The sequence below is a fragment of the Tsukamurella sp. PLM1 genome, from assembly GCF_023168325.1.
Taxonomy (GTDB): Bacteria; Actinomycetota; Actinomycetes; order Mycobacteriales; family Mycobacteriaceae; genus Tsukamurella.
This window is the reverse complement of record NZ_AP025688.1, coordinates 3693675-3749673: the sequence shown is the minus strand read 5'-3', so window position 1 is coordinate 3749673 and position 55999 is coordinate 3693675. Positions and strand designations below refer to the sequence as shown.

Below are 55999 nucleotides of genomic sequence, written 5' to 3'. Positions count from 1 at the left end.
ACACCGCGGTGTAGTCCGGGGTGAGCGAGACCTCGAAACCGCCGTAGCCGTAGAGCAGGGTGGGCTGCGGGGTGTCGGCCGGGCGGCGGACCACGAAGTAGGGGATCGAAGTCCCGTCGGCACTGGTTGCGAAGAACTGCTCCGTGGTCACGCCGTCCGCGTCGTAGAACGCCGGCGCGGACTTCAGCGGCTCCACCGTCCCGCCCGCCGTGCCGTGCAGCAGGGTGGGCGGCAGCGTGAAACCGCTAGCCGTGGCGAAGATCTCGTCGTCCTCGCGCGGATCGGTGTAGTAGACGCCGATCTCGGCCAGCTCGGGGAACCCGTGCGTCTCGCGCCGCTCCCAGGTGCCGGGCTCGAGGGTGTGCAGCTCGGACCGCACGTCGCGCATCGTCTGCAGCAGCAGGTACGACTTCGTGAACGCGTACCCGGCCAGCGCGGTGTGCGCGTCCGGCGTGAAAACCGTGTGGTACTCACGCTTCCCGGCGCGGTAGGCGTCGAAGTCGAACTCCACCAGCGCGCCGGGCTCGACCGTGCCGGCGGGAAGGTCCCACGCCGTCTTCGGCCGCACCAGCAGCATCGACTCGTGCACGTCCGCGTCCGCATCGGAGGGGACGTCGATCCGCTCCAGCGCCAGGGTCTCCGGATCGAGGAGGTAGAACTCCCGGTTGTAGAAGTCGATCGCGCGGTTGACGAAATGCCGTTCGTAGCCGGGGGTGTCGTCGTAGCCGGCGCCGATCGAGACGTCCGAGTGATGGCCCTCGTACACCAGGTCGGCATGACCGAGCGGGGTGCCGCGACGCCACCGCTTCACGACTCGCGGGTACCCCGAATCGGTGAGTGAGCCCGGGCCGAAGTCGGTGCCCACGTACACGGTGTCCTTGTCGATCCACGAGATCCGGCTCTTCGCCTCCGGCAACTCGAAGCCGCCGTCCACGAACTCCCGGCGCGAGATCGAGAACTCCCGCACCACGGTCGCGTCGGCGCCGCCCCGCGAGAGGGAGACGAGCGCGCGGTCGTACCGCGCACCGTCGGGCGACTCCGACCGCAGGACGGCCGCCCCGTGCCACACCCAGTTCTCGTCCTCGGCCTCGCGGAGGGCGTCGACGTCGATGACGACGTCCCACTCCGGGGAGTCGGTGCGGAAGGACTCGAGCGTGGTGCGCCGCCACAGCCCGTACGGGTGGTCGGCGTCGCGCCAGAAGTTCCACAGGTGTTCGCCGCGGCGCACCGGGTACGGGATCCGCTGGTCGGTGTCGAGGATGGTCAGGGCCCGCGATTCGAGCTCGTCGAACCGCGGTCCGGTCAGGCGTGCGGTGCTCGCTGCGCCCTGCTCGCGCGCCCAATCGAGGGCGGTGGCGGATCCCACTTCTTCGAGCCATGCGTACTGGTCCATGATCACCACAGTAGGGCTACCCTGAATGCCGTGGCTGATCACTTTGACACTGTTGTTCTCGGCGCCGGCCCAGGAGGCTACGTCGCCGCTATTCGCGCCGCCCAACTCGGGCAGAAGGTCGCGGTCATCGAGGAGAAGTACTGGGGCGGTGTGTGCCTGAACGTGGGCTGCATCCCGTCGAAGGCGCTCCTGAAGAACGCCGAGCTGGCGCACACCTTCACGCACAAGGCGAAGCTGTTCGGTATCTCCGGCGACGTCTCGTTCGACTTCGGGGCCGCGTTCGACCGCAGCCGCAAGGTGTCGGAGGGGATCGTCAAGGGCGTTCACTTCCTGATGAAGAAGAACAAGATCACCGAGATCAACGGCTACGGCGTCTTCGTGGACGCGCACACCATCCAGGTGGGCGATCAGACGGTGACGGGCGACAACATCATCATCGACACGGGCTCGACGGTGCGCCTCCTGCCGGGGGTCACGCTGTCGGACAACGTGGTCACCTACGAGGAACAGATCCTCACCCGCGACCTGCCCGAGTCGATCGCCATCGTGGGCGCCGGCGCCATCGGCATGGAGTTCGCCTACGTCCTGAAGAACTACGGCGTGGACGTCACCATCATCGAGTTCCTCGATCGCGCGCTGCCCAACGAGGACGCGGACGTCTCCAAGGAGATCGCCAAGCAGTACAAGAAGCTGGGCGTGAACATCCTGACCTCCACCAAGGTCGAGTCGGTCGACGACCAGGGCAGCCAGGTCGTCGTGAAGTACACCGGTCCCAAGGGACCCGGTGAGATCACGGTGAGCAAGGTGCTCATGTCGATCGGCTTCGCCCCGCGCGTCGAGGGCTTCGGCCTGGAGAAGACGGGCGTCGCCCTCACCGAGCGCGGCGCCATCGCCATCGACGACCACATGCGCACCAACGTGCCCGGCGTGTACGCCATCGGCGACGTCACCGCGAAGCTGCAGCTGGCGCACGTCGCCGAGGCGCAGGGCGTCGTGGCGGCGGAGACCATCGCCGGCGCGGAGACCCAGACGCTGGGCGACTACCGCATGATGCCGCGCGCCACCTTCTGCCAGCCGCAGGTCGCCTCGTTCGGCCTCACCGAGCAGCAGGCGCGCGACGAGGGCTACGACGTCAAGACCGCGACCTTCCCGTACACCGCGAACGGCAAGGCCCAGGGCCTCGGCGACGCGGTCGGCTTCGTCAAGCTGGTCTCCGACGCCAAGTACGGCGAGCTGCTCGGCGGCCATCTCATCGGCCCCGACGTCTCCGAACTTCTGCCCGAGCTGACCCTCGCGCAGAAGTGGGACCTCACCGTCAACGAGTTGGCCCGCAACGTGCACACGCACCCGACCCTGTCCGAGGCGCTGCAGGAGTCGATCCACGGTCTCGCCGGCCACATGATCAACCTGTAGGAACGTTCTCCCCGGCGGCCCGGCATCGTCTCCCGACGGTGCCGGGCCGTCGCCTTGTCGAACCGAAGGAGCCCGATGATGTTCCGTGCCACCGCTGGAAAGGTCCCCGCCGCCGATGCCGAAGAGGTCGGCGGAGTGACACTCCCGCCGGGGCGGCTCGTTCAGTCCCAGGGCGGGGCCGATCTCGCCTGGATCAGCACCGGCGTGATCCCGGCCGAGCGGCTGAACCAGCTGATCCGGGACCTCGCCGCCGTGTTCGGCACCACCGGGCTGTGGCCGCTGCAGGCCCATGGCCGCGGACAGGACGGCCCCGACTCCTGGGACGGCGACGTTCCCGGGAGGCCGCCGACGACGCCGCGTGGAGCATCGGCGACCTCGGGCAGCCGTGGGGCGACGGGGAGTTGGCCGGGCCGCAGGGCACCGTCGGGGACGCCCTGCCGGTGTTGCTGCGGCTCGGCGCGGAGAACATTGCGAACGAGGATCCCGACGCCGACCCCGACCGGCCCGCCGCGGTGACCGCGCTCGCCGCGGCGACGCCCGGCGCGGACCCCGCCGCCGGTTCGCTGGACGTGGAGGGAGAGGGCGCACTGCTGCTCGTCCCCGTCGCGCGGCCCGCCGACGTGCCACATGCGCTCGGCTGGCTCGGCGCGAGCGACGAGGGGGTGTGGCGCCGACATCGCCGCGGTGCTGCGCTCCTGGGAGGAGCGGTTCGGCGCGGTGCCGGTGTCGATCGGCTACGACAGCCTGATGCTGCAGGTCGCCCGTCCGCCGCAGGCGCCGGACCAACTCGACGGCGTGCTCTCCGAGCACTACGCGGTGTGCCCGGACAACGTCGACCGTGGCGAGGGCGCCGACGCCTACCGGGAGGGGCTTTCCGAGTGGACGCACTGGTCGTTCTGGTGGGACTGAACGGCTGAGTTGGACACTCGTGCCGGACCCTGGCATGGTCGGGACCGCGGCGTGGCGTGGCCACGGCGCCGGGTCGAGAAAGGGCATCGGTCACCGTCCTCACGTCCGCGCCGCGAGGCACGCAGTGGAAAGCGCACTGCCCGGACGGAAGGAATCGATGAACAACGCAGCGACGCTCACCGACAACTACCCGACGCGCGTCGACCATAGCGAGATCCACGACCGGCACGACCCCGTCGTCTGGCCCGGCCGCTCCGGTCCCTGGTCCGACACCGCCGTCGACGATTTCGCCGCGAACGGCTTCCGCAGCGTGGAAGGCGTGCTCGGCGCCGACGACATCCGAGACGTGCGCGCCGAGATCGACGCCGTGACCACCCGGCTCGGCGACGACGAGCGGGTGATCCGCGAGACCTCCGACGGCAGCGTGCGGTCGGTGTTCGCGGTGCACGAGCTCAGCGACAGGATCGCGGCGATCATCGCCCGCGACGAGGTGTCGGGCGTCGCCCGGCAGCTGCTCGGCGATGACGTCTACGTGCACCAGAGCCGGGTCAACCTCAAGCCGGGCTTCGCCGGCGGCCCCTTCTACTGGCACAGTGACTTCGAGACCTGGCACGCCGAGGACGGGATGCCCTCCCCGCGTGCGGTGAGCGTCTCGCTGGCGCTCACGCCGAACACGCCCTTCAACGGCTCGCTGATGATCATGCCCGGCTCCCACCGCCGGTTCGTCTCCTGCGTCGGGCGCACGCCCGGCGAGTACCACCTCGAGTCGCTCAAGTCGTACCGGCCGCCGTTCGGCACGCCGGAGGAGAGCGACATCGCCGCGATGGCCGACGAGTACGGCATCGAGCAGATCACCGGCGGCGCGGGCAGCGCGCTCTACTTCGACTGCAACTGCCTGCACGCCTCCGCGGGGAACATCTCGCCCTACCCGCGGTCGAACCTGTTCGTGGTGTTCAACGCGGTGTCGAACGCGCTTCAGGAGCCGTTCGCCGCCGACGCGCGTCGCCCGGAGTACCTGGCGACGCGGTAGGCGCTCACGAATTCGAGTTCTGCTGCGTCAGACGTGCAGGACGACACCTCTGACGCAGCAGAACTCGATATCGTGAGCGGTCAGCGCGGGGGCCGGCCACGGTCACGACCGTGCCGTCGGGGCGCAGTGGTCCTGCTGGTCGGGGTGAGCAGCCCGGTCGACGGCGTCGACGCGGTCACTGTCGCTCCGGCTGGATGCCGAGGACGTCGATCGCGGTGGCGAGACCGTCGTAGTTGGTGGCGAGCATGACGATCTCCACCAGCCTGCGCTCGTCGTAGAACGCGGCGAGGCGCGCCCACGACTCGTCGGTGACCGCCTTCTCGTCGACCAGTTCGGTGACCACGTCGAGCAGCGCGGCGCTGCGGTCGTCCCAGCCGGAGCCGTCGAAGATGCGCTCGAACTGCGTGTCGGTGAGCCCGGCGCGGGCGCCGATCCGCCGGTGATGCCCCAGCTCGTAGGTGCTGCCGCGCAGGTGGGCGACGCGGACGATCACGGTCTCCGATTCCGAGCGCTTCAGCGCGCCGAAGGGCATGAGCATGCCGGAGTAGCCGAGCCAGCCGACGAACAGCCGCTTGGTGCGGCCGAGCGTGGAGAACAGGTGCATGTCGTCGGCGCGGATGGCCTTCGCGCCGATCCGGGCGATGGCGTAGTTGATCGGGCCGAGTTGGCGGAGTCCGCCGGGAGTCACGCGCGGTGTCATGACCCGACGTTACCGCCTGGGCGATCGCCGGCCGGAAGGCCGCGGCACCGTCGGGCCGGAGGGCGCGGGGACCTACCGGACGAGGTAGGGGGACACCGTGGAGCGGTGCTCGTCGATATCCAACGGCTTGCCGATGGCGGGGAACGCGCGCTGGGGGCAGCCGGACCGTTCGCACACGCGGCAGCCGGCGCCGATGGGGGTGGGGTCCGGGTTCGTGAGGTCGAGGCCGCGCGCGTAGACCAGGCGATGCGCGTGCCGCAGCTCGCAGCCGATGCCGATCGCGAAGGTCTTGCCCGGCTGGCCGTACCGTGCGGCCCGGCGCTCGACGGTGCGCGCGACCCACAGGTAGTTGCGGCCGTCCGGCATCTCCACGATCTGGGTGATGATCTTGCCCGGCCACGCGAAGGTCTCGTACACGTTCCACAGCGGGCACGTGCCGCCCGACGCGGAGAAGTGGAAGCCGGTGGAACTCTGCCGCTTGCTCATGTTGCCCGCGCGGTCGACGCGGACGAACGACAGGGGAACGCCCCGCAGGTTCGGCCGCTGCAGGGTGGACAGACGGTGCGCGATGGTCTCGTAGCTCACGGAGAAGAACGCGGACAGCCGTTCGATGTCGTACTGGAACTCCTCCGCGGCGCCGTGGAATTGGGTGTACGGCAGCACGACAGCGGCGGCGTAGTAGTTGGCGAGCCCGAGCCGCGCGAGGCTGCGGGCCTCGTCGGATCCGAAGGCGGCACCGTCGATCAGCGCGTCGATCTCGCGCCCGCACTCGAGGTAGGCGAGTTCGGCGGCCATCTTGAACACCTGCTGGCCGCTGGACAGGTGCCGGTTGATCTCAAGAACGTGGGTGCGCGGGTCGTAGCGGTGCAGCACGGTGTCGCCGAGGTCGACGCGGCGCCGGATCGACACGTTGTGCACGGCCTCGAGGCGGGTGACGATCTCGGTCCGCACGTCCGCGCTGTGCATGCGCATGCGCGCCGTGAGTTCCTCGGCCGCGACGTCGAGCTCGTGGAAGTAGTTCTGCCGCTGGTAGAAGAAGTCCCGCACCTCCTCGTGCGGGTTGGGGATGCTGCCGCGCGCCCCCGGGTCGTTGCGGCCGTCGGTGACCTGTGCGAGCTGATCGGCGGCCCCGAGGTAGCGCCGGTGCAGGGCGACCATAGCGCGGGCGAAGCCGGGATGATCGCGCGCGAGCTCGGACAGCTCGTCGGTGCTGGTGGGCGCGTCCACGTCCATCGTGACCTCGCGCAACTCGGCGATCAGCCGCGTCTGGTCCTGGGAGTTGAAGAACGAGGTGTCGACGCCGAACACGTCGGTGATCTTCAGCAGTACCGGCACGCTGAGCGGCCGCACGTCGTGCTCGATCTGGTTCAGGTACGACGGGGAGATCTCCAGCGCCTCCGCGAGGGATGCCTGCGACAGCCCGCGCTCCTTGCGCAGGCCCCTCAGGCGAGCGCCCACGAAGGTCTTGGACATGCAGCTAATTTTAACCTTGGAGTACCTGCTACCGAGGGGTTACGGGGGTTCGCGTGCCACTTTGCGGTGATGTGTGTCACAGAACGGCCCTGGGATGCCCGGGCGGGGCGGCGGCGGACCGTCGGGAAACGGGTCGGAGGGCTCGGCGGCGGGCCGCCACAAACTCCCAGTACGCGCGTACTTTTCCTCCGGGGTTGATCACTGGTCTTCGCAGGATTAGCAGGATCGCGGTGATTTCATGGCTTGCTTTGGCACCCTCGACCGTCTTGGCCTGCAGCTTTAGGTGTGGCACAGTGGGTGACGGCGCAACGCCGGGACTGCGAATCGGGTTAGCGATAGCCCCTCGCTCAGCCTCCTGGTGGCCGATCAGATCCGCTATCGACTAGAGCAGAAGAACGGGGAGCCAATGAGCACCGTCGGACAGCCGAGGACCGCCGCCGAGATCCAGCAGGATTGGGACACCAACCCGCGCTGGAAGGGCATCACGCGCGAGTACACCGCCGAGCAGGTCGCCGAGCTGCAGGGCAGCGTCGTCGAGGCCAACACGCTCGCGACCCGTGGCGCGGAGATCCTCTGGGAGGGCGTCACCAAGGGGGACGGCTCGTACATCAACGCGCTGGGCGCCCTCACCGGCAACATGGCCGTGCAGCAGGTGCGCGCCGGTCTCAAGGCGATCTACCTCTCCGGCTGGCAGGTCGCCGGTGACGCGAACCTCTCGGGCCACACCTACCCCGACCAGTCGCTGTACCCGGCCAACTCGGTGCCGTCGGTCGTGCGTCGCATCAACAACGCCATGCTCCGTGCCGACGAGATCGCCCGCGTCGAGGGTGACAACTCGGTCGACAACTGGGTCGTGCCGATCGTGGCCGACGGCGAGGCCGGTTTCGGTGGCGCCCTGAACGTCTACGAGCTGCAGAAGGCCATGATCGCCGCGGGTGCCGCCGGTACCCACTGGGAGGATCAGCTCGCCTCGGAGAAGAAGTGCGGCCACCTCGGTGGCAAGGTGCTCATCCCCACCCAGCAGCACATTCGCACCCTGACCTCGGCCCGCCTGGCCGCCGACGTGTCGAACACCCCGACCGTCGTCATCGCGCGCACCGACGCCGAGGCCGCCACCCTGATCACCTCGGACGTCGACGATCGCGACAAGCCGTTCGTGACCGGTGAGCGCACCGCCGAGGGCTTCTACAACGTCAAGAACGGCATCGAGCCCTGCATCGCCCGCGCCAAGGCCTACGCGCCGTACGCGGACATGATCTGGATGGAGACCGGCGTTCCGGACCTCGAGGTCGCCAAGAAGTTCGCCGAGGGCGTCAAGGCCGAGTTCCCGGACCAGCTGCTGTCCTACAACTGCTCGCCGTCGTTCAACTGGAAGCAGGCGCTGGACGACTCGACCATCGCCAAGTTCCAGAAGGAGCTGGGCGCGATGGGCTTCACCTTCCAGTTCATCACGCTGGCCGGCTTCCACGCCCTCAACTACTCGATGTTCGACCTGGCGCACGGCTACGCGCGCGAGGGCATGACCGCCTACGTCGACCTGCAGGAGCGCGAGTTCGCTGCCGAGGAGCGCGGCTACACCGCCACCAAGCACCAGCGCGAGGTCGGCGCCGGCTACTTCGACCGCATCGCCACCACCGTCGACCCCAACACGTCCACCGCGGCGCTCAAGGGCTCGACCGAGGAGGGCCAGTTCCACTAGGAATCGGCAGGCCCGCCTCCCCGGGAATCTAGCCGATCAACAGGCGGTCCGTGACTCACGTCGCGGGCCGCCTGTGGCGTAGGTGCGTACGTCTTGGGCGTACCCCTGCAGAGTTACCCTCGTCTCGCCTTGAGCGGTTGTCACGTAAGGAAAGTCATATGAGTCAAGCTATTTCGCGCGTCGGCGTCGTGGGCGCCGGCCAGATGGGCGGCGGCATCGCCGAGGTGTCGGCCCGCGCCGGCGCCGACGTGCTGGTCTGGGAGGCCACCGAGGAGCTCGCGGCCGGCGGCCGCGCGCGCATCCTCAAGTCGCTGGACCGCGCTGTGTCCAGCGGCAAGATCACCGAGCGCGAGCGCGACCAGGCCGCCGAGCGGCTGAAGTTCACCACTGATCTCGCCGACTTCGCCGACCGCCAGCTGGTGGTCGAGGCGATCGTCGAGAACGAGGTCGTCAAGGCGGAGATCTTCGGCAAGCTCGACGAGGTCGTCACCGACCCCGACGCCGTGCTCGCGTCCAACACCTCGTCGCTGCCGATCCAGCGCATCGCCACCGCCACGAAGAACCCGGGGCGTGTGCTGGGCCTGCACTTCTTCAACCCGGTGCCGGTACTGCCGCTGGTCGAGGTGATCAGTTCGCTCTCGACGTCCGAGGCCGCCGCGGCGCGCGCCGAGAAGTTCGCGTCCGAGGTGCTGGGCAAGCAGGTCGTCCGGGCGACGGACCGGTCGGGCTTCATCGTCAACGCGCTGCTCGTGCCGTACCTGCTGTCCGCGATCCGCATGTACGAGTCGGGCTTCGCGACCGCCGAGGACATCGACAAGGGCATGATGCTCGGCTGCGCGCACCCGATGGGCCCGCTCAAGCTGGCCGACCTCGTCGGCCTCGACACGGTGAAGTTCATCGCCGACGCGATGTACGCCGAGTACAAGGAGCCCACGTACGCCGCGCCGCCGCTGCTGCTGCGCCTGGTGGAGGCCGGCTACGTCGGCAAGAAGTCGGGCCGCGGCATCTACGAGTACCCGGCCAAGTAGGCCGTCGTCGTCCTGACTTAACAGCGTTAGCCGCAGACGTTCTCGCAGGAAACCGTGTGGGCTAACGCTGTTAAGTCACGGGTGGGGGCCGACGGTGCGCCGTCCCGGCCCGGCGCGGGGGTGGGCGCGCTAGCGTGGCTCCATGACCAGCGCACTCGACCGGGTGGAGTCGATGCTCGATCCGGGGCGACTCGGCCGCGAGCCGGACCGCAGCCACGGATATCTTGATGTGCTCGCGCCCGAGAGCGCGAAGCCGACCGGGCTGAGCAACGCGCTGATGCACAATCCCGCTGGCCGCGGTGTACGAGAAGGCCTGGCGGCCCGCGTTCACCCGGCTGTTCAGTCTGGGCGGCAGCGGCACGCTGAGCCGGCAGGACCTGCTGCTCGACGAGCTCGCCGGCCGTGGCGACCAGAAGCTGCTCGACGTGGCCTGCGGGCCGGGCTGTACACCAAGCCGCTGGCCCGCAAGCTCAGCGACGAGGGTGTGGTCGTGGGCCTCGACGTCTCCGAGGCGATGCTGCAGCGGGCGGTCCGGGACAACGCCGACGACCGCCGCGTCGCCTACGTGCGTGGCAGCGCCCTCGACGTCCCGTTCGCCGACGGCGCGTTCGACACCGTGGCCTGCCTCGCCGCGCTCTACCTGATCCCCGCGCCACGGATCGCCGTCCGCGAGATCTGCCGCGTCACGAAACCGGGCGGCCGCGTCGCGCTGTTCACCTCGCTGCAGACGCCGCTCACCTCGGTCCTCGGATCGTCGACCGCGGAGCGGGTCTCCGGCTTCCGCTGGTTCGGCAAGGACGAGATCACCGGCTGGCTGCGCGAATACGGGCTCGTCGACGTGCAACAGACCATCAGCGGGCAGGGTCAGTTCGTCACGGCGCGCAAGCCGCAGTGACCCGGCCCGGCGCGCAGTGACCCGACCCGGCGGCGATCACGCCGGGGGATAGGCGGCGAGTAGCTCGGCGCGCAGCGGGTCGGTCGTGTGCGGCAGCCACAGGGCCTGCACCGGGACCTGCGGCGCATCGTTGAGCTCGACGACCGTCACCCGCCCGCCGGACCGCGGCCCCGCGGGATCCGTCACGAACGCGGCCGCGAGTGGGGACGCGAGCACGGCCGTCGCGGGCGGCGTGCCCTGGACCCGGTTCACCAGCAGGTCCGGCTCGAAGCCCGCCCGACGGCACTGCGCGACGAGGAAGTCCGTGTAGAACGACGCGTGCGGCGGCGCCCACACGACGATGGGCGAGCCGGCGAGGTCCGCGAGCGCCAGCGAATCCCGGCCCGCCAGCTCGTGATCGCGGTGCAGCGCCACCCGCATCCGGTGGTAGGTGATCGTGACGCCCGCGAGACGGTCCGGGAGGGCGACGCCCCGCCGCAGCACCAGGTCGACGGTGCCGCGCTCCAGTTCGTCGGTCATCGCCGAGGGGAACAGCTCGCGCACCGTGATGGACGGAGACTCCGGGCGGTCGATGATCGGTTCGAGCAGCTCGTAGGCCTCGTCCGCGGTCACCGCGGGGCTGCGGCCGACGACGAAGACCCGCGGCTCCTCCGCGCCCGCGGCCCGCGCCCGCGCGGCGAGGAGGCGGGCGCCGGACAGGACGGCAGGCGCACCGTCGTACAGGGAACGGGCGGCGGCGGTCGGGGCGAGGCGGCGCCCGGACCGGGTGAAAAGGGGCGTGCCGAGCTCGCGCTCGAGCTGGCGCAGCGCGGCCGAGAGCGCCTGCTGGCTCAGGTGCAGGCGAGCGGCCGCGGCGGCGAGCGAGGGCTCCTCCATCGCGGCGACGAACTGCTCGAGACGGCGGAGGTCGGGGGTGGTCATTCACTCATCCTATTCACAAACAAAACTGGTGAGTTGTCCCTAAACATTCGATTGTTGGTTGACCTTTGGCTTCGTACATTGGAGATACCGAAGCTCGATCGCACCGACCAAGGAGAATGCATGTCCAAGCTCGCAGGGAAGTCCGCAGTCGTCGCCGGAGGCGGTAAGAACCTCGGTGGCCTGGTGAGCCGCCACCTCGCGGACCTCGGCGCGAACGTGGCCGTCCACTACAACAGCCCGTCGTCGGAGGCGGAGGCGCGCGAGACCGCGGCCGCCGTCGAGGCGGCCGGCCGCAAGGCGATCCTCGTGCAGAGCGATCTCACCGTGCCCGCGAACGTCACGGCCCTGTTCGACGAGGCCAAGGCGGCCTTCGGCGGGATCGACGTCGCGGTGAACACCGTCGGCAAGGTGCTGCGCAAGCCGATCCTCGAGACCACCGAGGACGAGTACGACTCGATGTTCGACATCAACGCCAAGGCGGCGTACTTCTTCATCAAGGAGGCCGGCCGCACGCTCAACGACAACGGGTCGCTGATCACCATCGTGACCGCGCTGCTCGGCGCGTTCACCGACGGCTACTCCACCTACGCGGGCGGCAAATCGCCGGTCGAGCACTTCAACCGCGCCGCGGCGAAGGAGTTCGGCGTCCGCGGCATCAGCGTCAACGCCATCGCGCCCGGCCCGATGGACACCCCGTTCTTCTACGGCCAGGAGACGCCCGAGCGCGTCGAGTTCCACAAGTCGCAGGGCATGGGCAACCGTCTCACGTTCATCGAAGACATCGCGCCCATCGTCGATTTCCTCTCCACCGACGGCCACTGGATCACCGGCCAGACGCTGTTCGCGAACGGCGGCTACACCACGCGCTGAGATCGGCGCGCGCCGACGGTCCGCCGAGCCTACGATGATCGACGTTTCGTGCGATCACGAACACGCGACACGAGCAGGAGATCTTCTGTGACCGATGGACCGTCGGCGGTACGCCGCCGCTTGACCCGGATGGCGGGGCGCGACCCCCACGAGGAGGGGCGGACGGCCACCACGCTGGAGTTGTTCTTCGACCTCACCTTCGTGGTGGTCTTCTCCCTCGCCGGGGTGCAGTTGGCCGACGCGATCGCGGAGGCGCACTATTTCACGGCCTTCCTCGGCTTCGGGTTCTGCGCCTTCGCCGCGATCTGGGCGTGGATCAACTTCACGTGGATGGCCTCGGCCTTCGACACCGACGACTGGCTCTTCCGCGCGGTGACCATGCTGCAGATGATCGGCGTCTGCATCATGGGCTTGGGCGTCGAGCCCTTCTTCGCGTCGGTCGCCGCAGGCGAGCGTCCGGACAACACGGTGCTGGTGATCGGCTACGTGGTGATGCGCGTGGCGCTGCTCGCGCAGTGGACCCGCGTGGCGATCTCCTCGCCGCGGTACCGCACCGCGGCGATCACCTACATCGTCGCGATCACGATCGCCCAGATCGGCTGGTTGATCACGGCGTTCGCGCCGCTGACGCTGGGGCAGATCATCGCGGCCGGCCTGATCCTGTACGTCGTGGAGCTCGGCGGGCCGTACGTCGCCGAGCGGCGCCGGCGCACCCCGTGGAACCCGCACCACATCGCGGAGCGCTACGGCCTGCTCACCATCATCACCCTCGGTGAGGGCGTGGTCGGCACCGTCGTCGCGCTGCAGGCGCTGCTCACGGCGCAGGGCTGGAGCCTCGACATCGCCGTGCTCGGCGTCGCGGCGATGGTGCTCAACCTGTCGATCTGGTGGATCTACTTCTCGATCCCCGTCGGCCACGCGCTGGTCCGCACCCCGAACAAGTGCTTCGCCTGGGGGTACGGACACATCGTCATCTTCATGGCGATCGCCGCCTTCGGCGCCGGGCTGCACGTCGAGGCGCTGGGCATCTCGCACGAGGCGCACGTGAGCAACGTGGTGGTCGCCTCCGCGTTCGTCATCCCGCTGGCCGTCGCGGTCCTCGGGATCGAGATCATGGACGCCTACCTGTGTGGATTCGACGGCCACCGCGCCCTCTCCGTCGGCATCACCCTGGCGCTGCTCGGCGCCGGCATCGCCGCTGTCGCCGCCGGGGCCACACCGCTGGCCGCGCTGGTGTGGAGCGCGATCGCCCTGCTGGTACAGGTCGTGGTCGAGGAGCTGTGGTCCGGCAAGCGCCGGGCCGAGCGCCTGGCGTAGCCCGACGGTGCGCTCGGTCCCGCGCCAGCGGTGACCATGTCGCTTCGGTGAGCGATGCGCGCCGCGCATACCTCTATCGATACAGGTCAAAGGTGTTTCTTGGTGGCGTGGGTATGCGGTCCGTGCATACCCCGCCTCGGGCAGCGATCCAGCGCCGCGGCGTGCGCGGCCCCGACAGACGACAGCCGTCGCACCGTCGTCCCCCGCGCCGCGCCGATCCGCGGCTCCGGCGTTCGAGCCCCCACTAGAAGCCGCGCGGCACCGTCGGGCTGGGCGGCCTGGCACCGTCGGACCCGGCGCAGCCGAGCGGTCAGGCCTGCGCGAGGCGCGCCTTCTCGTGCTCGATGTCGAAATCGGCGGGCGGCCAGTCGAGGCCCAGGCCCTCGAGGGCCTCGATGAGCAACTCGGTGATCGCCAACCGCGAGTACCACTTCCGGTCGGCGGGGATCACGTGCCAGGGCGCGGCCTCGGTGCTGGTGCGGTCCAACATCGCCTGGTAGGCCTCCTGATACTTCGGCCAGTAGCCGCGCTCGTCGATGTCGGCGGGGTTGTACTTCCAGTACTTGTCGGGGCGGTCCAGGCGCTCGGCCAGGCGCTTCTTCTGCTCGTCCAGCGAGACGAACATGGCGCACTTGACGATCGTCGTGCCCGCGGCGATCAGATCCTCCTCGAAGCTGTTGATGATCTCGTAGCGCGGCTCCCAGACGGCCGGCGGCACGAGGTCGTGCACGCGGACGACCAGCACGTCCTCGTAGTGCGAGCGGTCGAAAACGCCGATCTGGCCGCCCTTCGGGGTCTGCCGGTGGATGCGCCACAGGAAGTCGTGCGCGAGCTCCTCCTCGGTCGGCTTGCCGAAGGACGCGGCCTTGACGCCCTGCGGGTCGACCATGCCGATCACGTGCCGGACGATGCCGCCCTTGCCGGCCGTGTCCATGCCCTGCAGCACCAGCAGGACCGAGCGGTGATCCCCCGACCGGCCGTTGGCGTAGAGCAACTCCTGCAGCTCGGAGAGCCGTGCGCCGCGTTCCGCGAGGAGCTGCTCGCCGAGCGCCTTGTCACCGTCGAACCCCGGCTTGCCGCCCGGGTCGATCTCGGTGACCAGGGAGCCCTGCCGCCAGCGCAGCGCCTCCGATGCGCCGCTCGACCAACCGTCGTTTCCTGCGTCCTGCTTCGCCATTCCACAACCCTAGCGACCGCCCCCGACACCCAGCCCCACCGCCGATCGGAGTTTCGGGCAAGATCGACTCGTGACGGTGTCATCTCAGGCGGCCTCCCCGCCCAGGACGAAGGCGAGCCCGTTCGGTACGCCCGACGAGCAGAAGCGCCGTGATCTGCGGAGGATGAAGGGCGTCGCGCTCGGCTTCCTGATCGGCGCGGCGATCATCTACCTGATCTGCGAGTACCTCGATACCAAGGGCGCGCACCTCGCGATCGCCGGGGCGTGGGTCGGGTACGTCAAGGCCGCCTCCGAGGCGGGCATGGTCGGCGGCCTGGCCGACTGGTTCGCGGTGACGGCGCTGTTCCGACACCCACTGGGACTGCCGATCCCGCACACGGCCATCATCAAGCGCAAGAAGGACCAGCTGGGCGACGCACTCGGCGACTTCGTGACCAACAACTTCCTCACGCCCGACGTGATCGCCGAGAAGGTGGGCTCGCTCGAGCTCAGCGGCCGCGTCGCGAACTGGATGGCCGACCCCGATAACTCGCAGCGGCTCGGCGCCGAAGCGGCGAAACTGGTCAAGGTGATGAGCGAGGTGCTGCGCGACGAGGACGTCGAGGCGGTGCTCAACTCGACGATCATCAAGCGGCTCGCCGAGCCCGAGTGGGGGCCGCCGATCGGCCGGCTGGTCGAGACGCTGCTGCAGGAGCAGCGCCAGCTGCCGCTGATCAACCTGCTCGCCGAGCGCGCGCACCACTGGGCCCTGGGTAGCCAGGGCGTGATCGACAAGATCGTCGATACCGACGGTCCGCAGTGGTCGCCCAAGTTCGTCAACTCGCTGCTGGGGGAGCGGATCTACCGCGAGCTGGTCGAGTTCACCTGGAAGGTGCGCAGCGACCCGGATCACGAGGTGCGGCAGGCCATGAGCACCTTCCTCTGGGACTTCGCCTCCGACCTGCAGCACGACCCGCGGACCATCGCCAAGGTCGAGGACGTCAAGGCCGAGCTGATGGGCCGCGAGGAGGTCCGCACCGCGGCGCAGGCGGCGTGGCGGGCCGCGAAGCGGATGATCGAGGCCTCGGTGGAGGACCCGGAGTCGACGCTGCGGGAGAAGTTCAGCGAGTCGGCGGCGCGGTTCGGCGTGCGGCTGCGCGACGACCCGGAGATGCGCGGCAAGGTCGACTTCTGGGTGGACCGCTCCGTGCGGCACCTCGTCGAGAACTATGCGAGCCAGATCACATCGATCATCACCGACACCGTGGCCCGCTGGGACGCCGAGGAGGCGTCGCAGAAGATCGAGCTGCAAGTGGGCCGTGACCTGCAGTTCATCCGGATCAACGGCACCGTCGTGGGCTCGCTCGCGGGTCTCGCGATCTACACCGTGACCCAGTTGCTGTTCTGATTGGAATCATCCTGCTAGCAAACTGCTTGCAAGAGTTAGCACTAGCTGTTAGCGTGGTGTCAGCCGCGCAGACGGGAGTTCGAGAGTGACGAACGACGAAGAGCCCACACAGAAGTCGGGATCCGACATCGGAGAGTTCATTCGAACGCAACGTCTTGCGGCGGAGGTGTCCATCCGGCAACTGGCCGAGCGTGCGGGGGTTTCCAACCCCTACCTCAGCCAGATCGAGCGAGGGCTCCGCCGTCCGTCGGCCGACGTGCTCGGGCAGATCGCCAAAGCGCTCCGGCTCTCGGCGGAGGTGCTCTACGTGCAGGCCGGGATCCTCGAGGAGCGACCGGAATCCCCGGTGCGCGATGCGCTGATCGCGGACACGGCAATCAACGAGCGGCAGAAGCGGGCCCTACTCGACATCTACGAGAGCTTCCGCCGCGAGAACGAGACCGCACTGAAGGAGAACGTGCCATGACCGAGCAGAACACCCTCGACGACCTGAAGACCCCCTGTTCGCGGCCCTCGGCGCCGGTGACTACGCCTACGAGGCCGTCTCCGAGGTCGTGGAGAAGCTGCGCGCCGCCGCCACCGATGCGTCGAAGGACTTCCAGACCAAGGTCGACGAGGCGCAGGCGAAGGTCGAGGAGGCCCGCGGCAACGCCCAGGCCAAGCTGACCGAGGCCAAGGACGGCCTGCCCAAGGACGTCGACGAGCTGCGCGCGAAGTTCACCCCCGAGGAGCTGCGCAAGGTGGCCGCCGCCTACATCCAGGTCGCGACCGACATCTACGAGTCGCTGGCCGAGCGCGGCGAGACCGCCTTCGACCGCATCAAGTCGGGCTCCGTGATCGAGGACGCCACCGAGCAGGCCACCAAGGCCTACAACTCGGCCGTCGAGCTGACCGAGTCCTCGCTGGGCCAGGTCGCCACCGCCACCAAGCAGGTCGGCGAGCGCGCCGCCAAGCTGGTCGGCCGCGCCGGCGACGAGGTGTCCGAGGCCGCCGAGCAGGCCGAGGCCGCCGTCAAGGAGACCACCGCCAAGGCTGCGACCGCCGCCAAGAAGGCCGCTCCCAAGAAGGCCGACGCGTAAGTAATCCGCGTCACCACTGAGCATCACCGGGCGCCCGGCGGCACTGCCGCCGGCCCCGACCTAGGCTGGGGACATGGAACTCTTCCTCATGGGCTACGGAACCGTGACGTTCTTCGCCACCCTGATCCTCACCGTGGCCCTGCTGGCCGCGGCGATCTTCGCGATCATCCACGCCGCGCGCGCTCCCGAGGACGCCTTCCGGGCGACCGGGAAGTGGCAGAAGAACTACTGGTTGATCACGCTCGTGGTGTGCGCCCTCCTCGTCTTCCTGCCGGGGTTCTTCGGGATGGTCATCGCGGCCATCGGCGTCCTGGTCTACCTGTTGGACGTCAAGCCGAAGCTCGACGAGGTCCGCCGTCCGCGCTATTGAGTAATGGTTAGTAAGGTTGCCCGCATGAAGATCTCCAGCAAGCTCGTCGTCGGCGCCCTGGGCGCCGTGGGTGCAGGCGCGGCGGCGGTGGCCGCGGGCGTCGCGGCGTACGCGCTCTCGTCCCCGGCCGAGCCCGCGAACGCCAAGCTGATCTCCGACTACGACGGTCCGCACGACGACGACGTCGTCGTCTCCGGCGACGGCACGCGACTGCACGTGCGCAGCTGGGGCCCGGCCGGCGGCCCGATCGCCGTGCTGGTCCACGGCTGGACCTGCAACGTCGGCAACTTCCCGCGGCAGGTCGAGCACCTCGTCGGCCGCGGCTACCGCGTCGTGAGCTACGACCAGCGCGGCCACGGCGAGTCCGAGCCCGGGGCGTTCGCGTACTCGACGGGCGTCCTGGCCGACGACCTGCACGCCGTGCTCGGCACCGTGGTCCCCGCGGGCGAGAAGGCGCTGCTCGTGGGCCACAGCATGGGCGGCATCACGATCATGGCCTGGGCCGGCAAGTACACCGACGAGGTGGCCGAGAAGGCGCACCACGCGGTGCTGCTGTCCACCTTCGTCCGCGACGCGGTGCCCGCGTTCGCCGGCGCTACCCCGCTCGCGGCGCTGCCCCGCGTCGCGCCGCGGCTGAGCCAGCGGCTCGGCGACGCGGTGCTCGGCGCGCCCGTGAAGCTGCGCCACAACCGGATCCACACCGCGGTGCTGCGCTACAGCGCCCTGTGCGGCTACGCCTCGTGCGGGGCCGTGCGGTACACCGAGGACATGGTCGCGGCCTGCCCGCCCGACGTCCGCGGCGAATGGGGCCACGTGCTCGCCAACGCCGACGTGACCGACGGCCTGCAGAAGCTCGCCATCCCCACCTCGGTCGCCGTGGGCCAGTACGACCACCTCACCCCGCCCGCCGACGCCGAACTGATCGCCGCCGAGCTGAAGCTCACCGGTCACCTCGACCGGTTCGCCGTGATCCGCGACTCGGGCCACATGCTGCCGCTCGAGCAGCCGGAGAAGCTCAACGCCCTCCTCGACTCCATCATCGAGGGCCGCCCCGTCACCGCCGGCGCGCCGGGTAGCGCATCAGACGAGTCCAGCGGGCTCGTCATACCGATAGCGTCGGAGTCGCCCGGTGCTGCCGGCGATCCAATCTAGGTGAAGTTCGAAGAGTCGCCTCGTTCTGTCGTATGAACGGATGACGCGAGCGAACCCTTGACTGGGTATTCCCGATGGATGGCGGATCGCGCTGTGCGGGGCCAGCTGTCGAGGTTGGCCGCGTCAGCGGTGTTGCAGCCTCTACTTGTTCAGGTACTCCGGACAATACGCGCGAACGGCGATACCCACGACGCGTCCAGCGTAATCAGCGCCATGGTCGGCATTGACCCGACTAAGAGCGGGGCCGGCGTTTCGTTCGGCTACCGACCAGCTGATATCGATGAGAGAAGTACCTGCCCTCAGCGTATCGCACACTTCCCGAGCGGCTGCGCGAGCGGTTGCTAACTCAACTTTCACATCGTCAGTCAATCCGCCCGTATGATATCCCTCAAGGACCTTCGCGACTTCCGTATTGAATTGGGTATCGCCGCCTCCAGTGCTATTGGTTGAGACAGCATTGGTGGGCCCGCACCCCAGAGTTCCTCCTCCGAGCAAGATGGCGATGGCGACGATTCGTACCCAGCGAAACGAAGCGTCGCGGAGCGGTGTGAGTAGCGACATATTGAAAGTCTCTCACAAACTGGCATATCGACAAGTCCTCCATTCGGATGAAGCGGCGATGGGAGCGCGAGGGAATCAGCCTCTGTTCGAACGCTTGTGCGGCCGAGTGGCACCTGAAAGTCACGCGTGCTGACCGTCGGCGACGTGATGTTTGTCGAGAAAGGTCACTCCGCGGCGTATCTGCACTGACCGACACGGTGACACGCTGTCGTCTGTTCGGATGATTGTCTTCCTGGTTAGCGGCGGAAAATCAACGTAAATGCTCTACTCGAAGAGTCCGTGACTGGTGCTGTTGTGAAGGTGGTCGAATGCGAGTCTCGTTGCTAGGCGCTCTGGCCTTGACGGTCGGCCTGACGCTGAGCGGCTGCTCGGCCTCTCAGATACAAACCAACGCCGCTCCGGTGGCACCGATGCGGAGGTCTCGAACTCGGTGTCCGGAATCTGGAACATTCAGGGCTATCAACTGGGTCCGATAGTGATCGACGGGGCGCCCGTCCTCGGTCGATCCGCATCTGTGCGAACTCTGATCGCTTCGTGCGACGACGATAGCCCTGATATTAGCAACTCGTACGCCGGAGCGGTTACGGTTCAAATGTCCGATGGTTTCGGCATTAGTTTTGTTGCCTCGTGGGGCGCCCAATCCGGAACCGGGAATAGTTTGATCGGCAGTCGTCTGCGTTGGTCAGGCGTTATCCCAACTGAGTACGACAAGTTTTCGACACTGTCAAATAACAATCGAGTCCCTTTCGCTGTGCGTCGTGGTGCGGGACGCTCGTACGAAATTGAAGCTGCGATCTTCATGGATGCTGATGGGTCTCGTCATTCATTCAAGGCGACGCTCGACTGTTCGGATCGGGAGTATTCGGCGACGTAGTCGAAGTCTATACGGAACTTGAGCCCACCCTGAAAATGTGTTATCGGCGAAGGTTAGGGTGACACCTGCGCGGCGATCAGTGAACGTTGGAGCGCCGGAGTAGCGCACCGTCGGGCCGGGAACGGGTCAGGAGAAGACGACGGTCTTGCGGCCGTGCACCAGCACCCGGTTCTCGAGGTGCCAGCGCAGGCCGCGGGCCAGCACGATCTTCTCGATGTCGCGGCCGCGCCGGACCATCTCGGCGGCCTCGTCGGAATGGTCGACCCGCGCGACGTCCTGCTCGATGATCGGGCCGGCGTCGAGGTCGGCGGTCACGTAGTGGCAGGTCGCGCCGATCAGCTTCACGCCGCGCGCGAACGCCTGGTGGTACGGCCGCGCGCCGACGAACGACGGCAGGAAGCTGTGGTGGATGTTGATCGCCCGGCCGGCCCACGCCTCGCACAGCTCGGGCGGCAGCACCTGCATGAACCGCGCGAGCACGACCGCATCCGGCTCGTGCACGTCGGTCAGCCGGGCCACCTCGGCGAACGCCGCGGACTTGTCCTCGCCGGGGCCGGGGAACGGCACGTGGTGGAACGGGATGTCGAGGCGCTCGACGAAGTCGCGCAGGTCCTCGTGGTTGCCGATCACAGCGGCGATGCGCGCGTTCAGCTCGCCCGTGGCGACGCGTCCCACGAGGTCGTGCAGGCAGTGCCCCTCCTTGCTCACCAGCACCACGATGTCGCGCGGCTCGGCGCTGGAGGTCAGCCGCCACTCGGTCTCCGGGCCCAGCTCGGCGGCGACCTCGGCCGCGAACCGCGCCCGCAGCTCCTCGAGCGGCAGCGACACACTGTCGGCGCGGACGGCCTGGCGGGTGAAGAACCAGCCGCTGTCGGCGTCGGAGTGGTACCCGGCCTCCACGATCCATCCGCCCACGTCGGCGAGGAACGTGGAGATGCGGGCGACGATGCCGGTGGTGTCCGGGCACCCGAGTCAGAACGTAGCGCGTCACGCCCGGTATCGTCTCAAACGTGCTCACTCGATCCGAAGTCGCCGCCCTCGTCGATCACACCCTGCTCAAGCCCGAGGCGAGCGAGGCCGCCGCGGCCGCGGCCTACGCCGAGGGGCTGGACCTGGGCGTTTACGCCGTGTGCCTCTCGCCGTCGATGCTGCCGCTGCGCGCCGCGATCGACGCGCAATCAGCCGGCCCGGGCGCCCCGAAGACGTGCGTCGTGGCGGGCTTCCCGTCCGGCAAGCACCACACGCTGATCAAGGCGGCTGAGGCGCGGATGGCCGTCGAGGAGGGCGCGCACGAGGTCGACATGGTGATCGACGTCGGCCTCGCACTGTCCGGCGAGCTGGACCGGGTCTTCTCCGACGTGCTCACCGTGCGCGAGGCCATCGGCGCCGACCCGGTGCTCAAGGTGATCGTCGAGTCCGCCGCGCTGCTCGAGTTCGGCGACGCCGACCTGCTCACCGAGGTGTGCAAGCGCTCCGTCAAGGGCGGCGCCACCTTCGTCAAGACGTCCACGGGGTTCCACCCGTCGGGCGGCGCGTCCGCGGACGCGGTGCGGATCATGCGCACGGCCGTCGGGCCCGAGGTGGGAGTCAAGGCGTCCGGCGGGATCCGCACCGCCGAGGCGGCGCAGGAGATGATCGACGCCGGCGCGAACCGGCTGGGCCTGTCCGGCACGCGCGCCGTGCTCGCCGGCTTCCCGGAGTAGGGGCGCGGCACCGTCGGGCCCCGCGACGCGTGCCCGGCTACGCCAGGCGGGCGGGCAGGTGTGCCCAGCCGTACAGGGTCGAGAGGCCGCGGTGCGTGCCGCGTCCGTCGAGCGCGAGGTTCGGGTACCGCTCGAACAGCGCCGACAGCGCGACGACGCCCTCCATCCGCGCCAGCGCGGCGCCGATGCAGGCGTGGATGCCGTACCCGAAGGCGACGTTGCGCTTCGCCTCGGGGCGCGCCACGTCGAAGACGTGCGGGTCGGCGAAGACGGCCGGGTCGCGGTTCGCGCCGGCCAGGAGCAGGGAGATCACCGTGCCCTCGGCGAACGCGAAGCCCTCGATCTCGCCGGCCTCGCGGGCGACGCGGGCCGTGCGCTGGACCGGGCTGGAGTAGCGCAGGATCTCCTCGACCGCGTTCGGCCACAGTTCCGGCTCGGCACGCAGCCGCTCCAGCTGGTCGGGGTGCTCGAGCAGCGCGACGATGCCGTTCCCGATCAGGTTCACCGTGGTCTCGAAGCCCGCCCCGATGAGCAGCGCCGCGTTGGTCACCAGCTCGCGGTCGGAGAGCTCGCCGCTCGCCGCCAGCAGCGCGAACGGATCCTCGGCGTCCGGGTTTGCGCGGACCCTCGCGAAGTGCGCTGTCAGGTACTCGTTCAGGCCGCGCAGCGCCACCTGCGCGCGGCGGTACACGGGCCACGACAGGCCGGGGTCGAGCAGCGGCGCCGCCGCCTCGCCCCACTCCAGCATGTAGTCGTCGTCCGCCTCCGGCAGCCCCAGCAGGCGCCCGATCATCGTCACCGGAAGACGGGCGGCGAAGCCCGTCACCAGGTCCGGGGCGGGCGACGCCGCGAGTTCGTCGAGCAGGTCCGCGGTGACCCGCTGCGCCCGGTCCGTGAGCTGCGCGATCGCCTTCGGGGTGAAGGTCCGGGCGATGGGGTGCCGGTACGCCGTGTGCGCCGGGGCTCGGTCACCAGCATCGACGGTGGCTCGACGGGGTTGGGTAGCCCGGGGTCGGTGCGCTCGAGCACGCGCAGCATCGGCGCGGGGAACCCGTAGTCGGTGTGCTGGATCGTCGAGAACCGGGAGTCCCGGAGGATCGCGCGGCACAGTGCGTGGTCGGCGGTGGCCGCCCCCACCTCGCTGCCGATGATCCGGCCCTCGGCGCGGATCGTGTCGAACTGCGCGTACTGGCCGCCGGGCTCGCCGTGGTAGCCCAGCAGCAGCTCGGCCATCCGGTCGCCGCGGGACGCGCGGCGGGGTAGCGCCCGCCGCGGGATCCCGTGCAGCACCGCCCAGCGGGCCCGCACTCGCAGGTCCCACCGGGCGGCGGAGAGCCGGTTCAGCGCGGTCACACCACGGAGCAGTTGGAGGCGCCCACGTCGCCGCCACTCTCGATGTCGGCCGGGAGCACGTTCTGGCCCGAGTAGCGCAGAGAGATGCCCTCGTCGGTCATCTTCAGGTCGCTCGCGGTGAGCCCCTTCGGGGTGGGGATGTCGGCGACGGCGGTGATCAGTTGCTGCGCCAGGTCGTCGGGGACGCCGATGCCGAACACGGACGCCTTGCTCGCGGTGAGCACCACCTTGTTGTCCTTGATGGTGGGGGTGAGGCTCAGCGTGACGGGGAGGATGACCGCGGTGCCGCTGATCTCGATCTTGTTGTCGGACGGGTTCAGCGTGACCTTCGGGTCGGAGATCACCTGGGTCTCCACGACCTTGTTCCTGATCCCGTCGGCGCTGAAGGACCCCAGGATGGTGGCGTCGTCCACCCTGTTGTCACCGCTCGGTTCGACGCCCTTGAGCAGCAGGTGCGCCGACAGGCCGTCGGTGCCGTTGAGCCCGTTCACCTGGATGTCGATCGACGGGATCTTGCCGGTGGCCTGCAGCAGCATCGGCGTCTTCTCGAACCGCACCTGCACGTCCTTCGCGCTGGTGCCGTTCTTGATGTTGTCCGAGAGGCAGTTCTGGACGTGGTTGCGGATGTACAACTCGGATCCCACGAGGAGGATCACGAGCACCGCCACCAGTCCCGCCGCGACCAGGCCGATCAGCTTGCCCTTCGAGCGCGGCGCCTTAGCCGGCTTCGCGCGGCCTGCCGGTCCGCCGATCGGGCCGGACGGTCCGCCGGGGCCTGCCGGTCCGCCGGGGCCTGCCGGTCCACCGGCCGGGACCTGCACGGGCGGGACGTTCGGCTGCGCGCCCGGGTTGGGCGGGACGTTCTGCGGGTTGTTCGGGTTCGTATCCATCGGGGGTGATTGTTCCTCATCCTTCAGTGGCGACGGTGAAGTCCCTGCGGTTGGCGAGCACGGGCAGGGTGGCCCGCACCTCGTCGAGCCGCTCCAGCGGGAGGTCGACGACGAGCAATTCGGGTCCGGCGCCGGCCTGGGCGAGCACGGCACCGTCGGGACCGACCGCCAGCGATCCGCCCACCCCGCGCGGGGCGCGGCCCTCCGCGACGGCCGGCCGCGCTTGATCGACGGCGACGACGAAGGTGGTGCTGTCGAGCGCGCGGGCGCGGGACAGGGTGGTGAACGCGTCGAGCTTGCCGGGCCCGTCGCCCCACGACGCGGGCGCCAGGATCGCCTGCGCACCCGCGTCGGCGAGGCCCTGGTACAGGGCGGGGAAGCGCAGGTCGTAGCAGGTGCTCAGGCCGACGGTGACGCCGGCCACGTCCACGAGCACCGCGCGGTCGCCGGGCTTGACGGTGCGCGACTCGGCGAAGCCGAAGGCGTCGAACAGATGAATCTTGTCGTAGTGCGCGCGGGCGCCGTCCGGGGCGATGGACAGCAGGGTGTTGCGGACCCGGCCGTCCGCGGCGGGCGTGAACATGCCCGCGACCAGGTGCACGCCGGTCGCCGCGGCGGCCGCGGCGATGCGGGTGGCCCACGGCCCGTCGAGCGGCTCCGCGACCGGGCCCAGCGGCACGCCGAAGCGGCACATCGTGGCCTCCGGGAACACCGCGAGCTGCGCGTTCTCCACTGCGGCGCGGCGCACCGCGTCCTCGACCAGCGCGGCGTTGGCCGCCGGGTCGGCGGTGGCCTCGATCTGCGCCAGCGCCACGGTCAGCGAAGTCATGCGCACCACACTACTGACTCCGGTTCGATAGGCGGTGGTGGCTCACGATGTGGGGTGCAGCGGGCACGGAGGTGCGCGAGCGCAGGTGTACCGCGCGGATGCTCGTCATGGTGAGCTACGGCGCGACGAGCGACCAGTCGACCGTCAGCAGGTTGTCGCGGACGGGCCGGCGCGGCGCGCGGGCGGCGCCCGCGGTGCGCTCGGCGAGGGCCGCGGCCGCGGCGCGCCAGCGCACGCGGTTGCCGTAGGTCGCGTAGCCGGCGGCTTCGTCCCAGCAGCGGTCCGCAAGCGTGAGCAGCGTGTGGATGCGCTCGCCCGGGACGTTGTGGTGGATCAGCGCCTTCGGCAGCCGCTCGGCCAGGTCCGACGGTCGGTCGGTGTACCCGGGGTGCCAGGCGAGCGTCAGAGTCCGCGGCGCTGGCTCCGCCCCGGCAGGGGCCGCGTCCAGGGTGAGCCAGCAGCACCGCCGGCCCAGCTCGTCGCAGGTGCCCTCGATGAAGACGCCGCCCGGCGCGAGCCGCGCGAGCACCGTCGACCAGGCGTCGGCGACCTCGGATTCGTCGTACTGGCGCAGCACGTTGAAGGCGCGCACCAGGTTCGGCCGCAGCCCGGCCAGCTCGAAACCGCCGCGCGCGAACTCCACGCCGTCGCGGCCCGGAACCACGCGGTCGGGGTCGATCTCCAGGCCGGTCACCCGCACCGTCGGATTGACGCGCCGCAGCCGGGTGGCCCACTCGAGCGTGGTGTCCGGGCGGGCGCCGTAGCCCAGGTCAACCGCCAGCGGCGACGGTCCGCGCAGCGCAGCGGACACGAGCGGGGAGTGCACCGACCAGCGGTCGCTGCGGCGCAGCCGGTTCAAGCCGGTGGTGCCGCGCGTGATCCGCCCGTCGGGCTGCCGGGCGATGCGGCCCTCGGGCGAGGGCACGGCGTCAGTGCTTGTCGACCCAGTACTTGAGGTACTCGGCCTCGGCGCGGAACAGGTCCACGAGGTTGATCAGGATGAGCTGCTCGAGCTTGGTGCCCACGAACGGGACGAACACCTTGACCACGGTGGTGTACCGCATGGTGCAGCCGGTCTCGGTGTTGAACAGCGACGCCTCACCCTTGAGCGAGCCGGGGCCCGCGGGGATCGACGCCTTGTAATCGCCGATGGAGCTCTCGCCGTCCCACGCGCCGTAGAACTCCTCGCGCGTGATGATCATGTCCTTCTTCACGACGCCCTGCGCGATCGGCGGCAGATACTCGTGGGGCAGGTTCTGCTTCTGGACGACCGTGATGCCCTCGTCGTCGACGTCGAACTCGGTGAGCTCCGACAGTGGCGTCAGGTTGCGGAAGTCCGTCATCTTCTCGGTCCAGTACTCCTTGGTGGAGTACGCGTCGTAGAAGACGTCGGCGGGGAACGGGAAGCGCGCCGAATAGCTGAGACGTCGTGCCATGAGGGTGACCTTACCGGTCAGGCGCGCGCGGTGATCCACTGCAGGGTGAACTCCCGTTCACTCTCCATGAGCTCCTGCAGGTTCTCGACGACCAGCGCCTCGACCTTGTTCGCGACGAACGGGATCGAGACGGTGGCCTCGCCCGTGGCGGTGATCCGCGCCGCCGAACCGTCCGATCCGGGTCCCGCCTCCAGGACGGCCGTGCCCGAGAGCTGCGCGGGAACGCCCTGGATATCGGCGGAGAAGCGGCCGGCGCAGCGCGCCCCGTCGAACGGACCCCACTCCTCCACGCGGTGGATCTCCAGGCCGCCGGGGCGGATCGCGGTCACCACGGACGGCAGCTTGTCCTCACCGATCACGTGCACCACCAGCACCCGCACGGAGGCGTCCGCGCCGGATCCGGTCACCGTCACCTCCGCGACGCGGGCGCCCTCCCCGCCGACCTCGGCGACGCGGGCCGGCCAGTACGCGGCGTCCGTGAAGGCGGCGTGCAGGGCGGCGGGCGGGGTGGCGTAGTCGAGCGAGCGCTCGAGACGGGTGCTCATGGGCGGACACGTTACCGTTGCGGGGTGCCTGAACTGCTATCGGAGTTGACCACCCTGCACCTGGGCGGCCCAGCGCGGGCGTACCTGCGCGCCGAGACCGCCGCGCAGGTGGCCGACGCGGTGGGCCGGTGCGACGCCGCGGGCGAGCCGGTGCTGCTCGTCGGCGGCGGCTCGAACCTGGTGGTCGCCGACGCCGGGTTCGCCGGCACCGTCGTCCACCTGACCGGGAGCGGCATCGCGATCGAGGGCACCACGCTCACCGCCGACGCGGGCGCGACCTGGGACGACGTGGTCGCCGCCTCCGTCGACGCGGGGCTCGGCGGCCTCGAGTGCCTGTCCGGCATTCCGGGCTCCGCGGGCGCGACGCCGGTGCAGAACGTCGGCGCGTACGGCGTGGAGGTCTCCGCGTGGCTCGACGCCGTCGAGCTGTACCACCGGGCCACCGGCGAGACGGCGTGGGTCGCGCCCGAGACGCTCGGCCTCGCGTACCGCACGTCGCGGCTCAAGCGGTCCGACGCCGACGTCGTGCTCCGGGTGCGGTTCGCGCTGACCGACGGTGCCAGTGCCCCCGTTCGGTACGGCGAGCTCGCCCGCACGCTGGGAGTCGAGCCCGGCGGCACCGTCGAGCCCCCGGCCGCGCGTGCGGCCGTGCTGGCGCTGCGCCGCGGCAAGGGCATGGTGCTCGACGGTGCCGACCACGACACCTGGAGCGTCGGGTCGTTCTTCACCAACCCGGTGGTCCCCGACGAGGACGTCGTCGCGCGGATCGAGGCCGCGACGGGGGAGAGCACGCCGCGCTACCCCGCCCCCGACGGGATCAAGCTGTCGGCGGGCTGGCTGATCGAGCGGGCGGGCTTCGGCAAGGGCTACTCGGGCGGCCGCACCGGCGTCTCGCTGTCGACCAAGCACACGCTGGCGCTGACCAACCGTGGAACCGGGACCACGGCCGAATTGCTCGCGCTGGCAGCCGAAGTCCGGGACGGGGTCTTCGCCCGGTTCGGGGTCGAGCTGCGACCGGAGCCGGTGCTCGTGGGTGCGGAGCTGCCGCCCGTAGCCGGTAGAATCCATTAGGTGTTCGACCTGAATTCGGGGCCGCTGCGCGCGGCGTTGGGGCGCCGTGCGTTCCTCGGGGTGTCCGCCGCGACCGTCGCCGTCCTGGCCGCCGCGTGCGCGAAGGACTCCACCGAGGCGCACGCCGACGGCCCCACCTTCACCTATACGCCGTCCGGCGACGAGCCGATCGGGCCGCTCACGCCGGTCTCGGTCACCGTCGCGGGCGGGACGTTCCGGCCCGGCGTCGGGCTGAAGAACACCGCCACCGGCAAGCAGGTCAAGGTCACCGTCTCGCCCGACGGTGCCACGGTCACCGTCGCCGAACCGCTCGGGTACGGCGCGAAGTACGCCTGGTCGGGCGTCGCGGACGGCGAGGGCGGCACCTTCGCCGGCCTCGACGGCAAGGTCTCGGTCGTCTCGCCGGACCGGACGATGTCGGTGGTGATCAACGTCGCCGACGATGCGACCGTCGGCATCGCCGCGCCCCTGATCCTGAAGTTCTCCGGCACCGTCGAAGACAAGGCGGCGGTGGAGAAGGCGCTGAAGGTGACCACCGTCCCGGCCACGGAGGGCGCGTGGGCGTGGCTGCCCGAGGACAACGGCTCGCGCGCGCACTGGCGGCCGCGGAACTACTACGCGCCGGGCACGAAGGTGTCGATGAAGGGCACGCTGTACGGGCTCGACCACGGCGACGGGGTGTACGGCGCGGCCGACGTGAGCAGCTCGTTCACGGTCGGACGGTCGCAGATCGTCAAGGCCTCGGCGCCGTCGCACCGGATCCGGGTGATGCGCGGCGACCAGGTGTACCTCGACCTGCCGTGCTCGTACGGCGAGGCGGACCTGCCGCGCAACGTGACGCGCTCGGGCATCCACGTGGTGAGCGAGAAACACGAGGACTTCTACATGTCCAACCCCGCGGCCGGGTACTTCAACGTGCGCGAGCGGTTCGCGGTGCGGATCTCCAACAACGGCGAGTTCATCCACGCCAACCCCGCGACGGTCGGCAACCAGGGCGCGACCAACGTGACCAACGGCTGCATCAACCTCTCCCTGGAAGACGCACAACGGTACTTCCAGAGCGCGATCTTCGGCGATCCCGTGGAGGTGACGGGCACGTCGATCGCGTTGTCCGAGGCCGACGGGGACATCTACGACTGGACCATAGACTGGCCCACGTGGCTATCGATGTCGGCGCTGAAGAAGTAGTCGTGCCCGGTGCGCGGACCATGTCCGCGCGGGTCGCGTGCACCGTCGTCGCGCCCACCGTGCTCGAGTACCAGGCCACCGTCGCCCGGGTGGCGGGGTTGCGCGTGCAGGAATCGCTCGTCGTCACGCTCGACGGTGCGCCGCTGCCCGTGCACGAGGTGGTCGGCCCGCACGGCGGGCGGATCCATCGCGTCGAGGCGGGGCCGGGCCGTGTGCTGCTGGAGTACCAGGCGCAGGTCGCGGGGTTCGCGGCGCCGGAGCCGGTGGACGAGTACCTGCGCTCGCTGTACCTGCGGCCGTCCCGGTACGCCGAGGTGGACCGGTTCTACGGCTTCGCGGCGAAGCAGTTCGCGGGCGTCACCGGGGACGCCGCGCGGGCCCTCGCGGTGCGGGACTTCGTGGCGGAGCGGCTCGATTACCTCCCGGGCGTCAGCCGCTCGCTCGACGGTGCCTCCGACACGCTGCTCGCCTCCGCCGGCGTGTGCCGCGATTACGCGCACCTGACGATCGCGCTGCTGCGGGCGCTGAAGCTGCCGGCGCGGATGAGCGCGGTGTTCGCCCCGGGGTGCGATCCGATGGACTTCCACGCGGTGGCCGAGGTGATGATCGACGGCCGCTGGTGGGTGCTCGACGCGACGGGGCTTGCGCCGCGCGCCGCGATGGTCCGGATCGCCACCGGCCGCGACGCCGCCGACATCGCCTTCCTCGACAACCACGGCGGTTCCATCCGGTTCGAGCGCCTGCAGGTGACCGCCGAATCCGCGGCGCCGCTCCCCATCGACGACCCGCGAGCCCTGATCCCGATCGCCTGAACCGCCAGCGGGTACGACTGGCGTCCGGTGGGGGACTCGGCGCCGCGTGGGGGACGATCGAGCCCTTGCTCCACGACCGGCGTGGGGTGAGGGAGCGAACGCCGAGGTCGCGGATCGGTGCCGCGCGGGGGATGAACGGCGCCGTGCAGGTCCGCCGTGCCGAATCGGGGCCGCCCGGCGCAGGAGGCGGCTCAGCGGCGCAGGGCCAGCAGCTCCTCGAACACAGTCCGCGCGGCGGCGGGGCCGTCCACGCGGAACCGGGCGGCGGTGGCCCCGTCGCCCACCTTCACGGAGACGTCGTCGGCCTCCGTGAGCACCGCGAAGGCCTTCTCGTCGGTCACGTCGTCGCCGAGGTAGAGCACGGCGGCGGCGCCGGTGCGCTCGCGCAGGACCTGCAGCGCACGCCCCTTGGACGCGTCGAGCACAGTCAGCTCCAGCACCGCTTTGCCGTCGGTGGCGTGCACGCCCGGCCGGGCGGCGGGGCCCCGTCGGGCCTCCTCGAGTGCCGCGGGCGCCGACGACGCATCCACCACGTTGCGCACGTGCAGCGCGCCGCCGAGCGGCTTCGGCTCGACTGCCGCGCCGGGGAACCGCGCGGCGATCGCCGCGAGGTCCGCGAGCACCGCGTCCCGCAGCGCGAGCAGTGGAGCGTCGAGCAGACCACCGAGGTCGTCGTCCCACTCGGCGCCGTGGCTCCCGACGGTGACGAGCGCACCGTCGGACCCGGAGACGCCCGACAGCCGCCCCAGCGTGGCCCGGTCCCGTCCCGACACCAGGGCGACGGTGACCCCGGGCAGCCCGGCGAGCGACTCCAGCGCGGCGACGGTCCCCGGCAGCGGGAACGCGGCGGCGGGGTCGGCGACGATCGGCGCGACCACCCCGTCGTAGTCGGTGGCGACGAGCACGTGCCGCAGCGCGGCGAACCGCGCGAGTGCCTCCGCGAGCGGGGCGGGCAGGCTCACGCCGGCGCCTCGTCGACGGTGCCCGCGAGGGTCTGCAGGAACGAGCGGGCCCAGCGGTCCACGTCGTACTGCATCACCTGGCGACGCATCGCCCGCATCCGGCGTTTGCCCTCCTCGGGCTCCTGATGCACGGCCTCGTCGATCGCGTTCTTGACGCCCTCGAGATCGTGCGGATTGCACTGGTACGCCTGCCGCAGCTCGGCGGCGGCGCCCGTGAACTCGCTCAGCACCAGCGCGCCCGACGAATCGGTGCGGCACGCCAGGTACTCCTTGGCGACGAGGTTCATGCCGTCGCGCAGCGGCGTCACCAGCATCACGTCGGCGGCGGCGAAGAACGAGAGCAGCTCGCGGCGCGGGACGGGCCGGTGGATGTAGTGGATCGCGGGATGGCCGATCTGGCCGAAGTTCCCGTTGATCCGCCCCACCTGCAGCTCGATGTCGTTGCGCATCGACTTGTACGACTCGACCCGCTCGCGGGACGGGGTGGCCAGCTGCACGAAGATGTGCCGCGCGGGGTCGAGCCGGCCCTCCTGGTACAGCTCGCCGATGGCGCGCAGCCGCACGTCGATGCCCTTGGTGTAGTCCAGGCGGTCCACGCCGAGCATGATCTTGTCCGGGTCGCCGAGTTCCTTGCGCAGCGCGCGGGCACGCTTGCGGGTCTCGGGCAGTTTCGCGGTGGCCGCGAGGTCGGCGGAGTCGATGGAGATGGGGAACGCGCCCACCCGCACGGACCGGAAGCCGACGGTGACCACGCCGAACTTCGAGCGCACCCCGATCGAACCCTTGCTGGTGGAGTAACCGGCGAGCTTGCTCGCCAGGTAGAGGAAGTTCTGCGCGCCGCCGGGCAGGTGGAAGCCCACCAGGTCGGCCCCGAGGATGCCCTCGATGATCTCGCGGCGCCACGGCATCTGCATGAACAGCTCGACCGGGGGAAACGGGATGTGCAGGAAGAAGCCGATCTTCACGTCGGGGCGCAGCATCCGCAGCATCTTCGGCACCAGCTGCAGCTGGTAGTCCTGCACCCACACGGTGGCGCCCTGGGCGGCCACCTTCGCGGTCTCCTCGGCGAACCGGCGGTTGACCTCGACGTACGTGTTCCACCACTCGCGGTGGTACTCGGGCTTGACGATCACGTCGTGGTACAGCGGCCACAGGCTGCCGTTCGAGAAGCCCTCGTAGTGCTCCTCGACCTCCTGCGCGCTGAGTTTGACGGGGACCGGAGCATGTCCTGGCCCTCGATCGGCCCGTCGCCCACGTCGGGGGCGCCGGGCCAGCCTACCCAGGCGCCGTTGCGGGAGCTGAGGATCGGCGAGAGCCGTCACCAGGCCGCCCGGGGACTCCTTCCAGGTCAGCGTCCCGTCCGGCGCCTTCACGACGTCGACGGGCAGCCGGTTGGCCACAACGATGAAATCAGAGCTTCCCTGCACCGCAGCGGCCATGGAGGGCTACGCCTCCTTGAGGCCGATGCCGAGCATCGACAACAGCATCCGGCACTCGTCCGCGTCCTGCGCGTACGCCGCGACGACCCGTTGGGCCTGGCGCGCGGTCTCGTCCGCGACGGGCTCGAGTTCGTCCTCGCTGATGTCCTGCGTGGTCTTCGGGGGCATGAACGCACCTTCGTGTCGGGAGTGACGAGCAGTTGTAGTTTACCCGTCGAAGCATTCAGTCGCGGACCCGGCGGAATGTGATCCCGCCGATGTGCGGGCGCAAGTTCGGCGGCAGGTGCGGGCGGCGGATCGTGCGGGCCACCCACTCACCCAGTGTGACCCCCGCGGCGAGCGCGCAGCCCACGGCGAGCGCGGTGGCCATGTTGGTCAGCGCGGACGTGGTCTGGCCCGCCATCAGCTCCGAGAGCCCGCGGTACACGGCGAGGCCGGGTACCAGCGGGGTGATGCCGGCGACGGCCACGATCAGCGGGGGGACCACGGCCCGTCGGGCGAGGAGACCGCCGGCCAGCCCGACGACGGTGGCGGCCACCGTCGACGACACGATCGGCCCGAGCCCGAGGTTGAGGACCGCCCCGGCGACCAGCGCGCCCGCGCAGCCCGCGAGGAACGACGCGGTGAGCGCCCGGATCTGCGCGTACCCGGCCAGCGCGAACGCGGCGGCCGCCACGCCGCCGGACGCGACCAGGATCGGCAGCGGCGCGTAGTCGAACGGCTGCTGCTGCATCGGCGGCAGGGTCGCGCCGAGCTCGCTCGTGACGCGCAGCGCCATGCCGACGCCGGCGACCACGCCGCCCGTGAACACCACGACCTCGAAGAACCGCGCCGCGCCCGTCACCGGCGCCCCGGTGATCGCGTCCTGCACCGAACCCACCAGCGACAGCCCGGCCATCAGCACGATGATCCCGGCGACGATCACCCGGTACGGCTGCACGTCCCATCCGTACTCGATCGACAGCCGGTAGATCAGCGCCGCCGGCAGGGTCGCGAGGAAGCCGCCGACCACCTGCTGGAAGAAGTACGGCAGGCCCCAGTGGCTCAGCCGCACGTTGACCGCGTAGATCAGCGCGGTGGTCACGAACGCCACGACCGCGAGCGTGGGCTTGCCGCCCAGCAGCATCGTCAGCGCGCCGGACATCAACGCCCATCCGAACGTTGCGACCGCGCGCGGGTACGGGTGTCCGGCGGTCATGATCGATTCGAGCGCGATCAGCGCCTGGTCGGGCCGGATCCGGCCGCGGCCGATGCGCCGCACCAGTGTGTCGACCTGCGAGAGGCGGGTGTAGTCCAGGGAGCGGTGGCTCACCGTGCGCATGTACGTCGACGGGGTAGGCCGCGTCCGCGCTGCACGGACACGTTGATCGCGTTGTAGGTCACGCTCACCGTCACGTCGTCGATGCCGTAGGTGGCGGCCACGTACCGCACCTGCGCCTCGGTGTCGACGGCGCCGGTCCCCGAGTCCAGCAGCACCTCCCCGACCTTCATCGCCACCTCGAGGACCTCGCCGACGGTCTCGTTGTCGCGGAGGTCGACGGGCTGCAGCGGAGTGAGGACGGGCATGCCGGCCGTGTCGACGGTGGCCGCGTTGCGGCCCGTGACGGACTGGACCGCACGGGCGAGACGGTCGCGGAACGCGGGGTTCACATTCACCTCCTGGGGATCGGGCATCTGCCCGTGATCGTGCCAGACGGTGCGTGTGTTTCAAGCCCGGCGGAACAGTCCGTCCGCGAGTACCGCGACGTGCAGTTCCGCCGCCGCCCGCGGATCCGATCGGTCGCGGCCCGTGAGCCGCTCGACGCGCCGCAGCCGGTGATTGATCGTGTTGCGGTGGTAGTGCAGTTCCTCGGCGGTCGCGGCCAGCGACCCGCCGCAGCGGAACCACGCGCGGACCGTGTCCAGAAGCGCGTCCCGGTCGGCCGCCGGCAGCGCCAGGACGGGGGCGAGCACGGCGTCGCGCAACTCCCGAGCCGCCTCGGGGGTGGGCGAGGAGCAGCGGCAGCGCGTCCTGCCCGTACTCGCCGACGGTGCCCGCTCCCGGCGCGGTGCCCGGCCGCGGTTCGAGGCCGGCCAGGGCGAGCTCGGCCTGCCGCAGCGCGGCGTGCGCGCCCGGCGGACCGTCGAACAGAGTGCTGACGCCGACCCGCCCGACCGCTTCCGCGCGCAGCACGTCCAGTGCCGGGCCCCGAGCGTGCCCGCCCGGCAGACTGAGCAGGCCGATGCGACTGTGCACCTCCGACAGCCAGTGCGAGCGGATGTTCCGCTCCCGCAGCCGCACGTCGATCCCCGACAGTGCGCCGCCGCCCTCCGCGCACACCACGAGGAACGTCCCCGTGGCCGGTAACTGCAGCGTCGCGGCGGCCGTGCGCAGGGCGCCGGGTTCGAGGACCCCGTCGAGCAGGGCACGCAGCTCGGCCCGCCGGAGCTCCGCGTCGCGGCTCTCGCGGTCGGCCAGGGCACGGCCGTACTCCTCGGCCGCGGCGGTCGAGTAGTCGTCGATGATGCGCCAGACGTCGCCGCCGACGTCCGGCAGCAGGTCCGGGCGGTCGACGCACGCCTCGCGCAGGTGGTCCCACACCAGCCGGCCGGCCAGACGGTACGCGTGCAGTAGCGCCGCGAGCGGGAAGCCGTAGTCGGCCTTGAGGCGCCCCGTGGCCGCGGCGCGGCCAGCTCCGGATCCGGCGCGCCGCTGAGTTGCCGCAGCACCGAATCGAGGTTGGCGCGCACAATCTCGCGCAGCTCCGCCTCGGTGATCAGGCTGGTCTCGGCGTAGGCGTGCTCGCCCGAAAGAATGAGCCCCACCAGCTCGTCGGTGAGCTCGTCCAGCTGCTCCACCAGCAGTCCGGCGAACTCGGCGGCGGAGGAATCCGGAGATCGGGTGATGGTCGACACACCCGATCTTAACTCGCCCGGCGTTGTGCGCGCGCACAACGATGAAGGCCGGCGATCGAAACTCGCGCACGATGCGCGGGCGGTGTCGCGCGGATCACACTGGACGGCATGACTACCACCGAATCCGTCCTCGACGCCGCCGTCGCCGACCTGCGGGAGGGCGAGCGCACCTGGGCGACCACGTCGCTGGCCCGCCGCCGCGCACTCCTCGACGAGGTGGCCGCCGCCACCGCCGCCGTCGCGCAGCAATGGGTCGACACCGCCGCGTCGATCAAGGGCCTCCCCGCCGATTCGCCGCTGCTCGGCGAGGAGTGGCTGTCCGGCCCCTACTCCGTGATCACCGCCGCCGAGGCGCTCGGCGGGACGCTGCGGGCCCTCGAGGAGGGCCGCAACCCGCTGGACGGCTACACCCTGTCCACGGTGGCCGGCGGCCGCACCGCCGTCGACGTCCTGCCGCACGGCGCATTCGATCAGCTGCTGCTGAGCGGCTTCTCCGCGCAGGTCTGGACCGTGCCGGGCGTCGACGCCGCCGCGTTGCGAGCGGGCGCCGGCCTCGGCGAGCTCGACCCGACGGCCACCCACGGCATCGCCGGCGTCCTCGGCGCGGGCAACATCTTCTCCATCCCGCCGCTGGACACGCTGTACCAGCTCTACGCCGACAACCGCGTCGTACTGCTCAAGCTCAACCCGGTCACCGACCCGCTGCTGGAGACCTTCCGCGCCGCGTTCGCGCCGCTCATCGACCACGGCGTGGTCCGCATCGTCACCGGCGGCGCCGAGGTCGGCGGGGCGCTCGTGAACCACCCCGGTATCACGACGGTCCACATGACCGGCAGTGCCCGCACCCACGACGCCATCGTGTTCGGCACCGGTCCCGAGGGGGCGCAGCGCAAGGCGGAGAACCGGCCGCTGCTCGACAAGCCGATCACCAGCGAACTCGGCGGGGTCTCGCCGACGATCGTGGTGCCGGGCGAGTGGTCCGCCGCCGATCTGCGCTTCCAGGCCGAGCACCTCGCCACGCAGCGCCTGCACAACAATGGCTACAACTGCGTCGCCTCGCAGGTGGCGGTGATCAGCTCCGACTGGCCGCAGAAGGCGGAGTTCCTCCGCGAGCTGCGCGCCGCCTTCGACCGCGCCCCGCAGCGCAGCGACTACTACCCCGGCTCCGCCGGTCGCGTGGCCGCCGCGCGGGCCGGGTACGGCGCGCAGGCGCAGGCCGTGGGGCCCGACGGTGCCCGCACCCTCCTGACCGGCCTGCGGGCCGATCGGACCGAGGAGGCACTGCACACCGAGTACTTCGCGCCGGTCTACGGCGTGCTCGAGCTGCCCGGCGACGCGGAGACCTTCCTCGCGAACGCCGTGCGGGTGGCCAACGAGGAGTTCGAGGGCACCCTGGGCGTGAACCTCGTGGCCGACCCCGCGACCATCAAGGTGCTCGGCGCGGCGTTCGATCAGGCGATCGTCGACCTGCGCTACGGCACCGTCGCGGTGAACTGCTGGACCGGCGTCGGCTATCTCACCGCCCGGGCCACGTGGGGCGCGTTCCCCGGCCACACCATCGACGACGTTCAGAGCGGCATCGGTGTGGTGCACAACGCGCTGCTCCTCGACGATGTGGAGCGGACGGTCGTGCGCGGCCCCTTCCGCCCCTCGCCCCGTTCGTTCGTGGGCGGCGAGCTGTCGATGTCGCCGAAGCCGCCGTGGTTCGTCACCAACCGCACCGGCGCGACGACGGGGCGCCGGCTCACGGAGTTCGCGGCGAAGCCCTCGTGGCTGAAGCTGCCCGGCATCCTCGCGTCCGCCCTGCGCGGGTGAGGGCGGGCTGAACGACTCGGCTCAGCGGTCGAAGAACCGATCGCTGAGCCGGTCGAAGAAGCCGTCGATCCGCTTCTCACGGTCCGTGCCCTCGATCTTCGTGTTCCACAGGTACACCAGACCGAAGACCGCGGCGACGAGTCCGAGGACCAGCGCGGTGATCGCTACCACCTGCATCGTCGTCGACATCGCCGCCCCTTTCGTGGAGCCCCCCGTCGGGATTGAACCGACGACCTTCGCTTTACAAGAGCGGTGCTCTACCACTGAGCTAGGGAGGCGTGCGGCCCCACGGCCGCGGCGTCAGCATATCGTGACCGGCATGACTGATTCCTTCGAGTTCCTTCGAGACCATCAGCTGGAGCCTCGACGACGACGGCATCGCCACGCTCGTGCTGGACCGCCCGGACCAGCTCAACTCGTTCAGCGTCACGATGGCGCGGGAGCTGACGGAGTTCTTCGAGGTCCACGCCCGCCGCGACGAGGTCCGTGCCGTCGTGGTCACCGGCGCCGGCCGCGCGTTCTGCGCGGGCATGGACCTCACCGGCGAGGGCAACGTCTTCGGCCTCGACGAGTCGGTGCTCCCGACCCCCGAGGAGTTCGCCGCGCACTACGACGAGCCGCCCTACCAGGACGGCGTGCGCGATACCGGCGGCAAGCTGACCCTCGCGATCTACTCGCTGCCCAAGCCCGTGATCGCCGCGATCAACGGCCCGGCGGTCGGTATCGGGGCCACCATGACCCTCGCGATGGACACGCGCCTGGCCTCCACGAAGGCGCGCATCGGCTTCGTGTTCGGCCGGCTCGGGATCGTCATGGAGGCGTGCTCGAGCTGGTTCCTGCCCCGCATCGTCGGCCCCGCTCAGGCCCTGGAATGGGTGTACTCCGCCGACATCCTCACCGCCGAGCAGGCGCGCGAGGGCCGGCTCGTCCGCAGCATCCACGAGCCCGACGAGCTGGTGCCCGCCGCACAGGAGCTCGCCCGCTCCTGGGTCAAGGGCCGCTCCGCCGCGGGCGTCGCGATCAACAAGCAGCTCATCTACCGCGGCCTCGGCGCCGCGACGCCGCTGGAGCAGCACCTCGCCGACTCGCTGGGGATGTACTACACCTCGATCGGCGACGGCAAGGAGGGCGTGGCGGCCTTCCTCGACAAGCGCGCGCCGGAGTTCACGTCGAAGGCGTCGGAGACGCCGCGCATCGTTCCGGAATAGGCTGATCGTCATGGAGATCCGCGACGCCACCGACGAGGACCTACCGGCCGTCCTCGTCATCCACAACGACGCCGTCGAGCACTCGACGGCGATCTGGTCGGAGGAGAAGGCCGACCTCGCCGAGCGCGAGGCCTGGCTGGCGGATCGCCGCGCGGGCGGGTTCCCCGTCCTCGTCGCCATCGTCGACGGTGCGCTGGCCGGCTACGCCTCGTACGGTCCGTTCCGCAGCAAGTCGGGGTACAAGCACACCGTCGAGAACTCGGTGTACGTGGCCGACGGCTTCTACCGCCGCGGCATCGCCGAGGCGCTGATGAACGCGCTCATCGAGCGCGCGCAGCAGTCCGACGTGCACGTCGTGGTCGCCGCGATCGAGGAGTCGAACCACGCCTCGGTCGCGCTGCACCGCAAGCTGGGGTTCCGGGTGACCGGGCAGATGCCGCAGGTGGGAGTCAAATTCGGCCGCTGGCTGGACCTGGTGCTCATGCAGCGCATCCTGTGAGTCCTACCGCGGGCGCGGGCAGGTGGGTCAGCCGAGAGCCGTGCCGTCGGCGATGATGTCCGCCAGTTCGGCGGGCCGTTCGTCGGGGATCCAGTGGCTCACGCCCTCGAGTACGACGAACCGGTACGGCCCGTCGACGTAGTCGCCCGCCAGCTCGGCGCCGGCCCGGCCCAGTGCGATGTCGTCCGTGCTCCACACGTACGTCGTGGGACGGGTGACGTGCGACGACGCGCCCGGCCGCGCGGCCGTGAACGGCATGCCGCGGTAGTACCCGAGCCCGCCGCCGAGCAGCCCGGGTTCCACGACCTCGTCCACGACGGTCGCGACGGCACCGTCGGGCATGCCGGACCGGCGCAGGAACGCCCGGAACGCGCCCGGCGCCCTGGTCGCGAGAAGTTCTGGCAGGAACGGGATCTGGAACAGATACATGTAGTACGACTTCAGTGCCTGGTCCGAGCGGAGGAACGAGCGCAGGAACGCGAACGGATGCGGCACGGAGACCGCGGTCAGCGTGCGCACGAGGTCGGGGTGGGCGGCGGCGGTGAGCCACGCCGTCGACGAGCCCCAGTCGTGCCCCACCAGGTGCGCCGGGCCGGTGCGTTCGAGCAGCGCGGCGGTGTCGGCAACGAGCTCGGAACTGCGGTACTGCCACCGGTGCTTCGGCGTCGCGCTGCGCGCGTACCCGCGCTGGGTGGGGATCACGGTGCGGAAACCTTTGCCCTGCAGCAGTTCCGCCGTCGCCCGCCACGACGTGGGGGTCTGCGGGAAGCCGTGCAGCAGCACCACGGTCTCCCCGTCGAGCGGGCCGCTGTCGAGCACGGGGAACGTCAGTCCCGCACGGGTGAATTCGGTGATCCGTTCCGTCATGCGCCCACCCAACCACGGTCGGGGCCCGGCGGTCATCCTCCTCAGGTCGGAGGTCGACGGGCGCGGGAACGGGTGGCATCGCTGTCACAGTCGTCGTGTTGCCCGCTCGACCCCGCGCTCACCGGCCGCGTGCGGCGTACCGTCGGGCATCCCGGGATCACGCCCGGGCGCGCACCTCGTACCCGCTCACCACGGACACGCGGTTGAACGCGTTGATGGTCACGGCCGCCCAGATCAGCGCGGAGGTCTGCGCCTCGTCCAGCACGTCGGTGGCGCGGTCGTACGCGGCGTCGGCGGCGGCGTGCGCCGGCAGTTCCGTCACCAGCTCGGCGATCTCGAGCGCGGCGCGCTGGACGTCGTCGAACAGGCCGGGCGCTTCGCGCCACGCGGCGAGGACGTCGAGTTGCTGCTCCGTCAGCCCGGCGGCGCGCCCGGCCGCCGCGTGCAGGTTCAGGCAGTAGGCGCACCGGTTGATCTGCGAGGACCGCAGGTTCACCAGCTCGATCACGTCGCGGCCCAGACCGGCCGCCGCGGCGGCCTCCGCCACCTCCGCGGACACCGCGATCAGGCGCTTGTAGACCGACGGCGCGGACTTGTCGATCCGTACTCGTTGCGCAGGCATGCCACTAGGCTAGCGATCATGAGCAACGTCGACCGACAGCCCGACGAGGTCGAATGCGGCGCCACACCAGCCGGCGCCGGGGTGGAGGTGATCCGGGCGCGCGAGGTGCCCCTCGGCGGCCCCCGCGCGATGACGGTCCGCCGCACCCTCCCGACCCACGAACGCTCGATGATCGGCGCGTGGTGCTTCGCCGATCACTACGGTCCGGACGAGGTGACCCGCTCGGGCGGCATGAACGTCCCGCCGCACCCGCATACCGGCCTGCAGACCGTGAGCTGGCTGTTCGAGGGGGAGATCGAGCACCGCGACAGCGCCGGCGTCGAGGCGCCGGTGCTCCCGGGAGAGATCAACCTCATGTCCGCCGGCTTCGGCATCAGCCACTCGGAGGTGTCCACTCCCGATACCACCGTTCTGCACGGAGTTCAGTTGTGGCTCGCGCTCCCGGACCGGGTGCGGAACGCCCACAACGGCTTCCAGCACTACGCTCCGCCCGCCGTGGAGCTGCCGGACGTGCGCGCGGGCGGTCCCGGCGGGACCGCCCGCGTCTTCATCGGCGAGCTGGCCGGCAGTGCCGCGCAGATCACCACCGCCACGCCGCTGCTCGGCGCGGAGCTCGTGCTGAATCCCGGGGCGCGGGTCGCGCTCGCAGTGAACGAGGAGTTCGAGCACGGCGTCCTGCTGGACACCGAGCGCCTCCTGCTCGACGGTGTCGCCCTCGCCTGGGGCGACCTCGGTTACGTCGGCCCAGGGCTGGGCGGGATCCGCCTGCACAACCCGACCGATGCGCCCGCCCGCGCGATCCTGCTCGGTGGGGCGCCGTTCGACGAGGACATCGTGATGTGGTGGAACTTCGTGGGCCGCAGTCACGAGGAGATCGTCGAGTACCGCGAGGAATGGGAAGCGCGGGCAGTGCGTTTCGGCAGTGTGAGTGGCTGGACCGACGATCAGTACCTGCCGGCCCCGCCGCTGCCCACCACCAGGCTCAAGCCCCGCAGAAGGAGCAAGCAGTGACCGAGACCAACGAGACCGTCGCAGTCGCCCGCAACGACGCGGAGGGCCGGTACGACATCACCGTGGACGGCGAGCTCGCCGGCTTCACCGTGTTCATCGACCGCGGCGAGCAGCGCATCTTTCCGCACACCGAGCTCGACGAGAAGTTCTCGGGCCGCGGCCTCAGCGGGATCCTGGTCCACGACGCGCTCGAGGACGCGCGCGGGCGGGCAAGCGCGTAGTTCCGGTGTGCCCGCTGGTCGCGAAGTACATCTCGAAGCATCCCGAGGTGCAGGACCTCGCGGACCCGGTCACGCCGGAGATCCTCGCCTCGCTGCGCTGACGCGTTCACAGGAACTGCCAGCGAGTCGCCAGAGTCCTGGCGGAAGGCAGAGGCAGGATGGCGTCGTGTCCAGCGTGAACAATGAACCGACGCCCCGCGTCCTGGTCGTCGACGACGAGCAGAGCATACGGGAGCTGTTGCAGGTCAGCCTCAAGTTCCAGGGCTTCGACGTTGTCGTCGCCCACGACGGGCCGTCGGCGCTCGACACCGTGCGCACGTTCCGCCCCGACGTCATGGTGCTCGACATCATGATGCCGGGGATGGACGGGCTGGGACTGCTCAAGCGGCTGCGTCAGGACGGAGTGGAGGCGCCCGCCCTGTTCCTCACCGCGCGCGACTCGGTCGAGGACAAGGTGGCCGGGCTCACCCTGGGCGGCGACGACTACGTGACGAAGCCGTTCAGCCTCGAGGAGGTGGTGGCGCGGATCACCGTGCTGCTGCGCCGCACCGGCTTCGGCGAGAAGGAGGTCTCCACCCGGCTCACCTTCGCGGACCTCGAACTCGACGACGAGACGCACGAGGTGTGGAAGGCCGGGAAACTGGTGTCGCTCTCGCCGACCGAGTTCACGCTGCTGCGCTATTTCATGGTCAACGCCGGCGTCGTGCTGTCCAAGCCGCGGATCCTCGATCACGTGTGGCACTACGACTTCGGGGGCGACGTCAACGTCGTCGAGTCCTACGTCTCGTACCTGCGCCGCAAGGTGGACACCGGCGAGCGCCGGCTCATTCACACCCTGCGCGGCGTGGGCTACGTGCTGCGCGAACCGCGGTAGCGTCATGCCCGCCGGCACCGTCGCATCCGCCTCAACGCGGCCGTCGCTCGCGTCCCGGATCCCGCTCCGGTTCTCCCTCGTGGCGCTCGTCGTGGGCCTGGTCTTCCTCGGCCTGCTCGCCTCCGGCACCGCGCTGACCGCCGCGATGCAGGATCGGCTGCTCTCCCGCGAGGATCAGACACTGCGGCAGGCCGCCGACACCTGGGCCCGTCCCAAACCGGCGGATCTGCCCGCTCCGCCGCGCGGCAAGGCGCCGCCCACGCGCTTCTACGTGGCGACGTTCCTGACGAACGGTACGCAGGTCCAGGTCAGTAACCCCGACTTCACCGAGCGCCCGGACCTCTCCGGCCTCGCCGACCTGCACGGCGACGCGGTCTCCGTCCACTCCGCCGGCGGTGGCGGGCCGCGATGGCGGGTCGTGCAGTCGGAATCGTCGTACGGGGTCACCTACGTCGCCGTCACCCTCACCGACCTCGAGAGCACACTGCGCGCGCTGGTCGCGCTGGAACTGCTCATCGGCGGCGGCGTGCTCATCGTCGCGGGCGGGCTCGGCTACCTCGTGGTGCGGCGCTCGCTGCGCCCGCTCGAGCAGGTCGAGGCCACCGCGGAGGCGATCGCCGCCGGCGATCTGACCCGGCGCGTGCCCCGGGCGCCCGCGTACACGGAGGTCGGCCGGCTGTCGACGTCGATCAACACCATGCTGCACCAGATCCAGGACTCGTTCGGCCGCGTGGCCGCGTCGGAGGAGCAGGCCCGGGCCGACGAGGAGCGGATGCGCCGCTTCGTCGGTGACGCCTCGCACGAGCTGCGCACCCCGCTCACCTCGATCCGCGGGTTCGCGGAGCTGTACCGGCAGGGCGCGACCGACGACACCGAGTTCGTCATGTCCCGCATCGAATCCGAGGCCGAGCGGATGGGCCTGCTCGTCGAGGACCTGCTGCTGCTCGCGCGGCTGGACGCGCGCCGTCCGCTGGCCGCGGAGCCGGTCGACCTGCGGGCGGTGGCCGACGACGTGGTGCACGCCGCGCAGGCCCGCGAGCCCGACCGGGACATCGCGCTGGAGGCCGAGCCCGGCACCGTCGACCTGATCGGCGACCGGGACCGCCTGCACCAGGTGGTGACCAACCTGGTCTCGAACGCGCTGCGGCACACGCCCGGCGACGCCTCGGTCCGGGTGCGCGTCGGGTCCGAACCCGGGGCGGCGGTGCTCACGGTGGCCGACACCGGTCCCGGGATGGAGCCCGACGAGGCCGCGCGCGCGTTCGAGCGATTCTACCGCACCGACTCCTCCCGCAGCCGCGGCAGCGGCGGGGCCGGACTGGGGCTGTCGATCGTGCTCGGCATCGTCGAGCGGCACGGGGGCACCGTCACCGTCGACACCGCCCCGGGCGAGGGCGCGACGTTCACGGTGCGCCTGCCCCGCTGACCGGCGGTGCCCCGCTGACAGGCGGCTACTGCCCGGCGAGCGCCTCGACGATCCTGGTCTGCGCCTCGTCGAGCGATTCGGCGGAGGGGTTCTGATCGACGCGTGCGAAGTCGAAATCGGTGAGGCCGTAGGCGGGGAAGACGTGCAGGTGCACGTGGGGGATCTCGAAGCCGGCCACGATCAGGCCGGCCCGGGGCGCGTCGAACGCCGCCTTGACGGCGCGGCCCAGCTTGCGCGCGACATCGTTGAGGTGCTGCCACAGCGCGTCGTCGATCGACTCCCAGTGGTCCACCTGCTCGCGGGGGACCACGAGCACGTGCCCCTTCGTGAGCGGCGCGATGGTCAGGAAAGCGACCACCGAATCGTCCTGGTACACGAACCGGCCGGGGAGCTCACCGGCGATGATCTTCGAGAAGACGGTGCGGTCCGCGCCATTCGTTTCTGCTGCCATACGGCCAGGCTAGTGGAGGGCCCCGGTAGTGTCATGGCCGTGCGAGTACTCGTCATCGGCACCGGCGGCCGCGAACACGCCCTCCTCGACGCCCTCTCCCGGGACCCGCAGGTCACCGCGTTGCACGCGGCCCCGGGCAATCCGGGGACCGCGGCGATCGCGACGAACCACGACGTGGACGCCTCCTCGGGCGACGCGGTCGCGGCGCTCGCGGCCGACATCGGCGCCGATCTCGTGGTCATCGGCCCCGAGGTTCCGTTGGTGCTCGGCGTCGCCGATGCCGTGCGCGCGCGCGGCATCGCAGTGTTCGGCCCCTCCGCGGAGGCGGCGAAGATCGAGGGCAGCAAGGCCTTCGCCAAGGACGTCATGGAGGCGGCCGGCGTGCGCACCGCGCGCAGCGAGGTCGTCGACAGTCCCGCGCTGATCGACGCGGCGCTGGACCGTTTCGGGCCCACCTGGGTGATCAAGGACGACGGTCTCGCCGCGGGCAAGGGCGTCGTCGTCACCGCCGACCGCGCGGAGGCCCGCGCGCACGCCGCCGACCTCCTCGAGTCGGGCCGGCCCGCGTTGTTCGAGTCCTTCCTCGACGGTCCCGAAGTCTCGCTGTTCTGCCTCGTCGACGGCGACGACGTGGTCCCGCTGCTGCCCGCGCAGGACCACAAGCGCGTCGGCGACGGCGACACCGGGCCCAACACCGGCGGCATGGGCGCCTACGCGCCGCTCCCGTGGCTCCCCGAGGGCACCGTCGAGCTGATCGTGGACACCGTCGTTCGGCCCGTCGCGGCCGAGATGGTGCGCCGCGGTGTGCCGTTCTCCGGGCTGCTCTACGCCGGGCTGGCGATGGGCGTCGAGGGGCCGGCCGTCGTCGAGTTCAACTGCCGCTTCGGCGACCCCGAGACCCAGGCGGTGCTGAACCTGCTCGAATCGCCGCTCGGCGAGGCGCTGAACGCCACCGCCACGGGCGCCCTCGGCGCGCTGCCCCCGCTCCGGTGGCGCGACGGTGCCGCCATCACCGTCGTGCTCGCCGCCGAGAACTACCCGGCCACGCCGCGCAAGGGCGACGTCATCACCGGCGCCGACGGCGCCGGGATCTACCACGCGGGGACCGCGCGGGATGCCGAGGGACGCCTGGTGTCGAACGGCGGGCGGGTTCTGAACGTCGTGGGCGTGGGCGCCGACCTGGCGGCGGCCCGCGCCGACGCCTACGCGAAGCTCGAGCGGATCAAGCTGCCGGGCAGCCATTTCCGCACCGACATCGGCTATCAGGCCTTGCAGTAGCGCTATTTGATCGAATCCCCTCTGGCCGGGGCCAGCGGCTGGCAGCATGTCTCAGATGACAGCCGCGACCACGCCCAAGGGTGAGCGCCGGCGCGCGGCCCTCGTGGCGGCGGCCGGACAGCTCCTCGTCGAGGGCGGATTCGAGTCGGTGCGCCACCGCGCGGTGGCGCACCGCGCTCACATCCCGCTCGCCGCGACCACCTACTACTTCGAGTCGCTGGGCGACCTGCTGTCGAACGCGGTCGCCTACGCGGGGGAGCTCGACGTCTCCGCGATCCGCGACCGCGTGGACGCGGTGAGCCGGCGGCGTCGCGGCGATGCGGCGCTGGTGAAGCTGCTGGCCGCCGTCTTCTTCGCGTCCGAGTCCGAGGCGGAACGCAGCGCCCTCGTCTCGCGGTACGAGCGAATGGTGTTGTGCACGCGGGACCCGGAGCTGACGAGGCTGCAGGCGCAGGCGCGCACCGTGCTCGCAGATCTGCACGCGGAGGTGCTCGCGCGGTCCGGCCGGCGGGCCGACCGTCCGTGCGTCGACCTGCTGATGGCCATCGAGGACGGTGCGGCCCTCGCCGCGTTCACCACGCACGGGGCGGATGTGGCGCGGGCGGTGCGCGACGCGCTGTCCCCGGTGATCGACGATCTGGCGCCGATCCTTCAGTGACGGCGGTCGCGTGCGTGCATGAGATAATCGCGCGGTGAGCTCACCGAAGATCCCCGACGTCCTCGCCAACCGCTACGCCAGCCCGCGCATGCGCGAGCTGTGGTCGCCGGAGCACAAGATCGTGCTGGAGCGCCAGCTGTGGATCGCGGTGCTCAAGGCGCAGCGCGACCTCGGGATCGACGTTCCCGACGGTGCCGTCGAGGCCTACGAGAAGGTGGTCGACAGGGTCGATCTCGCGTCGATCGCGGAGCGCGAGCGGATCACCCGGCACGACGTGAAGGCGCGGATCGAGGAGTTCAGTGACCTCGCGGGCTTCGAGCAGATCCACAAGGGAATGACCTCACGCGACCTCACGGAGAACGTCGAGCAGTTGCAGGTGCTGCGCTCGCTGGAGTACGTCCGCGATCACGCCGTTGCCGTGGCCGCGCGGCTCGCCGAGCGGGCGGCGCAGTACTCGTCGGTCGTGATGGCGGGCCGCTCGCACAATGTCGCGGCGCAGGCCACGACGCTGGGTAAGCGCTTCGCGAGCGCCGCCAACGAGCTGCTGGTCGCGATCGCCCGGATCGAGGATCTGATCGGTCGGTACCCGCTGCGCGGCATCAAGGGCCCGATGGGCACGTCGCAGGACATGCTCGACCTCCTCGGCGGCGACGCCGCCAAGCTGGCGGCGCTCGAGTCGCGCGTCGCCGAGCACCTGGGGTTCGCCCAGTCGTTCGTCTCGGTGGGGCAGGTGTATCCGCGCTCGCTCGACCACGACGTGGTGAGCGCGCTGGTCCAGGTGGCGGCGGCACCGTCGTCCCTCGCGACGACGATCCGGCTCATGGCCGGGCACGAGCTGGTGACGGAGGGCTTCCAGCCCGGCCAGGTGGGCAGCTCCGCGATGCCGCACAAGATGAACACGCGCTCCTGCGAGCGGGTGAACGGGCTCGCGGTGATCCTGCGCGGGTACGGCTCGATGGCGGCCGAGATGGCCGGTGCCCAGTGGAACGAGGGCGACGTCTTCTGCTCTGTGATCCGCCGCGTCGCGCTGCCCGACTCGTTCTTCGCGATCGACGGGCTCTTCGAGACCTTCCTGACGGTGCTCGACGAGTTCGGCGCCTACCCCGCGGTCATCGAGAACGAGCTGAACCGCTACCTGCCCTTCCTCGCCACCACCCGTGTGCTCATGGCTGCGGTGCGCGCGGGCGTCGGCCGCGAGGTCGCGCACGAGGTGATCAAGGAGCACGCCGTCGCCGTCGCACTGGCGATGCGCGAGGAGGGCCGCGAGCCGGACCTGCTGGACCGTCTGGCCGCGGACTCGCGCCTGGGCCTGACCCGCGCGCAGCTCGACGCCGCGCTCGCCGACCGCGCCGCCTTCACCGGCGCCGCCGAGGCCCAGGTGGCCCAGGTCGTCGCCGACGTCGAGGCGCTCGTGGCCCGCCACCCGGAAGCCGCCGCCTACTCCCCGGCCCCCATCCTCTGACCGCCCGTTGCTGCTGGTTCCCAGCGGTTTCGGCGACGGCGACCTGCGATCCGCGCACAGAAACCGCTAGCAATCGGCGGACTCGGCGAGTTAGGGCTTCGCGGTGGCACTCGCCGGCAGCGTGAGGACAGGGATCGACGGGGCCGGGCCGCTCCATCCGCGGCGCCGCAGCTCGGTGTCGATCCGCTCGATGAACGAGGGCATCCCTTCCGTCAGCGTCTTCGATGTGACGCGGATGATCGCCCACTTCTGATTCGTGATCTCGTTCCAGCGTCGAACGTCCTTCCGTTGCTGGGAGACTGAGCGGTGGTAGCTGCCGTCGTACTCGATCGCGATCCGATGGTCGGCGTCGTCCAGATCGACGTGAAAGCCGGTCCCGGGTATCGCGCGCTGTGGGGTGAACATGGTCCACCCAGCACGATGGACGGCCAGCCGCGTGTACGTCTCCCAATGCGAGTCCGTGCCGACACTCGATTCGGCGATGACGGCCCGGACTCGGTTACCGCCGTAGAACCCCGGGTGCGAGTCGAGGTAGGCGATGACAGCCTCCTTGGTTGTGACCGACCTGCCGTACTCGTCGACGCGGATGCACTGGTCGAAACCCGCGATGCCTTCGTCGTCGGGGGTGTGGCGGGCGATGTCGGCGGCGGTGAGCGGGCCGGAGGTGGCTCGCCGGCGAAGGACCAACTCGACGTCCGCGGGGTCCAACCGGCCCGTGCGGATCGTCACGCCGCGACGAGTGCGATGCTGCGGCAGCCAGATCGAGGGCTGGTGCCCGTTGGTGTACCGAGCACCATGGAGAGCGGCGGCCGTCCAATCCGTGAAGACCGCCTCGGGGTACGCGATGGCGAGAGCATCTCGGACCTCCCGCGCGCTGACGGGCGCGGTGCCCTCCCGCCGGAGGCCGTGGACGACCGACGTGGACCCCAGGCGCATCGCGTGCGAGGTCCCGCTCCGAGCAGATCACGAGTTCGGCGGATCACATCAATTGGACGCATGTTCTCGCCGATCGGTTCCCCAGCCCGACGGTTCCCAGTGGTTTCGGCGGCGCTGACCTGCGATTCGCCCGCTGGAACCGCTGGGAATCGACGGGAGGATAAGGTGGCGGGGTGCGTCCTGAACTGAGTGAATACACGCCGATCTACTCGGGCAAGGTCCGGGAGTTGTACGAGGTGGATCCGCAGCATCTGCTGCTCGTCGCGAGCGACCGGATCAGCGCCTACGACCACATCCTGGATACGCCGATCCCCGACAAGGGGCGGGTGCTCACGGCGATGTCGGTGTACTTCTTCGACGCACTCGGGGTGCCGAACCACCTGGCCGGACCGGTCGACGATCCGCGGATCCCCGAGGCGGTGCTCGGCCGCGCGTTGATCACGCGCCGGCTGGACATGGTACCCGTGGAGTGCGTGGCCCGCGGTTACCTCACCGGGTCGGGACTCAAGGAGTACAACGCGGGCGGCGAGGTGTGCGGGGTTCCGCTGCCCGCCGGGCTCGTCGAGGGCAGCCGGATCGATCCGCCGATCTTCACGCCCGCGACCAAGGCCGCCGTCGGCGACCACGACGAGAACGTCTCGTTCGAACGCGTCGCCGCAGATGTGGGCGAGGAACTCGCGGAGCGGCTGCGCACCCTGACCCTGGACGTGTACGCGCGGGGCGCGGAGATCGCCCGCGATCGCGGAATCATCCTCGCCGACACCAAGTTCGAGTTCGGAACGCTGCCCGACGGTACGCTCCTCCTCGCCGACGAGGTGCTCACCCCGGACTCGTCGCGCTACTGGGACGGTGCGCTCTACGAGCCGGGCAGGACGCAGCCGAGCTTCGACAAGCAGATCGTCCGCGATTGGCTGACGAAGGAATCGGGCTGGTCGACCGACTCCGACGTGCCGCCGCCGGCGCTGCCGGACGAGGTGGTGCAGCGCACGCGATCGCGGTACATCGAGGCATACGAGCGCATATCGGGCCTGAGCTTCGCCGACTGGCCGGGCGGAGCGGCATGAGGGGCGCCGCACAGCCGGTCGCGAAGAAGGTTCCGACGCCGCGCACCTTCCACGGCGACACCGTGATCGACGACTACGCGTGGCTGGCCGACAAGGACGATCCGGAGGTGCTCGCCTATCTCCGTGCGCACAACGACTTCACCGAGGCGGCGACCGCGGGACACGAGCCGCTGCGCGAGGCGATCTACGGCGAGATCAAGGCGCACACGCAGGAGACCGACATGTCGGTGCCGCAGCGCCGGGGCCGGTTCTGGTACTTCGCCCGCACACAGGAGGGCAAGCAGTACGCGATCCATTGCCGTGCACCGATCTCCGGGCCCGACGACTGGACGCCGCCGGTCGTGTCCGAGGCGCCGCTCCCCGGCGAGCACGTCCTGCTCGACCTGAACCTCGAGGGGGAGGGGCACGAGTACATCGCCGTCGGCGCGGCCTCGGTATCGCCCGACGGTGCCCTTCTCGCCTATTCGCTCGACACCGACGGCGACGAGCGGTTCACGTTGCGCGTCAGGGACATCGAGTCCGGTGAGGTGCTGGAAGACACGGTGGAGAACGTCTTCTACGGGGCCACTTGGGCGCCGACCACCGCGTCGGGTGCGCGGCACCTGTTCTACACGACGGTCGACGACGCCTGGCGGGCCGACACGATCTGGCGGCACGAGATCGGTTCCACCGCAGGCGATGTGAAGGTGTTCCACGAGACCGATCAGCGGTTCGGCGTGGGCATCGGCCTGAGTCGCAGCGAGAAGTACCTGATGATCGGGGCCTCGTCGACGCTCAGCTCCGAGACCTGGGTCCTCGACGCGGCCGACCCCACGGGCGAGTTCCGCGTGCTGCGACCCCGCGAGGAGGACGTCGAGTACTCGGTCGAGCACGCGGTGCTCGGTGGCGAGGACCGGTTCCTGTTCCTGCACAACCGCACCGGCATCAATTTCGAGCTGGCGGCGGCCCCCGTCGACGCCCCGGACGAGTGGACCGTGCTGGTCCCGCACCGCGACGACGTGCGCCTCGATTACGTCGACGCGTACGCCCGCCGGCTCGCGCTCGGCTACCGGCGCGGCGGGCTGCCGCGCCTCGCGCTCGCCGAGGCCGCGGCCGCGCCGGCGTTCGCCGAATGGGATCCGGGCGAACCGCTCGCCAACGTGGGCCCCGCGGCGAATCCCGAGTGGGACGCGCCCCGGCTGCGACTGGCGTACGAATCCTTCGTCACGCCCGGCACGGTTCTGGAGCTGACTCCCGAGACCGGCGAGCAGACGGTGCTCAAACGACTCAACGTGCCCGGCTACGACGCCGCGCTGTACGTGGCGGAGCAACTCTGGGTCACGGCCGGCGACGGCGCGAGGATTCCGGTCTCGACGGTGCGCCGCAAGGACGTTCCCGAGGGGCCGGCCGAAACCGCCGGGCCCGCTCGCTCCGCTCCCGGCGCCCCCACCCTGCTGTACGGCTACGGCTCCTACGAGGCGACCATGGACCCGTGGTTCTCCGTCGCGAGACTCTCGCTCATGGACCGCGGTGTGGTCTTCGTCGTGGCGCACGTGCGCGGCGGCGGCGAGATGGGCCGCGCCTGGTACGACCACGGCAAGCAACTGGAGAAGACCAACACGTTCACCGACTTCGTGGACGTGGCGCGGCATCTCGTGGGCAGCGGCCGCACGACCCCGCGGCAGCTGGTGGCGATGGGCGGCAGCGCCGGCGGTCTGCTGGTGGGCGCGGTGGCGAACCTCGCGCCGGAGCTGTTCGCCGGCATCGTCGCCGACGTTCCGTTCGTGGATCCACTCACCTCGATCCTGGACCCGTCGCTCCCGCTCACGGTGGGGGAGTGGGACGAATGGGGTAACCCGCTGGAGAACGCCGAGGTGTACCGGTACATGCGCGACTACTCGCCGTACGAGAACGTCGCCGCGAGGCCGTACCCGGCGATCCTGGCGACCACCTCACTCAACGACACCCGCGTGCTCCCCACCGAGCCGGCGAAGTGGGTGGCGAAGCTCCTGGCGCACACCACCTCCGGCAACGAGATCCTGCTCAAGACCGAGATGGTGGCCGGTCACGCCGGCGTCAGCGGTCGCTACGCCAAGTGGCGCGAGACGGCGTTCGAGTACGCCTGGATCCTCACCCGCCTCGGTGTCGCCTGACGGCGCACCGTCGCGATGCGAGAAGTGCCCGGCCCCCGAACGGGACCGGGCACTTCTCGGACCGGGGCGAGGTCAGTGCGGCATGACCAGCTGCCGCTCGGCGGCCTCGGTGTCGGCCTCGTGGGTGCGGGGTAGGAAGAACGCCGGGATGATGCACAGCGCCACCAGGATCGCGGCCACGAAGTAGGTGTTCCCGAAGGCCTCCGCCGCGAACGGCAGGTTGTCGTGCAGGAACTTGTCGAAGCCGGTCTCGCCCTGGAACATCGCGATGCCCTGCTCGCGGGCCTCCGGGCTCGAGTTCAGGCCGAACGCCAGCGCGCCGGTGTGCTTCTCGCCCTGCGGCGTGGGCATCGCCGTACCCGCGTTGGTCAGCCAGTTGGTGAACAGCACGGAGAAGATCGCGGTACCCATCGACGCGGCGATCTGCTGGACGATGTTCGTCAGCGTGGAACCGCGGGAGATGGACTCCGGTGCCAGCGTGCGGATCGCGGCCGACATGGTGGGCATCATCGTCATACCCATGCCCAGGCCCTGGATCAGCAGCGAGCCCAGCAGGATCCAGTACGGGGTCTCCGCAGTGAGCTGCGTGAAGGCGATCATGCCGCCGGTGATCAGCGCGAGGCCGGTCATGACGAACTTGCCCGGGCCCATCTTGTCGGTGAGCACGCCGGCGATCGGCATGGTGAGCATGGCGCCGAGGCCCTGCGGGGCGAGCAGCAGGCCGGCCATGAGGGTCGACTCGCCGCGGATGCCGATGAAGTACTGCGCGTACAGGATCGAGCTGCCGAAGAAGGCCATCGCGAACATCGCGAACGTGATCATGGCGACGGTCATGTTCCGGTTCTTGAACAGCCGCAGGTCCAGCAGGGGCAGCTTGGCACGCAGCGCCCAGAACACGAACGCGATGATCAGGACCAGGCCCACGACGGTGGCCGGGATGACGCGGCTCGTGTACATCGACGAGTCCGACTGCGCCTCGGGGATCGAGGAGACGCCGAACAGGAACAGTGCGAGGCCGGGCGAGAGCAGGATGAAGCCGACGAGGTCGAACTTCTGGCCCTTGACGGGCTCGTCCTTGTCGAGCACGAACCAGGCGTAGATGATCGCGATCGCGCCGATCGGCACGTTGATCAGGAAGATCCAGTGCCACGAGAAGGACTCGATCAGCCAGCCGCCCAGGATCGGGCCGCCGATGGGGCCGAGCAGCATCGGGATGCCGAGCACGGCCATGACGCGGCCGATGCGCTCCGGGCCGGCGGCCCGGGTCAGGATCATCATGCCCAGTGGCATCAGCATGCCGCCGCCGAGGCCCTGCAGCACGCGGAACAGGATCAGCATCTCGATCGAGTCGGCGACGGCGCACAGCGCCGAGCCGATGACGAACATCGCGGTGGCGGCCATGTACAGCCGTTTGGTGCCGAATCGGTCGGCGGCCCAGCCGGTCACGGGGATCACGGCGGCGAGTGCCAGCGTGTAACCGGTCATGGTCCAGGCGACGGTGGCGGGTGATGCGTTCCACTGCGCCTGGAAGGTGTTCTGGGCGACGGCCACGATGGTCATGTCCAGGATGGCCATGATCGACCCGAGGACGACCACGCCGGCCACCATCAGGACGCGACGATCGAGACCCTCACCCGCGTGCGGGATCCCGCTCTTGTCGAGCGTGTTCTCGGTACTCATGCGTTCTCTTTCATTGCGGTGAAGAAGGGGTTCGGGGGGATCAGTCCCTGGTCGAGGATCTCGACCATCACGTCGTGCAGCCGCTCGCGGAGATCGGCGGGCAGTCGCTCCGCGAGTCCGAGCACCTCACGGTGCTTGTCGCTGATCGCCTCCGCAAGTGTTTTTCGGCCGAGGTCGGTGATGGTCAGATTCTTGATCCGGCGGTCGGAGGGGTCCTCGCGCCGATCCACCATTGCGAGCTGAACAAGCTTCTCCACGTTCCGTCCGGTGGCGGCGACGGACAGCCCCAGATCATCGGCGAGCCGGTTGATCGGCGGCGGGGTCTCGGCGGCGACGAGTTGCAGGAGGATGTGGAACTGCGGCGCGGTGATGTCCGACGACAGCATCGTGCCCAGGCTCTCCTGCGTGACATTGCACATGAGACGGCCCATGAACTCCGCGAAGACCTCGGTGAGGGCCTCGGGAGTCACGTCCCTGGAAGTTGCTTGCACCCAAAAACGGTAACTCTGACGCAATCATTGCGCAAACGAGATAGGTGTGTTCTGCATTACATCCGGGCGTAGGCTCGGGCGCATGACAGTTCTCGACTCCATCGCCCTCACCACGCTCGACGGTGCTCCCGCCTCGCTCGCCGACTACGCCGGCCGTGCCGTCCTCGTCGTCAACGTCGCCAGCAAGTGCGGCCTGACCCCGCAGTACGCGGGCCTGGAGGCTCTCGCGACCCGGTACGCCGACCGCGGTCTGACGGTGCTCGGGGTGCCCTGCAATCAGTTCGCCGGGCAGGAGCCCGGTACCGCCGAGGAGATCGCGACCTTCTGCTCGACCAGCTACGGCGTCACGTTCCCGCTGCTGGAGAAGGCCGAGGTCAACGGCGAGAACCGGAATCCGCTGTATGCCGAGCTGACCAAGACCGCGGACGCCGAGGGCGCGGCCGGCGACATCCAGTGGAACTTCGAGAAGTTCCTCATCGCGCCGGACCACGTCGCGGTGCAGCGCTTCCGCCCGCGCACCGAGCCCGAGTCGGACACCGTCGTCGGCGCGATCGAGGCCGTCCTGCCGTCGTGACCGGGCAGTTCGGCGACACGTAACCTCGCGTCCCCGATCCGGTAAGGAACGCGGCGCACACTGCGAACATGAGCTCGCCGCTGTACGTCAGTGTCGCCACCCTCTCCGATGTCACCCGCGCGGACGCGGAACGGTTCGCGGCGCAGATGGACGAGCGGGGCGTACCCGTCTCGTTGCTGGTCGCGCCGCGGCTGAAGGGCAAGTACCGGCTCGTCGACGACCGGTCGACCCAGGCCTTCCTTCGCGAGCGGCGCGCCGGGGGCGATGGAATCGTCCTCAACGGCTACGACCAGGCCGCGACGAAGCGGCGTCGGGCCGAGTTCTCGACGCTCGGCGCGCACGAGGCCGGGCTCCGCCTCACCGCCGCCGACCGCGTGCTGGAGAAGGTGGGGCTGCGCACCCGTGTGTTCGCCGCGCCGCGGTGGAACGCCTCCACCGGCGCGCTGCTCGCTCTGCCGGAGGCCGGCTTCCGGGTGAACCTCGGCTACACGGCGATCACGGACCTCGTCACCGGCGCGGAGGAGAAGGCCCGCGTCCTGGGCATCGGCGACGGGTTCCTCAGCGAGCCCTGGTGGTGCCGCGCGCTGCTCGCGCAGGCCAATCGCATCGCCCGGCGGGGCGGCACCCTCCGGCTCGCCGTCGACGCCCGCCGGCTCGCCTCGTCGACGGTGTCGCGCACCATGCTCGACGCCGTCGACCTCGCGCTGCACCACGGCGCCGCCCCGGTCGTCTACGAGCACCGCGCGAAGGTTCTCCTCGCAGCCTGAGCCTCGACCCGCAACCCGACCCTTGACTTGTTGGTTAGGCTAGCCTTATGCAGGCGAAGATTGAGCTCGGCGACATCCAGGAGACGCTCCTCATCCCGCTGTACGGGCGGGCGCGCGACGCCGCCGCGAAGCGCAGCGTCCTCGGCGACAGCACGGCGATCGAGCTGGTCGACGCCATCGACTACGACTTCGGCAGGTTCACGGGCCCCTCGTTGCCGGGATCGGTGCTCCGCGCGTCGATCTTCGATCAGTACGTGCGGGACTTCCTCGCCGAGCATCCCGACGGGACCGTCGTGGACCTCGGCTGCGGGCTGTCCACCCGCTTCGATCGCCTCGACAACGGCACCGTGCGCTGGTTCGACCTCGACGTGCCGGACACGATGGCGTTGCGCCGGAAGTTCTTCTCGGACGCCGAGCGGTACACGATGATCGCGGGCTCGATCTTCGAGGAGGACTGGTACGAGCAGGTCGCCGAGCGCGGCGGCCCCGTCCTCCTGCTGTCCGAGGCCGTGCTGCTGTACTTCCCGGACGAGCGAGTGCGCGACGTGCTCGGCCGCCTCGCCCGACGGTTCGTCGGCGACCGCATCGCACT

The 55999-nt window shown here is 70.3% G+C and carries 56 protein-coding genes, 1 tRNA gene and 4 pseudogenes (2 of these 61 only partly in view); 32 read left to right on the top strand and 29 right to left on the bottom strand.

The window, feature by feature from the left end; all coding sequences use genetic code 11:
• Positions 1-1393, bottom strand: a pseudogene (locus MTP03_RS19335) (prolyl oligopeptidase family protein) (it extends 652 nt beyond the left edge of the window).
• A gap of 30 nt (positions 1394-1423) precedes the next feature.
• Between MTP03_RS19335 and lpdA the strand changes: the two are divergent.
• Positions 1424-2806, top strand: a complete 1383-nt coding sequence (lpdA, locus tag MTP03_RS19330; protein WP_248489588.1) for a dihydrolipoyl dehydrogenase — start codon at positions 1424-1426, stop codon at positions 2804-2806.
• A 161-nt stretch (positions 2807-2967) separates the two neighbouring features.
• Here the strand turns inward: lpdA and MTP03_RS19325 are convergent, their stop codons facing one another.
• On the bottom strand, positions 2968-3483 hold the full coding sequence (locus tag MTP03_RS19325; protein ID WP_248489587.1) for a hypothetical protein: 516 nt from the start codon (positions 3481-3483) through the stop codon (positions 2968-2970).
• A 7-nt stretch (positions 3484-3490) separates the two neighbouring features.
• Between MTP03_RS19325 and MTP03_RS19320 the strand changes: the two genes are divergently transcribed.
• Entirely contained in the window at positions 3491-3715 is a 225-nt protein-coding gene (locus tag MTP03_RS19320) for a DUF4253 domain-containing protein (RefSeq protein ID WP_248489586.1), read from the top strand.
• Positions 3716-3872: 157 nt separating this feature from the next.
• Positions 3873-4745 (top strand): ectoine hydroxylase, encoded by an 873-nt coding sequence (gene thpD, locus MTP03_RS19315; RefSeq protein ID WP_248489585.1) that lies wholly within the window; start codon positions 3873-3875, stop codon positions 4743-4745.
• 175 nt (positions 4746-4920) lie between these two features.
• Here thpD and MTP03_RS19310 read toward each other — a convergent pair whose 3' ends face one another.
• Both MTP03_RS19310 and ramB read right to left on the bottom strand, forming a co-directional pair.
• Positions 4921-5445 carry a carboxymuconolactone decarboxylase family protein gene (locus tag MTP03_RS19310; RefSeq protein ID WP_248489584.1) on the bottom strand — a complete coding sequence of 175 codons (525 nt, stop codon included), beginning with the start codon at positions 5443-5445 and terminating at the stop codon, positions 4921-4923.
• Between the two features lie 72 nt (positions 5446-5517).
• The gene (ramB, locus tag MTP03_RS19305; RefSeq protein ID WP_248489583.1) at positions 5518-6918 is read right to left on the bottom strand and encodes an acetate metabolism transcriptional regulator RamB; all 1401 of its coding nucleotides are present in this window, start codon (positions 6916-6918) and stop codon (positions 5518-5520) included.
• A gap of 406 nt (positions 6919-7324) precedes the next feature.
• Here ramB and aceA point away from each other — a divergent pair, with 406 nt between their 5' ends.
• From aceA to MTP03_RS19290, 3 genes and pseudogenes are all read left to right on the top strand, one after another.
• On the top strand, positions 7325-8617 hold the full coding sequence (gene aceA, locus MTP03_RS19300) for an isocitrate lyase (RefSeq protein ID WP_248489582.1): 1293 nt from the start codon (positions 7325-7327) through the stop codon (positions 8615-8617).
• Between the two features lie 158 nt (positions 8618-8775).
• On the top strand, positions 8776-9645 hold the full coding sequence (locus MTP03_RS19295) for a 3-hydroxybutyryl-CoA dehydrogenase (protein ID WP_248489580.1): 870 nt from the start codon (positions 8776-8778) through the stop codon (positions 9643-9645).
• 142 nt (positions 9646-9787) lie between these two features.
• Positions 9788-10540: pseudogene (locus tag MTP03_RS19290) on the top strand (class I SAM-dependent methyltransferase).
• A 36-nt stretch (positions 10541-10576) separates the two neighbouring features.
• Here the strand turns inward: MTP03_RS19290 and MTP03_RS19285 are convergent.
• Positions 10577-11461 carry a LysR family transcriptional regulator gene (locus tag MTP03_RS19285; protein ID WP_248489579.1) on the bottom strand — a complete coding sequence of 295 codons (885 nt, stop codon included), beginning with the start codon at positions 11459-11461 and terminating at the stop codon, positions 10577-10579.
• A 120-nt stretch (positions 11462-11581) separates the two neighbouring features.
• Here MTP03_RS19285 and MTP03_RS19280 point away from each other — a divergent pair, with 120 nt between their 5' ends.
• Positions 11582-12331, top strand: a complete 750-nt coding sequence (locus MTP03_RS19280; protein WP_248489578.1) for an SDR family oxidoreductase — start codon at positions 11582-11584, stop codon at positions 12329-12331.
• A gap of 87 nt (positions 12332-12418) precedes the next feature.
• The gene (locus tag MTP03_RS19275; RefSeq protein WP_248489577.1) at positions 12419-13648 is read left to right on the top strand and encodes a low temperature requirement protein A; all 1230 of its coding nucleotides are present in this window, start codon (positions 12419-12421) and stop codon (positions 13646-13648) included.
• 310 nt (positions 13649-13958) lie between these two features.
• Here MTP03_RS19275 and MTP03_RS19270 read toward each other — a convergent pair whose 3' ends face one another.
• Complete coding sequence (locus MTP03_RS19270) at positions 13959-14825, bottom strand: polyphosphate kinase 2 family protein (protein ID WP_248489576.1); 867 nt, start codon at positions 14823-14825, stop codon at positions 13959-13961.
• A 163-nt stretch (positions 14826-14988) separates the two neighbouring features.
• On the opposite strand from MTP03_RS19270, the gene MTP03_RS19265 reads away from it, so the two are divergent.
• The 5 genes from MTP03_RS19265 (at position 14989) to MTP03_RS19245 (ending at position 18813) form a co-directional block, all read left to right on the top strand.
• On the top strand, positions 14989-16212 hold the full coding sequence (locus MTP03_RS19265; RefSeq protein ID WP_248492300.1) for a DUF445 domain-containing protein: 1224 nt from the start codon (positions 14989-14991) through the stop codon (positions 16210-16212).
• An 85-nt stretch (positions 16213-16297) separates the two neighbouring features.
• Positions 16298-16678, top strand: a complete 381-nt coding sequence (locus tag MTP03_RS19260; protein WP_248489575.1) for a helix-turn-helix domain-containing protein — start codon at positions 16298-16300, stop codon at positions 16676-16678.
• Between the two features lie 88 nt (positions 16679-16766).
• Positions 16767-17291: a heparin-binding hemagglutinin gene (locus tag MTP03_RS19255; protein WP_248489574.1), complete on the top strand. Its 525-nt coding sequence runs from the start codon at positions 16767-16769 to the stop codon at positions 17289-17291.
• A gap of 73 nt (positions 17292-17364) precedes the next feature.
• Positions 17365-17661, top strand: a complete 297-nt coding sequence (locus MTP03_RS19250) for a DUF2516 family protein (protein WP_248489573.1) — start codon at positions 17365-17367, stop codon at positions 17659-17661.
• Positions 17662-17685: 24 nt separating this feature from the next.
• On the top strand, positions 17686-18813 hold the full coding sequence (locus tag MTP03_RS19245) for an alpha/beta fold hydrolase (RefSeq protein ID WP_248489572.1): 1128 nt from the start codon (positions 17686-17688) through the stop codon (positions 18811-18813).
• A 141-nt stretch (positions 18814-18954) separates the two neighbouring features.
• Here MTP03_RS19245 and MTP03_RS24015 read toward each other — a convergent pair whose 3' ends face one another.
• Entirely contained in the window at positions 18955-19374 is a 420-nt protein-coding gene (locus tag MTP03_RS24015; RefSeq protein WP_371820810.1) for a DUF732 domain-containing protein, read from the bottom strand.
• Positions 19375-20374: 1000 nt separating this feature from the next.
• Positions 20375-21163, bottom strand: coding sequence for a formyltetrahydrofolate deformylase (gene purU, locus MTP03_RS19240; RefSeq protein ID WP_248489571.1), 789 nt, complete (start codon positions 21161-21163; stop codon positions 20375-20377).
• An 83-nt stretch (positions 21164-21246) separates the two neighbouring features.
• Between purU and deoC the strand changes: the two genes are divergently transcribed.
• The gene (gene deoC, locus MTP03_RS19235) at positions 21247-21951 is read left to right on the top strand and encodes a deoxyribose-phosphate aldolase (RefSeq protein WP_248492299.1); all 705 of its coding nucleotides are present in this window, start codon (positions 21247-21249) and stop codon (positions 21949-21951) included.
• 37 nt (positions 21952-21988) lie between these two features.
• Here deoC and MTP03_RS19230 read toward each other — a convergent pair.
• From MTP03_RS19230 to MTP03_RS19205, 6 genes and pseudogenes are all read right to left on the bottom strand, one after another.
• A pseudogene (locus MTP03_RS19230) lies at positions 21989-23265 on the bottom strand (cytochrome P450).
• Between the two features lie 35 nt (positions 23266-23300).
• Positions 23301-24194: a hypothetical protein gene (locus MTP03_RS19225; RefSeq protein WP_248489570.1), complete on the bottom strand. Its 894-nt coding sequence runs from the start codon at positions 24192-24194 to the stop codon at positions 23301-23303.
• Positions 24195-24210: 16 nt separating this feature from the next.
• Positions 24211-25014 carry a carbon-nitrogen hydrolase family protein gene (locus MTP03_RS19220; protein WP_248492298.1) on the bottom strand — a complete coding sequence of 268 codons (804 nt, stop codon included), beginning with the start codon at positions 25012-25014 and terminating at the stop codon, positions 24211-24213.
• 124 nt (positions 25015-25138) lie between these two features.
• Positions 25139-25948 carry a class I SAM-dependent methyltransferase gene (locus MTP03_RS19215; RefSeq protein WP_248489569.1) on the bottom strand — a complete coding sequence of 270 codons (810 nt, stop codon included), beginning with the start codon at positions 25946-25948 and terminating at the stop codon, positions 25139-25141.
• 4 nt (positions 25949-25952) lie between these two features.
• Entirely contained in the window at positions 25953-26459 is a 507-nt protein-coding gene (locus tag MTP03_RS19210; protein WP_248489568.1) for a DUF2505 domain-containing protein, read from the bottom strand.
• 17 nt (positions 26460-26476) lie between these two features.
• Entirely contained in the window at positions 26477-27004 is a 528-nt protein-coding gene (locus MTP03_RS19205; RefSeq protein ID WP_248489567.1) for a DUF2505 domain-containing protein, read from the bottom strand.
• A gap of 24 nt (positions 27005-27028) precedes the next feature.
• On the opposite strand from MTP03_RS19205, the gene MTP03_RS19200 reads away from it, so the two are divergent.
• From MTP03_RS19200 to MTP03_RS19190, 3 genes are read left to right on the top strand one after another with little or no spacing between them, the layout of a single operon-like run.
• Complete coding sequence (locus MTP03_RS19200; RefSeq protein ID WP_248489566.1) at positions 27029-28075, top strand: UDP-N-acetylmuramate dehydrogenase; 1047 nt, start codon at positions 27029-27031, stop codon at positions 28073-28075.
• A gap of 9 nt (positions 28076-28084) precedes the next feature.
• Positions 28085-29263 (top strand): Ig-like domain-containing protein, encoded by a 1179-nt coding sequence (locus tag MTP03_RS19195; protein ID WP_371820993.1) that lies wholly within the window; start codon positions 28085-28087, stop codon positions 29261-29263.
• A complete protein-coding gene (locus MTP03_RS19190) occupies positions 29233-30075 on the top strand; it encodes a transglutaminase family protein (protein WP_248489565.1) in 843 nt (280 codons plus the stop codon). Before MTP03_RS19195 ends, MTP03_RS19190 begins: the two co-directional genes overlap by 31 nt.
• A gap of 191 nt (positions 30076-30266) precedes the next feature.
• Here the strand turns inward: MTP03_RS19190 and otsB are convergent, their stop codons facing one another.
• The 7 genes and pseudogenes from otsB to MTP03_RS24010 form a co-directional block, all read right to left on the bottom strand.
• Positions 30267-31037, bottom strand: coding sequence for a trehalose-phosphatase (gene otsB, locus MTP03_RS19185; protein WP_248489564.1), 771 nt, complete (start codon positions 31035-31037; stop codon positions 30267-30269).
• Positions 31034-32476: a trehalose-6-phosphate synthase gene (locus MTP03_RS19180; RefSeq protein WP_248489563.1), complete on the bottom strand. Its 1443-nt coding sequence runs from the start codon at positions 32474-32476 to the stop codon at positions 31034-31036. The genes otsB and MTP03_RS19180 overlap by 4 nt, the downstream gene beginning before the upstream one ends.
• Before the next feature lie 6 nt (positions 32477-32482).
• Positions 32483-32644 carry a hypothetical protein gene (locus MTP03_RS19175; protein WP_248489562.1) on the bottom strand — a complete coding sequence of 54 codons (162 nt, stop codon included), beginning with the start codon at positions 32642-32644 and terminating at the stop codon, positions 32483-32485.
• Between the two features lie 55 nt (positions 32645-32699).
• Positions 32700-33788: a threonine/serine exporter ThrE family protein gene (locus MTP03_RS22915; RefSeq protein ID WP_256465171.1), complete on the bottom strand. Its 1089-nt coding sequence runs from the start codon at positions 33786-33788 to the stop codon at positions 32700-32702.
• Positions 33785-34150, bottom strand: a complete 366-nt coding sequence (locus tag MTP03_RS22910; RefSeq protein ID WP_256465170.1) for a threonine/serine exporter family protein — start codon at positions 34148-34150, stop codon at positions 33785-33787. The genes MTP03_RS22915 and MTP03_RS22910 overlap by 4 nt, the downstream gene beginning before the upstream one ends.
• A gap of 33 nt (positions 34151-34183) precedes the next feature.
• On the bottom strand, positions 34184-34441 hold the full coding sequence (locus MTP03_RS19160) for a CdaR family transcriptional regulator (RefSeq protein ID WP_248489561.1): 258 nt from the start codon (positions 34439-34441) through the stop codon (positions 34184-34186).
• 169 nt (positions 34442-34610) lie between these two features.
• A pseudogene (locus tag MTP03_RS24010) lies at positions 34611-34799 on the bottom strand (hypothetical protein); the annotation flags it as partial.
• 680 nt (positions 34800-35479) lie between these two features.
• Between MTP03_RS24010 and MTP03_RS19150 the strand changes: the two are divergent.
• Positions 35480-37186: an aldehyde dehydrogenase family protein gene (locus MTP03_RS19150; RefSeq protein ID WP_248489559.1), complete on the top strand. Its 1707-nt coding sequence runs from the start codon at positions 35480-35482 to the stop codon at positions 37184-37186.
• Between the two features lie 21 nt (positions 37187-37207).
• On the opposite strand, the gene MTP03_RS19145 is transcribed toward MTP03_RS19150, so the two are convergent.
• Positions 37208-37375, bottom strand: a complete 168-nt coding sequence (locus MTP03_RS19145) for a hypothetical protein (RefSeq protein ID WP_248489558.1) — start codon at positions 37373-37375, stop codon at positions 37208-37210.
• 14 nt (positions 37376-37389) lie between these two features.
• Positions 37390-37464 (bottom strand) — tRNA-Thr (locus tag MTP03_RS19140).
• Positions 37465-37575: 111 nt separating this feature from the next.
• On the opposite strand from MTP03_RS19140, the gene MTP03_RS19135 reads away from it, so the two are divergent.
• Positions 37576-38394 carry a crotonase/enoyl-CoA hydratase family protein gene (locus MTP03_RS19135; RefSeq protein ID WP_248489557.1) on the top strand — a complete coding sequence of 273 codons (819 nt, stop codon included), beginning with the start codon at positions 37576-37578 and terminating at the stop codon, positions 38392-38394.
• A 10-nt stretch (positions 38395-38404) separates the two neighbouring features.
• Entirely contained in the window at positions 38405-38893 is a 489-nt protein-coding gene (locus MTP03_RS19130; protein ID WP_305852770.1) for a GNAT family N-acetyltransferase, read from the top strand.
• A 27-nt stretch (positions 38894-38920) separates the two neighbouring features.
• On the opposite strand, the gene MTP03_RS19125 is transcribed toward MTP03_RS19130, so the two are convergent.
• Positions 38921-39760 carry an alpha/beta fold hydrolase gene (locus MTP03_RS19125; protein ID WP_248489556.1) on the bottom strand — a complete coding sequence of 280 codons (840 nt, stop codon included), beginning with the start codon at positions 39758-39760 and terminating at the stop codon, positions 38921-38923.
• Positions 39761-39917: 157 nt separating this feature from the next.
• Positions 39918-40382, bottom strand: a complete 465-nt coding sequence (locus MTP03_RS19120; RefSeq protein WP_248489555.1) for a carboxymuconolactone decarboxylase family protein — start codon at positions 40380-40382, stop codon at positions 39918-39920.
• An 18-nt stretch (positions 40383-40400) separates the two neighbouring features.
• On the opposite strand from MTP03_RS19120, the gene MTP03_RS19115 reads away from it, so the two are divergent.
• From MTP03_RS19115 to MTP03_RS19100, 4 genes are all read left to right on the top strand, one after another.
• Positions 40401-41393, top strand: coding sequence for a pirin family protein (locus MTP03_RS19115; RefSeq protein WP_248489554.1), 993 nt, complete (start codon positions 40401-40403; stop codon positions 41391-41393).
• Positions 41390-41614, top strand: a complete 225-nt coding sequence (locus MTP03_RS19110; protein WP_371820809.1) for a GNAT family N-acetyltransferase — start codon at positions 41390-41392, stop codon at positions 41612-41614. The genes MTP03_RS19115 and MTP03_RS19110 overlap by 4 nt, the downstream gene beginning before the upstream one ends.
• A gap of 166 nt (positions 41615-41780) precedes the next feature.
• Positions 41781-42488 (top strand): response regulator transcription factor, encoded by a 708-nt coding sequence (locus tag MTP03_RS19105; protein ID WP_248489553.1) that lies wholly within the window; start codon positions 41781-41783, stop codon positions 42486-42488.
• A 4-nt stretch (positions 42489-42492) separates the two neighbouring features.
• On the top strand, positions 42493-43914 hold the full coding sequence (locus MTP03_RS19100) for a cell wall metabolism sensor histidine kinase WalK (protein ID WP_248489552.1): 1422 nt from the start codon (positions 42493-42495) through the stop codon (positions 43912-43914).
• A 25-nt stretch (positions 43915-43939) separates the two neighbouring features.
• Here the strand turns inward: MTP03_RS19100 and MTP03_RS19095 are convergent, their stop codons facing one another.
• Positions 43940-44365 (bottom strand): HIT family protein, encoded by a 426-nt coding sequence (locus tag MTP03_RS19095; RefSeq protein ID WP_248489551.1) that lies wholly within the window; start codon positions 44363-44365, stop codon positions 43940-43942.
• A gap of 39 nt (positions 44366-44404) precedes the next feature.
• Here MTP03_RS19095 and purD point away from each other — a divergent pair, with 39 nt between their 5' ends.
• The 3 genes from purD to purB are packed head-to-tail and all read left to right on the top strand — an operon-like array spanning position 44405 to position 47763.
• Positions 44405-45643, top strand: coding sequence for a phosphoribosylamine--glycine ligase (gene purD / locus MTP03_RS19090; protein WP_248489550.1), 1239 nt, complete (start codon positions 44405-44407; stop codon positions 45641-45643).
• Between the two features lie 55 nt (positions 45644-45698).
• Complete coding sequence (locus MTP03_RS19085; protein WP_248489549.1) at positions 45699-46301, top strand: TetR/AcrR family transcriptional regulator; 603 nt, start codon at positions 45699-45701, stop codon at positions 46299-46301.
• Positions 46302-46335: 34 nt separating this feature from the next.
• Positions 46336-47763, top strand: coding sequence for an adenylosuccinate lyase (purB, locus tag MTP03_RS19080; protein ID WP_248489548.1), 1428 nt, complete (start codon positions 46336-46338; stop codon positions 47761-47763).
• 90 nt (positions 47764-47853) lie between these two features.
• Here purB and MTP03_RS19075 read toward each other — a convergent pair whose 3' ends face one another.
• The gene (locus MTP03_RS19075) at positions 47854-48699 is read right to left on the bottom strand and encodes a DUF559 domain-containing protein (protein WP_248489547.1); all 846 of its coding nucleotides are present in this window, start codon (positions 48697-48699) and stop codon (positions 47854-47856) included.
• 173 nt (positions 48700-48872) lie between these two features.
• On the opposite strand from MTP03_RS19075, the gene MTP03_RS19070 reads away from it, so the two are divergent.
• Together MTP03_RS19070 and MTP03_RS19065 are read left to right on the top strand one after the other, a co-directional pair.
• A complete protein-coding gene (locus tag MTP03_RS19070; RefSeq protein ID WP_248489546.1) occupies positions 48873-49763 on the top strand; it encodes a phosphoribosylaminoimidazolesuccinocarboxamide synthase in 891 nt (296 codons plus the stop codon).
• Positions 49760-51895, top strand: a complete 2136-nt coding sequence (locus tag MTP03_RS19065) for a S9 family peptidase (RefSeq protein WP_248489545.1) — start codon at positions 49760-49762, stop codon at positions 51893-51895. Before MTP03_RS19070 ends, MTP03_RS19065 begins: the two co-directional genes overlap by 4 nt.
• 72 nt (positions 51896-51967) lie before the next feature.
• On the opposite strand, the gene MTP03_RS19060 is transcribed toward MTP03_RS19065, so the two are convergent.
• Complete coding sequence (locus MTP03_RS19060) at positions 51968-53575, bottom strand: DHA2 family efflux MFS transporter permease subunit (RefSeq protein ID WP_248489544.1); 1608 nt, start codon at positions 53573-53575, stop codon at positions 51968-51970.
• Positions 53572-54006, bottom strand: coding sequence for a MarR family winged helix-turn-helix transcriptional regulator (locus tag MTP03_RS19055; RefSeq protein ID WP_248489543.1), 435 nt, complete (start codon positions 54004-54006; stop codon positions 53572-53574). Before MTP03_RS19055 ends, MTP03_RS19060 begins: the two co-directional genes overlap by 4 nt.
• A 142-nt stretch (positions 54007-54148) precedes the next feature.
• Here MTP03_RS19055 and MTP03_RS19050 point away from each other — a divergent pair, with 142 nt between their 5' ends.
• From MTP03_RS19050 to MTP03_RS19040, 3 genes are all read left to right on the top strand, one after another.
• Positions 54149-54640: a glutathione peroxidase gene (locus MTP03_RS19050; protein ID WP_248489542.1), complete on the top strand. Its 492-nt coding sequence runs from the start codon at positions 54149-54151 to the stop codon at positions 54638-54640.
• A 68-nt stretch (positions 54641-54708) separates the two neighbouring features.
• Complete coding sequence (locus MTP03_RS19045; protein ID WP_248489541.1) at positions 54709-55407, top strand: DUF2334 domain-containing protein; 699 nt, start codon at positions 54709-54711, stop codon at positions 55405-55407.
• Positions 55408-55454: 47 nt separating this feature from the next.
• A protein-coding gene (locus MTP03_RS19040; protein WP_248489540.1) for a class I SAM-dependent methyltransferase crosses the window boundary here: on the top strand, positions 55455-55999 show its 5' portion. Its footprint extends 259 nt past the window's final position; only the first 545 of its 804 coding nucleotides appear in the window; the start codon lies at positions 55455-55457; its stop codon lies off the right edge, out of view.

Excerpts from the sequence above, each read along its gene's own strand:
- MTP03_RS19325 (WP_248489587.1), bottom strand. The coding sequence starts at position 3,483 with ATGTCGGCGCCACACCCCCTCGTCGCTCGCGCCGAGCCAGCCGAGCGC.
- thpD (WP_248489585.1), top strand. The coding sequence starts at position 3,873 with ATGAACAACGCAGCGACGCTCACCGACAACTACCCGACGCGCGTCGAC.
- MTP03_RS19310 (WP_248489584.1), bottom strand. The coding sequence starts at position 5,445 with ATGACACCGCGCGTGACTCCCGGCGGACTCCGCCAACTCGGCCCGATC.
- ramB (WP_248489583.1), bottom strand. The coding sequence starts at position 6,918 with ATGTCCAAGACCTTCGTGGGCGCTCGCCTGAGGGGCCTGCGCAAGGAG.
- aceA (WP_248489582.1), top strand. The coding sequence starts at position 7,325 with ATGAGCACCGTCGGACAGCCGAGGACCGCCGCCGAGATCCAGCAGGAT.
- MTP03_RS19295 (WP_248489580.1), top strand. The coding sequence starts at position 8,776 with ATGAGTCAAGCTATTTCGCGCGTCGGCGTCGTGGGCGCCGGCCAGATG.
- MTP03_RS19285 (WP_248489579.1), bottom strand. The coding sequence starts at position 11,461 with ATGACCACCCCCGACCTCCGCCGTCTCGAGCAGTTCGTCGCCGCGATG.
- MTP03_RS19280 (WP_248489578.1), top strand. The coding sequence starts at position 11,582 with ATGTCCAAGCTCGCAGGGAAGTCCGCAGTCGTCGCCGGAGGCGGTAAG.
- MTP03_RS19270 (WP_248489576.1), bottom strand. The coding sequence starts at position 14,825 with ATGGCGAAGCAGGACGCAGGAAACGACGGTTGGTCGAGCGGCGCATCG.
- MTP03_RS19265 (WP_248492300.1), top strand. The coding sequence starts at position 14,989 with ATGAAGGGCGTCGCGCTCGGCTTCCTGATCGGCGCGGCGATCATCTAC.
- MTP03_RS19250 (WP_248489573.1), top strand. The coding sequence starts at position 17,365 with ATGGAACTCTTCCTCATGGGCTACGGAACCGTGACGTTCTTCGCCACC.
- MTP03_RS19245 (WP_248489572.1), top strand. The coding sequence starts at position 17,686 with ATGAAGATCTCCAGCAAGCTCGTCGTCGGCGCCCTGGGCGCCGTGGGT.
- MTP03_RS24015 (WP_371820810.1), bottom strand. The coding sequence starts at position 19,374 with ATGTCGCTACTCACACCGCTCCGCGACGCTTCGTTTCGCTGGGTACGA.
- MTP03_RS19225 (WP_248489570.1), bottom strand. The coding sequence starts at position 24,194 with ATGGATACGAACCCGAACAACCCGCAGAACGTCCCGCCCAACCCGGGC.
- MTP03_RS19210 (WP_248489568.1), bottom strand. The coding sequence starts at position 26,459 with ATGGCACGACGTCTCAGCTATTCGGCGCGCTTCCCGTTCCCCGCCGAC.
- MTP03_RS19205 (WP_248489567.1), bottom strand. The coding sequence starts at position 27,004 with ATGAGCACCCGTCTCGAGCGCTCGCTCGACTACGCCACCCCGCCCGCC.
- MTP03_RS19180 (WP_248489563.1), bottom strand. The coding sequence starts at position 32,476 with ATGGCCGCTGCGGTGCAGGGAAGCTCTGATTTCATCGTTGTGGCCAAC.
- MTP03_RS19175 (WP_248489562.1), bottom strand. The coding sequence starts at position 32,644 with ATGCCCCCGAAGACCACGCAGGACATCAGCGAGGACGAACTCGAGCCC.
- MTP03_RS22910 (WP_256465170.1), bottom strand. The coding sequence starts at position 34,150 with ATGCCCGATCCCCAGGAGGTGAATGTGAACCCCGCGTTCCGCGACCGT.
- MTP03_RS19150 (WP_248489559.1), top strand. The coding sequence starts at position 35,480 with ATGACTACCACCGAATCCGTCCTCGACGCCGCCGTCGCCGACCTGCGG.
- MTP03_RS19145 (WP_248489558.1), bottom strand. The coding sequence starts at position 37,375 with ATGTCGACGACGATGCAGGTGGTAGCGATCACCGCGCTGGTCCTCGGA.
- MTP03_RS19130 (WP_305852770.1), top strand. The coding sequence starts at position 38,405 with ATGGAGATCCGCGACGCCACCGACGAGGACCTACCGGCCGTCCTCGTC.
- MTP03_RS19125 (WP_248489556.1), bottom strand. The coding sequence starts at position 39,760 with ATGACGGAACGGATCACCGAATTCACCCGTGCGGGACTGACGTTCCCC.
- MTP03_RS19120 (WP_248489555.1), bottom strand. The coding sequence starts at position 40,382 with ATGCCTGCGCAACGAGTACGGATCGACAAGTCCGCGCCGTCGGTCTAC.
- MTP03_RS19115 (WP_248489554.1), top strand. The coding sequence starts at position 40,401 with ATGAGCAACGTCGACCGACAGCCCGACGAGGTCGAATGCGGCGCCACA.
- MTP03_RS19100 (WP_248489552.1), top strand. The coding sequence starts at position 42,493 with ATGCCCGCCGGCACCGTCGCATCCGCCTCAACGCGGCCGTCGCTCGCG.
- MTP03_RS19095 (WP_248489551.1), bottom strand. The coding sequence starts at position 44,365 with ATGGCAGCAGAAACGAATGGCGCGGACCGCACCGTCTTCTCGAAGATC.
- MTP03_RS19085 (WP_248489549.1), top strand. The coding sequence starts at position 45,699 with ATGACAGCCGCGACCACGCCCAAGGGTGAGCGCCGGCGCGCGGCCCTC.
- MTP03_RS19075 (WP_248489547.1), bottom strand. The coding sequence starts at position 48,699 with ATGCGCCTGGGGTCCACGTCGGTCGTCCACGGCCTCCGGCGGGAGGGC.
- MTP03_RS19065 (WP_248489545.1), top strand. The coding sequence starts at position 49,760 with ATGAGGGGCGCCGCACAGCCGGTCGCGAAGAAGGTTCCGACGCCGCGC.
- MTP03_RS19060 (WP_248489544.1), bottom strand. The coding sequence starts at position 53,575 with ATGAGTACCGAGAACACGCTCGACAAGAGCGGGATCCCGCACGCGGGT.
- MTP03_RS19055 (WP_248489543.1), bottom strand. The coding sequence starts at position 54,006 with ATGGGCCGTCTCATGTGCAATGTCACGCAGGAGAGCCTGGGCACGATG.
- MTP03_RS19050 (WP_248489542.1), top strand. The coding sequence starts at position 54,149 with ATGACAGTTCTCGACTCCATCGCCCTCACCACGCTCGACGGTGCTCCC.
- MTP03_RS19045 (WP_248489541.1), top strand. The coding sequence starts at position 54,709 with ATGAGCTCGCCGCTGTACGTCAGTGTCGCCACCCTCTCCGATGTCACC.